33 protein-coding genes and 1 pseudogene are annotated in these 49,533 nt (G+C 55.8%); 19 read left to right on the top strand and 15 right to left on the bottom strand.

The genetic code is table 11. The features are described from left to right. Positions 1 to 53 precede the first annotated feature (53 nt). Positions 54 to 11,858, bottom strand: a complete 11,805-nt coding sequence (locus BCF46_RS19420; RefSeq protein WP_121028407.1) for an isopeptide-forming domain-containing fimbrial protein — start codon at positions 11,856 to 11,858, stop codon at positions 54 to 56. A gap of 44 nt (positions 11,859 to 11,902) precedes the next feature. After that, positions 11,903 to 13,822, bottom strand: coding sequence for a TolC family protein (locus BCF46_RS19415; protein WP_121028405.1), 1,920 nt, complete (start codon positions 13,820 to 13,822; stop codon positions 11,903 to 11,905). Positions 13,823 to 14,078: 256 nt separating this feature from the next. Between BCF46_RS19415 and BCF46_RS19410 the strand changes: the two genes are divergently transcribed. Beyond that, positions 14,079 to 15,437 (top strand): BamA/TamA family outer membrane protein, encoded by a 1,359-nt coding sequence (locus BCF46_RS19410; protein WP_121028403.1) that lies wholly within the window; start codon positions 14,079 to 14,081, stop codon positions 15,435 to 15,437. A 60-nt stretch (positions 15,438 to 15,497) separates the two neighbouring features. Here the strand turns inward: BCF46_RS19410 and BCF46_RS19405 are convergent, their stop codons facing one another. The 5 genes from BCF46_RS19405 to hutI form a co-directional block, all read right to left on the bottom strand. Then, positions 15,498 to 16,454, bottom strand: coding sequence for an SMP-30/gluconolactonase/LRE family protein (locus BCF46_RS19405; RefSeq protein ID WP_211332853.1), 957 nt, complete (start codon positions 16,452 to 16,454; stop codon positions 15,498 to 15,500). Between the two features lie 401 nt (positions 16,455 to 16,855). Next, positions 16,856 to 18,526, bottom strand: a complete 1,671-nt coding sequence (gene hutU / locus BCF46_RS19400; protein ID WP_121028401.1) for a urocanate hydratase — start codon at positions 18,524 to 18,526, stop codon at positions 16,856 to 16,858. Next, positions 18,523 to 19,323, bottom strand: coding sequence for an N-formylglutamate deformylase (gene hutG, locus BCF46_RS19395; protein ID WP_121028399.1), 801 nt, complete (start codon positions 19,321 to 19,323; stop codon positions 18,523 to 18,525). The genes hutU and hutG overlap by 4 nt, the downstream gene beginning before the upstream one ends. Next, positions 19,320 to 20,861 carry a histidine ammonia-lyase gene (hutH, locus tag BCF46_RS19390; RefSeq protein WP_121028397.1) on the bottom strand — a complete coding sequence of 514 codons (1,542 nt, stop codon included), beginning with the start codon at positions 20,859 to 20,861 and terminating at the stop codon, positions 19,320 to 19,322. The genes hutG and hutH overlap by 4 nt, the downstream gene beginning before the upstream one ends. Continuing rightward, complete coding sequence (gene hutI / locus BCF46_RS19385) at positions 20,858 to 22,051, bottom strand: imidazolonepropionase (protein ID WP_121028395.1); 1,194 nt, start codon at positions 22,049 to 22,051, stop codon at positions 20,858 to 20,860. Before hutI ends, hutH begins: the two co-directional genes overlap by 4 nt. A gap of 77 nt (positions 22,052 to 22,128) precedes the next feature. On the opposite strand from hutI, the gene BCF46_RS19380 reads away from it, so the two are divergent. The 16 genes from BCF46_RS19380 (at position 22,129) to BCF46_RS19305 (ending at position 38,818) form a co-directional block, all read left to right on the top strand. Beyond that, positions 22,129 to 23,493, top strand: coding sequence for a formimidoylglutamate deiminase (locus BCF46_RS19380; protein WP_121028393.1), 1,365 nt, complete (start codon positions 22,129 to 22,131; stop codon positions 23,491 to 23,493). Further along, on the top strand, positions 23,490 to 24,191 hold the full coding sequence (locus tag BCF46_RS19375) for a histidine utilization transcriptional repressor HutC (RefSeq protein ID WP_121028391.1): 702 nt from the start codon (positions 23,490 to 23,492) through the stop codon (positions 24,189 to 24,191). Before BCF46_RS19380 ends, BCF46_RS19375 begins: the two co-directional genes overlap by 4 nt. 504 nt (positions 24,192 to 24,695) lie before the next feature. Beyond that, positions 24,696 to 25,931 (top strand): ABC transporter substrate-binding protein, encoded by a 1,236-nt coding sequence (locus tag BCF46_RS19370; protein WP_121028389.1) that lies wholly within the window; start codon positions 24,696 to 24,698, stop codon positions 25,929 to 25,931. 80 nt (positions 25,932 to 26,011) lie between these two features. Beyond that, a complete protein-coding gene (locus BCF46_RS19365; RefSeq protein ID WP_121028387.1) occupies positions 26,012 to 27,031 on the top strand; it encodes a carbohydrate ABC transporter permease in 1,020 nt (339 codons plus the stop codon). 12 nt (positions 27,032 to 27,043) lie between these two features. Beyond that, positions 27,044 to 27,925: a carbohydrate ABC transporter permease gene (locus tag BCF46_RS19360; protein WP_121028385.1), complete on the top strand. Its 882-nt coding sequence runs from the start codon at positions 27,044 to 27,046 to the stop codon at positions 27,923 to 27,925. Between the two features lie 12 nt (positions 27,926 to 27,937). Next, complete coding sequence (locus tag BCF46_RS19355) at positions 27,938 to 28,990, top strand: ABC transporter ATP-binding protein (protein WP_121028383.1); 1,053 nt, start codon at positions 27,938 to 27,940, stop codon at positions 28,988 to 28,990. A gap of 33 nt (positions 28,991 to 29,023) precedes the next feature. Further along, a complete protein-coding gene (gene hisD / locus BCF46_RS19350; protein ID WP_121028381.1) occupies positions 29,024 to 30,355 on the top strand; it encodes a histidinol dehydrogenase in 1,332 nt (443 codons plus the stop codon). Next, a complete protein-coding gene (locus BCF46_RS19345; protein ID WP_121028379.1) occupies positions 30,352 to 31,380 on the top strand; it encodes an ester cyclase in 1,029 nt (342 codons plus the stop codon). Before hisD ends, BCF46_RS19345 begins: the two co-directional genes overlap by 4 nt. Beyond that, positions 31,377 to 32,132 (top strand): SDR family NAD(P)-dependent oxidoreductase, encoded by a 756-nt coding sequence (locus BCF46_RS19340; protein ID WP_121028377.1) that lies wholly within the window; start codon positions 31,377 to 31,379, stop codon positions 32,130 to 32,132. The genes BCF46_RS19345 and BCF46_RS19340 overlap by 4 nt, the downstream gene beginning before the upstream one ends. After that, positions 32,132 to 33,145, top strand: coding sequence for a LacI family DNA-binding transcriptional regulator (locus tag BCF46_RS19335; RefSeq protein ID WP_121028375.1), 1,014 nt, complete (start codon positions 32,132 to 32,134; stop codon positions 33,143 to 33,145). Before BCF46_RS19340 ends, BCF46_RS19335 begins: the two co-directional genes overlap by 1 nt. A gap of 2 nt (positions 33,146 to 33,147) precedes the next feature. Then, positions 33,148 to 34,158, top strand: a complete 1,011-nt coding sequence (locus BCF46_RS19330) for a nuclear transport factor 2 family protein (protein ID WP_121028373.1) — start codon at positions 33,148 to 33,150, stop codon at positions 34,156 to 34,158. Further along, positions 34,155 to 35,129 carry a nuclear transport factor 2 family protein gene (locus BCF46_RS19325; RefSeq protein WP_121028371.1) on the top strand — a complete coding sequence of 325 codons (975 nt, stop codon included), beginning with the start codon at positions 34,155 to 34,157 and terminating at the stop codon, positions 35,127 to 35,129. Before BCF46_RS19330 ends, BCF46_RS19325 begins: the two co-directional genes overlap by 4 nt. A 139-nt stretch (positions 35,130 to 35,268) precedes the next feature. Beyond that, positions 35,269 to 36,234, top strand: coding sequence for a cupin domain-containing protein (locus BCF46_RS19320; protein WP_121028369.1), 966 nt, complete (start codon positions 35,269 to 35,271; stop codon positions 36,232 to 36,234). Positions 36,235 to 36,312: 78 nt separating this feature from the next. Then, positions 36,313 to 37,437 carry a cobalamin-independent methionine synthase II family protein gene (locus tag BCF46_RS19315; protein WP_121028367.1) on the top strand — a complete coding sequence of 375 codons (1,125 nt, stop codon included), beginning with the start codon at positions 36,313 to 36,315 and terminating at the stop codon, positions 37,435 to 37,437. Further along, positions 37,434 to 38,126: an alpha/beta fold hydrolase gene (locus BCF46_RS19310; protein WP_121028365.1), complete on the top strand. Its 693-nt coding sequence runs from the start codon at positions 37,434 to 37,436 to the stop codon at positions 38,124 to 38,126. The genes BCF46_RS19315 and BCF46_RS19310 overlap by 4 nt, the downstream gene beginning before the upstream one ends. After that, a complete protein-coding gene (locus BCF46_RS19305; protein WP_121028363.1) occupies positions 38,123 to 38,818 on the top strand; it encodes an RraA family protein in 696 nt (231 codons plus the stop codon). Before BCF46_RS19310 ends, BCF46_RS19305 begins: the two co-directional genes overlap by 4 nt. A 64-nt stretch (positions 38,819 to 38,882) precedes the next feature. Here the strand turns inward: BCF46_RS19305 and BCF46_RS19300 are convergent, their stop codons facing one another. From BCF46_RS19300 to BCF46_RS19260, 8 genes and pseudogenes are all read right to left on the bottom strand, one after another. Then, positions 38,883 to 39,446 carry a PqiC family protein gene (locus BCF46_RS19300; RefSeq protein ID WP_121028361.1) on the bottom strand — a complete coding sequence of 188 codons (564 nt, stop codon included), beginning with the start codon at positions 39,444 to 39,446 and terminating at the stop codon, positions 38,883 to 38,885. Between the two features lie 2 nt (positions 39,447 to 39,448). Beyond that, positions 39,449 to 41,533, bottom strand: a complete 2,085-nt coding sequence (locus BCF46_RS19295) for a PqiB family protein (protein ID WP_121028359.1) — start codon at positions 41,531 to 41,533, stop codon at positions 39,449 to 39,451. Next, positions 41,526 to 42,176: a paraquat-inducible protein A gene (locus tag BCF46_RS19290; protein WP_121028357.1), complete on the bottom strand. Its 651-nt coding sequence runs from the start codon at positions 42,174 to 42,176 to the stop codon at positions 41,526 to 41,528. Before BCF46_RS19290 ends, BCF46_RS19295 begins: the two co-directional genes overlap by 8 nt. Beyond that, positions 42,143 to 42,778: a paraquat-inducible protein A gene (locus BCF46_RS19285; RefSeq protein WP_121028355.1), complete on the bottom strand. Its 636-nt coding sequence runs from the start codon at positions 42,776 to 42,778 to the stop codon at positions 42,143 to 42,145. Before BCF46_RS19285 ends, BCF46_RS19290 begins: the two co-directional genes overlap by 34 nt. Before the next feature lie 1,352 nt (positions 42,779 to 44,130). Further along, positions 44,131 to 45,287, bottom strand: a pseudogene (locus BCF46_RS19275) (IS3 family transposase). A 350-nt stretch (positions 45,288 to 45,637) separates the two neighbouring features. Continuing rightward, the gene (locus BCF46_RS19270; protein ID WP_121028352.1) at positions 45,638 to 45,835 is read right to left on the bottom strand and encodes a CsbD family protein; all 198 of its coding nucleotides are present in this window, start codon (positions 45,833 to 45,835) and stop codon (positions 45,638 to 45,640) included. Positions 45,836 to 45,946: 111 nt separating this feature from the next. Continuing rightward, positions 45,947 to 46,201, bottom strand: a complete 255-nt coding sequence (locus BCF46_RS19265) for a GlsB/YeaQ/YmgE family stress response membrane protein (protein ID WP_121028350.1) — start codon at positions 46,199 to 46,201, stop codon at positions 45,947 to 45,949. A gap of 169 nt (positions 46,202 to 46,370) precedes the next feature. Further along, on the bottom strand, positions 46,371 to 47,153 hold the full coding sequence (locus tag BCF46_RS19260; protein ID WP_121028348.1) for a PRC-barrel domain-containing protein: 783 nt from the start codon (positions 47,151 to 47,153) through the stop codon (positions 46,371 to 46,373). A gap of 377 nt (positions 47,154 to 47,530) precedes the next feature. Between BCF46_RS19260 and BCF46_RS19255 the strand changes: the two genes are divergently transcribed. Beyond that, the gene (locus tag BCF46_RS19255) at positions 47,531 to 48,205 is read left to right on the top strand and encodes a Crp/Fnr family transcriptional regulator (protein WP_121028346.1); all 675 of its coding nucleotides are present in this window, start codon (positions 47,531 to 47,533) and stop codon (positions 48,203 to 48,205) included. Positions 48,206 to 48,434: 229 nt separating this feature from the next. Then, positions 48,435 to 49,454: a PAS domain-containing protein gene (locus BCF46_RS19250; protein WP_121028344.1), complete on the top strand. Its 1,020-nt coding sequence runs from the start codon at positions 48,435 to 48,437 to the stop codon at positions 49,452 to 49,454. The last annotated feature ends 79 nt before the right edge of the window (positions 49,455 to 49,533 follow it).

The raw sequence follows: 49,533 nt of genomic DNA, 5'->3' as shown, positions 1-49,533 counted from the left end.
CTGTCTCATCTTCCACTCCTCAGTGGTTACGATGAGCCAACAACCCTCTCTTATCAAATTGCCCTAGTTGGACCCATAGGCGCTGACGTCAGACACTCGCCAATATGGGCAGGCGCAAAGTAAGTGCGGGTGTTGAAAATTCCGGCATCTTGCGGAAGCGTTGAAGGTCGATCGACATTTACACCAAGCGTATAAGCCTCATCATCCAAGGATGCTCCGGTCGAAAGCTCGCGTGCCTCGGTTCTCAGGTTCATGCTGGAAAACCGAGCTTCATCAATCAACTTCACCGGCGCGTCAAAAAGCACAGAGCGTTGGTTAAACTCGTAAAAGTCATCTTCTGGTTGATCCAGTTCGACCCGCGGGAAAATCGCTATCCAGTGTCCGCCCGCGTCAGCGACGATATTCCGGACGTAGTCCAATCGACCATCTTGACCAAAGAGGTTGATGGTCACGTTCGAACCCGGCTCAGCGGTGCCTGTGAAAATCGGATCGATCAACAGGATCGGTAAGAACTGCGCATCGTCAATGCCATCAATTGCACGTGGCCGATCAGCTTCATCATCGACTGGCGTGGGCTGCGGCACGATTATTGCATTGTCGGTGACACTGTCAGGTCGACCATTAGGATCATTCACAATTGGTGTGGACCCGCCCACGCCGGTGGCGACGTTGGTGATGTCATTCAACACATTTGTAGTGAAGCCAACAAAGGCCTCATACTCGATGGTAAGGCTTTCTCCGGGCTGTAGAACCGGAATATTGATAATCAGGGTTGTCGCACCCGCGATTGAGTTAGGGGAGACGGAACCCAAGGCCGGGTCGGACAATGAAATCACGCCCGTCAGTTCCAGATCACCGGGCAGTGCATCAGTGACGACAGTGTTGAACGCCGGAGACGTGGCAGACGCCTCGTTGCTGATCACCACTGTATAAACGATTGTGTCACCAAGAAACGGCTTGATCGTTGTCGTTGACTTATCGATCGTCAGTGATGGCTCAATAATTTCGACTGTTGACGTGTCGATCAACTGATCAAGCGGTGCTTCCCCTGCGGGGGTGACGCTTAGGCCCGCAGTATTGGTCAATTGAACATCTTGCACATTCGCCGCGACATTTGCCGCGCGAGCTACTACTTCTACGACAATTGCATCCTCTGCTTCGGTAATCGTTCCGTTGACATAGGTGTTGACGAGATTGTCGAATGTTACGGTCAGCAATTGACCCGAGTTACTGACGGTCGTGCCGCCGTTAATAGCGATCTCGCTACCAACCTGCGTCACCGTAGCAGACACGAAATCCAGACCCGCGGGGAGCAAATCCGTCAGGACAACCGTATCCATAGAGATTTCCGGCAGTGTCAGAACAAGCTGATAGGTAACAGTTTCACCAATCGCCAAACCGCGAACATTATCGCCGTCGCCGTCCTCCGGAGTTTCCACAAATCCGGATGCTATATCGTTCTTTGTCAGCGTCGGGTTGCTGGACACGCGATGATCATCGGTCACGGGTGTGTAGGTTTTTTGGTTCGGATCATTTCCGGGTGCAGAATCGTACGCCGCCGTTGCCGTGTTAAAGACAGACGTTAAAGGCGGCGTATTGGCATCAAGTGTGGCTGCATAATCAATGACCAAAACATCGTCAGGCATAAGGACCGCAACATTTAGGGTGAACCCAGTGCTCGTCGCAACCAGCTCACCTGCACCAGGCGTGTAGGGCGCTCCATTCAAGGTGATACTGATTGAACCGGTGTTCAACGTGAACTCTGTCGGAAGCACGTCCGAAACCACAACATCATATGCCGGACCGGTCGCCGACGGCACAATACCAGGGCCGGTGTTGGTCACATTGATCGCGAAGTTACCAACGTCTCCTGGATCGACAGCAAGCGGGCCAGTTTTATCGATGGACAGTTCTGGTTCGACCACGCGGACATCAGCGTCAACCGTTGCCGTGTTGAGCGCGGGTGTTGCGCCATCGGGATCAACGGTCAGCGTTGCCGTGTTGGTCAAAGTTGAGCCTGCGCCCATGTCACTATTCACCCGTCCTGTCACAGTGAAGGTGATCACGTCGTCGGGGCCTATCGTTGCTGGCGATGTGTCCTGAGGGTTGCGGATGTCACCAAAATCAAGGGTGAAGTCGTTAGCACCGGTTAGTGTGAAGCTCGGCGTTCCCAAGGCGGCACCAGCCAGATCGACCAACCCGGCGCCGAAGGCAACATTATCGAAACTAACGAAATCCATGCCAGTCGGCAGGTTGTCTGTGAAAATCACGGACTCCATGTCGATCTCAGGCAAGTAGAGAGAGTAAGTGTATATGACCTCTTCGCCAATTGCCAAATCGAACGGGGTAGAACCTGCAGTACTGTCTGTTTCAGTGAAAGAGGATGCTATTGGCGTTTTTGTCAGGAAAGGCTCAGTTGCTACCGAGTGATCATCCGATGTGTTATAATCACGGTCGTCAACGGGGTTGCCCATATCATCCAGTGGATCACCGGGCAGGCTGTCATAGTCAACTGTGGCGGTGTTCGGGAAGGTTTGCGCACTAGGTGCGTTTGCGTCCAGAACGGCCTGATAGGTGATAATCAGTGTGTCGCCCGCATTGACTGGAATCGGATCGCCGGACCCACTCTCCACCATTGAGAACGAGAACCCGCCCGCCGTCTCTGTGATCACAACGTCAGCTTGGCTAAAGCCCCCGAAGGAGAACATCACGCTGCCCGGTACGAGGGACAGATTGGGATTGCCAAAGGTATCCGCAATCAACAGATCGAAGGCAGGGCCGGTGCCAGTGTTCTCAATCGCAATCTGATAGTTGACGGTGTCACCAAGGTTGACCGCAACATCACCGGTTTTGTCGAGCGTCAGCATCGGTTCGACAATCTCCACGTCTGCCGTGTCGACGACCTCGTCCAGCGGCCCCTCGCCACCGGGTGTGACGGTTAGACCCGCCCGGTTGGTCAGCTGCGTATTCGGCAAGATACCCGTGTTTGCCGCGATGTCATCAACGCGGGCAACTACTTGAACGACGATCGCATCGTTGGCGCGCGTACCCGTGCCATCAGTGTCACTGTTGATCACATCGCCTAACGTTATGGTCAGGAGTTGGCCCGCGTCGACAAAACTTGCACTGCCGTTCACCGTGGCCAGCACATCGCTGCCATCCACCGTGATGGCACTGCCGAGTTCGGTAATTTCAGCAGAAACGAAGGTCAAACCAGCTGGCAGAAGATCGGTCAGCACTACGCTGTCCATCGTGATTTCTGGCAAGGTCAGGACAAGCTCATATGTGACGGTCTCGCCGATGGCGAGGTCTTGCACCAGGTCAGCGTCATTGTCTTCCGGTGTCTGTGCGTGTTCGGACGCAATGGTCGTCTTGTCCAAGGTAGGACGCGTCGCGACAGTATGCTCGGCAACCACTGGCGTGTAAGTTTCCTCAACAGGATTACCGCCACTATCGACCGGATCTCCCGGTGCGCTATCATACGCTGCGGAGACTGTGTTGGTGAACGTGTCCAGCGCCGCAGCGCTCGCCGATAGCTGCGCATTATACGTAATCACAACAGCATCTTGCGGCATCAGAACGTCAATATTCAGCGTAAAGCTATTGGCGCTTGTGACCAGTTCACCCGCGCCGGGCGTATAAGCAACACCGTTTAACGTGATGGAGATTGCACCGGCATCAAGGGTCATATCCGCAGGCAATGTATCGGTGATGGCGACGTCATATGCGGGGCCGGTCGCATCGGGAATGGCCCCTGGGCCAACATTGTCGACAGCAATGACAAACGTTCCCGTATCGCCCGGATCGAGCGCAACCCGACCTGTCTTGTCAATCGTCAGCTCGGGTTCGACGACGCGCACATCTGCTGTCGCTATGGATGGCGTCAAAGCAGGGCCACCTGTCGTGTCAACTTCAAGCGTCGCCGTGTTGGTGAGCGTGTCACCGGCAGACATATTCGAGTTCACTCGGGCGACAACCTCAAGCGTTATGATGTCGTCCGCGCCAATACTTGGCGGCGCGTCTGCCGGGTTGCGAACGTCCCCGAAATTAAGCTCGAAGTCATTTCCTGTCAGCGACAGCACAGGGATACCCAACGCACCGCCCGACAGATCAGTCAGCCCCGCACCGTAGGACACGACGTTAAAGCTCACAAAATCCATGCCATTTGGCAAATTGTCGGTGAACAGAACCGTATCCATATCGATTTCAGGCAAATACAGTTGGTAGGTGTACGTCACCTCTTCGCCAATCGCGAGGTCAAACGGATCGGAACCAAGCACGCTATCCGTCTCGGAAAAGCTTGAAGCGGTCGGAGTTTTGTTCAGGAACGGCACCGTTGCGACAGAGTTGTCGTCGCCCGTCATATAATCGCGGTCATCAACCGGGTTGCCCATGTCGTCCACCGGATCGCCCGGAAGACTGTCGTAATCCACAGTCGCGGTGTTGATAAAGGTCTGTGCGCTAGGGGCGTTGATGTCCAGAACAGCTTGGTAGGTGATAGTCAAAGTATCACCCGGATTGACCGGAATTGGATTACCTGTGCCGTTGTCATCCAACTCAAATGTGAAACCATTTGCGGTTTCAGTGATCGTCACGTCAGCCTGCGTAAAGCCGCCAAAGCTAAACATGACGCTGCCAGATACGAGCGACAGATTGGGATCGGCGAATGCGTCTGCGATGATGAGATCGAAAGCAGGTCCAGTACCCGTATTCTCGATTTCAATCTGATAGTTGACTGTGTCGCCGGGATTCGCCGCGACATCGCCGGTCTTTTCCAAGACTAGATTTGGTTCAACGATTTCAACCGTCGACGTGTCTGTCACTGGCGAAAGCGCCGCCTCGCCGTCTGGGGTGATTGTAAGACCTGCGGTGTTGGTCAGTTGCGTATTTGGCAGTGCGCCGACATTTCCAACAACATCCTCCACCCGCGCTACGATTTGAACAACAATCGCGTCATTGGCACGCGTTCCGGTCTCATCGGTATCGCTATTCAACACGTCACCTAAGGTAACGGTCAGAAGCTGACCTGCTTCAGCAAAGGTGGCAGCAGCATTAATATTAGCAGGAACTGTGTCGCCCCCAACCGTGATAAAGCTACCTATCTCGGTCACTTCAGCGGACACAAAGCTCAGGCCTGCTGGTAGCAGGTCTGTCAGAACCACACTATCCATCGATATCTCGGGCAGTGTCAAAACCAGCTCATACGTCACGGTCTCGCCTATGGCCAGATCTTGGATCAAATCACCGTCGGCATCTTCAACCGTCTCATTGTGTTCAGACCCAATCGTGGTCTTATCCAGAGTTGGCAGAGTAGCGATCACATGCGTGTCAGTAACTGGCGCGTATGTTTGCTCGATCGGGTTACCCATGCCGTCCAGCACCTCACCAGGTGCGCTGTCATATTCTGCCGAAGCCGTATTCTCGAATGTAGTCAGAGGTGTTGCCCCTGCATCCAAAGAAGCAAGGTAGTCGATCTGAATTGACTCTCCGGGCAGCAAAACGGCGAAGCTGACGTCAAAACCAGTCGCAGTAGTTGTCACGCTAACGGGTGTAAGAGCGTTGCCTGCACCATCGGTGATAACAAATGATGTCGTCTCCAGCGTCATGCCAGCTGGCAACGCATCCGAGATGACAACATCGTATGCTGGGCCCTCTGCCCCTGTCGCACCGTCATTGGTCGCGACAATTGTGAAGCCTTCCGCAGGTCCACCCGGGTCCATGGCGACCGGCCCCGTCTTTGCAATGCTCATTTCGGGTTCAACAACGCGCACTTCGGCTGTCGTTGTCTGGATAGCAAACGGTGCATCACCGACAGGATCAACGAACAGGGAAACCGTGTTGGTCAAGACGTCACCGGCACTAGGTATCCCGCCTTCAGTGACACGTGCGACAACTTCAAACACCAATACATCATCCGGCCCGATAGAACCGTCAGACGCGTTGTTCATTGCCCCAAAGTCCAGCGCAATCAATTGCGGGTTGCCGACGTCAGGCGTCGCGGTGACAGTGCCGCTCGCGCCGGTTCCATTTACGTCAACGACGTTCGCTGACAAGAACTCCATGCCATCGGGCAGCAAATCAGACGCTATCACGCTATCAAGGTTAATCTCCGGCAAGGTGATCTCGAAGCGGAAAGTCACTTCCTCGCCTATGGCTAAGTCAAACGGACTCGAACCAAGCTCACTATCTGTCTCGGCAAAGTTTGACGTAAACGGCGTCTTGGTGATGCGTGGGACTGTCGCAATGGTATGATCGTCATCGTCGGTCCCGTCACGGCCCGTCGGGTTGCCATCCGCATCAACGGGATCACCCGGCGCACTGTCGTAATCCACCTGAGCCGTATTAATGAAGGATTGCGCATCAGGCGCATTGAGCTCTATCAGGGCGCTGAAGGTGATCGTAACGGTGTCACCTGGTAAGATCGGCCCAGCGATTTGATACTGGAAGCCATCCATCTGACCTGGTGCCGGCTCAACCAACGTGCCAGCAAGCGTCGAAACAACCGACCCCGTTTGATAGGTCAGGAACGCGTCACTGAACGTATCAGTTACGTCGATGTCGTAAGCAGGGCCAGTTCCGTTATTCGTGACAGTAATGGAATAGTCGACGATCTGCCCCGGATCACCACCCACTTCGCCTGACTTGACGATCTCCAGATCGGGTTCCACGACAGTGACATCTTCGGTGGCGACAACAGGACTTTGCAAAGGCGTCAAACTCAGCGGATCTAGGACCTGAAGCGTTGCCGTATTGGTCAACGTCATCCCTGCACTCGCAGCGGCGACGTCATCTACAATCGACGTTACACGAACAACAATGGTGGTGTCGGTCACGGCTGCATCGTTGTCACCAGCAATTACGATTGTGCCAAAGTCAAATTCGACTTGATCACGACTCCCGCTGATGTTGATGAAAGGGTTGGTTTGGGTATCGCCCGCAGTAACGCCGTTGAGCGACACACCCGTGAACGTCACAATCTCCGCAGATTGCGCTAGAAGTCCGGCAGTCAGGTTATCAGTCAAGGTAATATCGGCGGTGCCTTCCGGGACAGTAATTGTCAGAAGGTAGCTGACCTCTTCCCCGACATTTAGGTTGGCACCCGCTGTATTTGCGTCGCCGCTGCCTTCGAACGACTTATCCAAGCTAGCATCCGGAGTTGTGATATCCGCCGTTGTGGTCGGGCCGGTGTAAGTGCGCTCTTCCTCTGGGTTCACCGGATCGATGATCTCGGTACCCGCCGGATTGCTGTCATAGCGTGCCACTTCGGCAGTATTGGTGTAAGTCGAGCTGAACAAAGCGCTGTCCTGCACCGTCGCGTTATAACTGATGACGGCAATGTAGCCTGCCGGCAGATCAGGAATTACCACTTGCAACTCACCTGCTGCGTTGACGGAGCCGAAAGGCGCTTCCGCCGGTGTATATGGTGTGGTGCCGTTCGCTTCGAACAACGCAATGTCGAGTGAAACAGGGATGGCAACAACCTCGCCCCCAGCCCCATCATCGTTGACGATCATGTCGTAAGCTGGCCCGTCACCGTCGTTGGTGACCGTCACTTGATAGGCGACAACATCACCCGCATCGGCTGTCGATGGCGTTACAGATTTGTCGATGCTGAGATCAGGCTCAACAACCTCGACAACTGCATCATCTTGCACCGACGACGTTCCACCGTTCCCGTTTGTAAAGCTCAATACGCCTACATTGGTCATACTGTCCGCTGTATCTACGAGAGGATCAGCGGTCAGCCGGGCCGTCAATCGCACGACAATCTGATCGTTCACATCGGTTGCGCTACTGTCCAAATCAACGAGGTTGACCAATGGACCGAAGTCGAAGGTCGTATCAGCGCCCCCAGCGTTGGCTCCGCTGTCGGCAACACTTAAAAGAGAGCCAGAAATATCGGACCCTAGCGAAACAACGGTAGATGAGACGTATTCCATACCCGCTGGCAGCGTATCAATCAAAACCACATCGGCGATGGAGCCGTCTGGGATTGTCAGGACGAATTCATATGTGACCAGCTCACCGATCCCAAGATCCGTACCCGATGTTTCGGCGTAGCTCGTGCTGCCGCTAACCACCGATTTGGCGATGTCGGGCGCACGCGTGATAACTTGTTCGGTGTCACTCAGGGAATACTCACGGTCATCGCCGTCGGCACCGCTGTCGTCCTCTGGGGTTGTATCGAAAACCAGATCGGCTGTGTTGGGCAAGGTTAATCCTGCGGCAACATCACTATCGACGGTGCCGTTATAGACGACCCGCACCGAGTCATTTTGGTTCAAACGATCAATGAAAATCTCGAACGCGTTTGCGTTGCCCCCGACACTCGTTGTCAAAGCGTAGTTAGTGCCATCAAAAGCAGTTGGCGTTCCGTTAACAAGCAACTGAATGCTGGCCGTGTTCAATGTCAACTCAGGGTCAAGTGTATCGCTGAGTGTCAGATCAAACGCGGGCGCGTCGCGGAAGCGCGCAGGATTTGTGATATCTACGGAATAGTTGACGACTCCACCTGCATCCACAATCGCGGGGCTGGCGGATTTGTCGAGTGAGACATTGGGCGTGGAGACGCGAACACTGGCATTGTCGCGAACTCTCGTTTCATCGCCAGAGGCGTTTTCAAATGTGATCGACGCTCGATTTCGAAGTAACTCATTAGTGCCGGGCGTCCCGATATTGGCGTCTTCTGCGCGGGCAAAAACGCGAATTTCAATGAAATCGTTGTTGGGATTGTTGTCCCCGGCATTCGTCAGCGTATCGAAGTCAAAAGAAAAAGCATTACCCGAAACAGTCGCGGTATCACCCACCGCCAAAAGGCCGGTGTTGGTCATATTCATATCGGTGGCGCTACCTAAGGTGACGATCTCTGCATCATAGATCGTCAAGCCACCAAAGATCACGCTGTCCGAGATGACCGTATCGTACATAACGCCTTCAGGGACATCTACGCGAATGATGAAGGTGAAGTTTTCCCCAATTGCCACCTCATTGCCGCCACGTCGCATGGTATTGCCGTCAAATTGCCGCGCCTCGAGTGTTTTGGAAATCTCGATGGATTCAGTCGTGGCAAAGGCATCGTCTTGGATCGGGTCGACCACACGGTTTACGGGTCCGTTCACGTCAAATGGCAACCCATTGCCTTCAAAAGCATTGTAACTGGCTATGCCGGCAGTATTTGTGATCCGTTCGTCAGGGGTCACGACCGCATCAACCAACAAGTCATAGGTGATGACTATGACGTTCTCGCCCGACGTAGCATTAAATGCCGAAATCGCGCCCTCGAGCGGTCCATCATCTACCAACAAGAGTCCTTGGGCAGGATCAAAGAAATCTGCATCCGTCGCGGGGCTACCATCCGCTCGCGTGAAACTAATCGCATTCCCAGCACCATCTGTAATGGACAGGTTGTAACCGCCTGTGGGCTCGACAAACCCGGCGGGAAGGGTATCTTGCACAGTAATGTTGAAAGCACCGTTCGGCGCGCGGCCCGTGTTTTCCAAAACAACGCCAAACGTAACGATGTCACCCGCATTGACGTTCTCAACATTGGCATCAACAGACGCAAGAGCCAGACCGTCCGATGTGACCGTTCCAGAAAAACGTGGCACCGTCGCATCGGGAATGGTAACCCCGCTCAACCCCGTCGGTCCGTTGACAATCGACGTATCAGGGTCCGCGCCATCAGTCGCTAAGACCCCTTTGGTGATATTCAGATCAGGTTCCGCATACTCAAAGTTGGCAATAGCTGTGGTTTCGGTTTCGTCGCCAAAGGAGTTGTATTCGTAGCCTGTCGCTTGGTTCGTCAACAACAAATCAGGCGCAAAAATAGCGTCCTGAACAGTTACCGTGAACAAAAGTTCAATCACCAGCGGGCCGCGCTCAGCCAAAGTGAAACTGCCGAACTCAAAATCTATCTGGTTATCCGAAGCCACGGTCGAGATTGTTGGTACGATTGCACTCAAGTCGGAGGACGTTCCCGGACCATATGTAACCACACCAGCAAGCGGAGGCTGCCCTGAAGCAGCATCAAAAGACATGTTGTCAATTTCTGTGGCGTCGAACACAAGTTGGGGCAAGTTGTCGACCAAACGGAAATCTTCAAACGCCCCGAGCGGTGCATCATAGATGATCGAGAACGTGACGGTGTCCCCCGCCGCAATCACAACATCCGCTGGCGGGTTGTCGTTACCATTTAGTGCATAGACAGACTTTTCACGGATCGCGCCTACCGCCAATTGAACCGAGCTTTCGCTGACGTCTGTTAGCGCGACATTTGTTCGGGTGGTGGGGTCGGCATTGTCGCGCACGTCTGCCGTAACGGTAACAGTATTCTCGATAAAATCGCCTTGGCTCAATTGATTGAGGCCAGAAACACCGCTGTTCGTATAAGCATCTGCGATGGTCGCAAGATAGGTGATCGTCACCGTCGTCTGTGACCCGCTCTGTGTCCCGTCGCCAGCGATGTCACCGGTCAAAAGTCCGTCGGAACCCGCTGCGATCATCGCGTTAGACAGATCAAATGTAACTGTCGTCTCGCCGGTGGTTCCGTTGAAACTATTAGACTCATTTACGCCAAATGACGTATCCGTCGCAATCCCACCAACTTCTTCAACCGTTGTGAATTCACCGGAGTTTGCCACATAAGTCCAAGCGTCTCCTAATATATCCTCGACAACCAGGTCACCCATAGTGAAGTAGTCGGACACTTGGATTTCAAGCGTGAACTGGTAAACATCATCCGGAGTGACCAAACCCAAAGCCTGATTGTCCGCCACCAAAGCATTGCTTTTCTGAATCGACAGCGTGGACGCTTGTAATGTGTCGACTGCTGTATCCATCACCGCGATCGAAGCATCGTCACTATCAAGCGGATCCCACGTGCCGGAGCCCGTTACATTGTTGGTGACCGGCGCATCAACGCCAGTGGTCTCGTCATTCGTTGGCGTTGCCGTGTTCGACGGATCATTGCTGACGTAGTAGTCAAACGTGACCGTCACAAGATCTGAAACACTGTAAAACAACACTTCCAAGGTATTATTCGGCGCAGCCACCTGCACACCGACCGGAGGTTCCGTAATCGTGTTTACAGTTCCGCCAGAAATCACCGGATTGCCCAAGTAAACAAGCTCCGGAGGTAAAGTGTCGGTCAGCGTAAAGTCGGTCAGCGTTTGGCCCGGTGCCACATCGATTGTCAGCACATATTGATAGACGTAGTTCGGACCAGTCGATGCCTCGGTCTCTGGAGCCGTGTTCACTTTGGTCACTTCGAACAGCTCTGGCTGAACCGTCGTAGAGGCCATAGTTTCGCGAATTGGGGCGTCAACCAGCGGGTTATCGAGCGGATCGGACCCTAACGCAAACCCACCAAGAACACCAAATGTTGGCATTGATCCCAAATCTTCCTGATCTGAGAAATCAATAATCACATCAATGTCGACTGCCGGGTTGCCCGGCGAAAAGGAGCCATATGGCAGTTCAAAAACAACCAACGTATCGTTTTCCGCGCCACCTGTTACGACAAACGGGTCGCCCATCGCATCCAGCAAAAACGGGTGCAAAGCCTCGCCGGCCGCATCGAAGACGATCTCGTGCGTGACGATCGGTGCACCCAGAAAAGTGGCGCTATCAAAGGTGGGGCCGTCGCCCTCCCCATCGCCGCCGGAGGTCGGAATGATAATCTCTGCGTAAGGGACGTAACCTGAATCGGGACCTTCATTGTCAAACGTAAGCGTGAATGCGACGTTTTGTTCACCCAGCTCAATCACTTCATCCGGATCGGTTGTGGTGAACGTGACGTCGGGATCACCGTCCAGAACGATGCGATCCTCGAGCACTTCAAACTTTGGCAGTACAGTCACGGCGACCGCTCCTTTTTGGGTAGGCTACGCTTGCCTTGCGTCGATTACTTGCGCGCGAGTTTGTAGGTCGGTTGGTTCCGTACATCCTTGCGAATGTCGGTCTTGAATCCCCAACGCTTCAGAAGCACACCGCGCGCACGCGCCAAATTGGCCGCCGCAATCTCGCGGGTAGCGCGCGCGGTTGCCACGGCTTGCTCGGTTGATTGAACCTGCTGATAGCTCGAAAGAAGCGCCGAAAGAAGCGCGATCCCTTCGCCGCTCACACCCTCGTTCCATCGGTTACGCAAGGTGTTTAGATCACGCTGCGCAGCCTGCTGCGCTCTTCTCTGAGCAACCAAGTCCTGCGTCGCCACGATGTACTCATTTGCAGATACATCCACCTCGGCCAGAATGGTCGAGATTACGGACAGAACCTGACGTTCTTGCTGCACCGTTTCAATCCGACGGCGCTTGTAACGTGCGTCGCGCTCGTCAAAGCCAAGCGGCACCGAAAACTTGAGACCGACCAAATGACCGTACCCGTTGTCGCTATCGCTGAAAGCGCCTGACAGGCTGCGCCCGTTGGTGCCACCGGAAGCGGATGCTTCAAGCACCAAATCCAACTCCGGCAGGCTTTCGTTTGCAGCAACTCCCTCACGCAGAAGCGCCGCCTCATATTGCAAGATGGCCTGCTGAAGCTCTGGGCGGTTCTTGAAAATTTCTTCAATCGTGTCTTCGGTTCCAAGAACCCGCAATGCACCATTCGGCGCCGACGAAGGCAGCAACTCTACGTTGCCGGGGCCCATACGCGGGTCATTGACCAATGCCGCCAGCCGGAACTCCGCATTGTCGACAGCAGCTTTCGCCCGAACAGAATCTGCCCGCCACTGCGCCGCAAGAGAGGCTGCGCGACTGACGAGGATCGGATCAGCATCGATATCAACACGATTGCGGACTTGATTGGACAAGCGCTGACCATGCCCGGCCAGATGCGATTTCTGGACAAATACCGCGCGCGCTACGTAGAGGTTCCAATAGGCACGCTCTGTTTCGAGTAGGTGCGATTCACTTTGCCGACGGAACTCCTCCACAGCGATTGTCGTGTCCATGTTTGCGATGCGACGCGGCGCATCGTTATGAATCACTCCACCACCACGCAGCAACGGCTGCACAAGCGCAATCGTGGTCCGCGAGTCCGTCTGTTCACCTGGAATATAGCTCGTCCGATTTGTGTTAGTGGAGGTGAACCGTTGAGATACCGAGATTTCGCCGCCTGTGATCAATCGGCTGCGAACGCCAAATTCGACCTCATCCTCGTCTGTGATCGAACGCGCAGCACCTGCGGCGATTGCCGGGCTAGACGCGCGGTCATTTTCACGTGACCTGCTAATTTCTGCGAAGAACTCGGGGACAAATCGTCCCCGCGCTTCTTGAATGGCGGTGCCGCGAATAGCAGGCAAGTCGCCAAAGGCTGCAATCTGATGCGAGTTCTTGACTGTTGAGTTCACGATATCCGGCAACGAGATGGAGCGGTTTCTCTCGCCTTTTGAAAGATCTGTCTTGTGGATAGAGCTGGCCCACCATTCACCCGCGGTTCCCGGCGCTGATGTCCGCGCGACTTGACGAACCTTCTGGAGCGAAACGCCCGTCCCTTTTTCCTTCGCTTGGATCAGCGCATAGCGGCCAAGGGCGCGTCGCAGATACACAGCGCGATGACCGGGGTTGCGAAAACTCTTGTAGCCGATCGTGTCGACAGGCCATTGCTCTTTGGCGGAATCACGGGTCACACGAAATTCATCGACACGCGCGCGAGCTTGCTCGGAAGTCAGGTTCACACCATCGCGGTTCGCTGCCTTTTCTTCTGCAACACTTGGGGAAAACCCGCGTGGCAACGGCGTCTCGCCTCTGCCCGGAAAAAGTGGTGTTTCAGCACATGCCCCAAGGGATAAAATCGCTGTAAGTCCGAACAATATTCTCTTAGCCATTATGCCCCTGCTCCATGGTTCAATTTATTTCTGATCAATGCTGCCACCACATTCTTTGGGTCACTTTTTACTCAAAAACCGGGACGCAACAACACCGTCGAGATTGAATTTTTGCCAAACGCAATTTTCTTGCGCGCCAGTGCAACAGTACGCTGATTTTCCCCGTTTATACTTTCTTTGTTGCGTAGTATCCACCTACCAAGCCAATAGGGCTAGAGTTATCGCACTGCACAGTCATCTCTAAGGGGAAAATCCAATGATCCGTCGCATTTGCACATTAGCCCTACTGGGCTTTGCCGTATCGCCTGCGGCGCTTTCCCCAAGCTATGCGCAACAATCCGCCACCACGCCGGCTCCGCGGGTGTTCACCACTATTCAAGTAGACGGCAACAAAAGGTTTCGGGACGGCGATATCATCGCAACGTCTGGACTTGAAACTGGCACCGTGCTTGGGCAGGAAGACTTGCTCGCTGCCGTTGAGGCGCTTGAATACACAGGCGAGTTCGAAAATGTTGTTATCACGTCTTCGGGAAACAACTTAATCGTTACGGTCGAGGAAACCCCTGAATACAGCGGCGGCCTGACCTTCGGGCTGGGTTTTGACTCCGATACAGGGCTTTTCGGGGCAGCGGGGCTGGCGCTCGACAATGCATTTGGCAAAGACCTAGAGCTCCGCGGCAACCTCGTCGTCGCGGAAGAAGCTCAAACCCTGCGCTTTCAGGCCAGGTCAACGAATTTTTGGTCGGAGGGTGTGCGTGGTGGAGTGCGTTTGGCATACGAAAATTACGAGTACGACAACACGACTTACGACTACGCCTTGGCAAAAGTTGAGCCCTACGTCGTCTTTGATCTGAATCAGAAGGCCGCATTGGAACTGCGCTACACATTGGCCTCCAAGGACATTTCCAACGTCGCAGCGGCGGCCTCCCCCATCATAGTCGCCGAGGCGGGACGCAAGACGTCGTCGGGCATTGGCTTTAGCCTTGCCACCAGCTCTTCGTTGCTGGGCGGTGAAGAGTCTGTACTAGACAGCTGGTCGGTGCGGTTTGATCAGGATTTCACTGGCCTCGGCGGCGACACAGACTTGTCCCTCAGTAAACTGTCGCTCTTTGCGCGGAAGTCGCTGACGCCGGGCGGCCTCGCAATCCGGACGCGCGTCGAATTTGGTGCGGTGACGGGCTTGAGCGGTGACAAACCACGCGCCAGCGAACGCTTTACATTAGGTGGCGCCTCACTAAGAGGCTTTGCTCGTGGTACGATTTCACCACGAGATGTTTGCACAGGCTGTGCGGTTGGCGGCGGTGATCAGGTCACAGAGCTGGGCGGCGACTACTACGCCGCTATGCGGACCGATGTTCTTGTGCCAATTTTCAAGGATCGCGACAGCATCGAAACTTTCGCGTTCTTCGACATCGGCAGCGCATGGGGTGTTGATACGTCAACTGCACCTGCTGGCACACTGAACAGCGATCGCAATTTCCGAACTTCCGCAGGTATCGGCATGTCTCTCGACACCCAGCTTGGCAAGTTCGAGGCTTATCTGGCTCTGGCCGAAAATGCTCGCCAATACGATGAACTTCAAGCCTTTGGCCTTACGTTCCGAAGTGAGTTCTAATTTACTCCAGAACACCTTGCGAAAGGCCCTAGGACACGACGCTGCGGTTCACCGCCATACTCAGGGTTGTTGAGCGCCTGTGCGGTTCAAGCTCACCGAATAAACACTGGTGGTTGCAGTGATAAACAACTGGTGCTTCGCCCGCCCGCCAAAGCAAACATTCGACACCAACTCTGGCACAAGAATCTTTCCGAGAAGTGTTCCTTCCGGGCTAATGCAGTGCACGCCATCGGCGGCCGAGGACCAGATATTCCCGTCCGTGTCGACGCGAAATCCATCAGAAATGCCCGCGTTGACCGTATGGAAATGCCGCCCACCCGTGACCGCTTCACCAGTCACATCATAGCTGCGAATATGCCGCTCTGCCGCTTCGTCAAACATTGCACCGGTGTCAGCCACGTAGAGCACGCTTTCGTCAGGTGAAAAAGCCAGTCCATTTGGGCAGGCCATGTCCGAGACAACTTCAGTCACGGCGCCCGTACCGGGATCGACGCGGTAGACGTTGCAGGACAATTCCTGTTCGGCTTTGAAGCCCTCATAATTGGTCATGATGCCATAGTGCGGATCGGAGAACCAAATCGAGCCATCCGATTTGACCACTACGTCATTGGGCGAGTTCAAGCGTTTTCCATCAAAGTGATCTGCGATCACGGTTATGGTCCCGTTATGCTCCGTGCGGGTCACGCGCCGCGTGCCATGTTCGCAACTGATAAGCCGGCCTTGATGGTCGCGAGTGTGACCGTTGGTGTAATTTGACGGTGCACGATAGGTCGAAATTCCGTCTCCGGGGGTCCATCGCATGATCCGGTTGTTAGGAATATCAGAGAACAGCAAGCAATTGGCATCCCCAAACCAAACCGGCCCTTCGACCCAATCGAACCCGGTGGCCAGTTGCTTGACGGGAGCGTTGCCCATCACAAAATTCGCGAAACTAGGGTCGTGGACTTCGAAGAATGACACGGGGATTTCCTTTGCTTCTACTTCCGGCTCGAAAAACTCTAGCTGAGTTTTAACCATTTGACCGCAGTTATTTGCAATCTCCGCCCTACCAATTGCTTACCCGAGCATCTTGGTATGAAACCCCACAAGTTTGGGTCGATTGCAGCTTTGGGCATTGGCTCGATTACCAGTTCGCAATTTTACCGAACGGGAATTATATCGCGCCAGTTGCGTTCATGTGTAGTCGGCGTCCACATCAGCGCGTCAAAGGGCATTAATCGACGGTATCGAGACTTGGTCATCAGTATGGTCATCGCGGTTTCTCGCGGCACGACTAGCGCCTCTGTGGGGCTCCGGAACTTGAGCTAAGAGCTGAATCTCATCGGTGCAACATTAAGTGCCTGAACAGCATGTTGCCTCGGGCAAATCGGATGCGCGCTTGCAAGTCTGACATCGCGTCTCAAACAATAGACACCCGCTTACTTGCGCAAAATCCCAGGTAGGTTCAGCCCTTTTTCACGGGCGCAATCCAGCGCCTCGGCGTAACCCGCGTCGGCGTGGCGCATGACACCTGTAGCGGGATCGTTCCACAACACATTGGCAATGCGCCTGTCAGCATCTGCCGTGCCATCGCAGCAAATAACCATGCCCGAATGTTGCGAAAAGCCCATGCCGACACCGCCTCCGTGGTGCAGAGACACCCATGTGGCCCCTCCTGCAACGTTCAGCATCGCGTTCAGCAACGGCCAGTCAGACACCGCATCCGATCCGTCTTTCATCGCTTCTGTTTCACGATTTGGCGATGCGACAGAGCCTGAATCCAGATGGTCACGGCCAATCACCACAGGAGCGGAAAGCTCGCCCGTGCGCACCATTTCATTGAATGCGAGACCGAGCTTGTCACGCAGGCCCAGCCCGACCCAGCAAATCCGCGCTGGCAGACCTTGAAACGCAATGCGTTCACGCGCCATGTCCAGCCAATTGTGCAGATGCGGATCGTCGATCAGCTCTTTGACTTTGGCATCCGTTTTGTAAATGTCCTCAGGGTCGCCCGACAAAGCACACCACCGGAATGGGCCTATGCCACGGCAAAACAGCGGTCGGATGTAGGCAGGCACGAAACCGGGAAACGCAAAGGCGTTATCCAGCCCTTCGTCAAGCGCGACCTGTCGGATGTTGTTGCCGTAATCAAGCGTCGGAACGCCTGCGTCCCAGAAATCCACCATCGCCTTGACTTGAACCTTCATCGACGCGCGGGCTGCTTTTTCCACCGCTTTGGGATCGCTTTCCTGCCTTTGGCGCCATTCTGCAACGCTCCAACCTTGCGGTAAGTAGCCGTGGATCGGGTCATGCGCAGAGGTTTGGTCAGTGACCATGTCGGGTTTCACGCCGCGCTTTACCAGTTCGGGAAAGACGTCGGCGGCGTTTCCAATCAGGGCCACCGACTTAGCCTCGCCTGCTTTGGTCCAAGTATCGATCAGGGCCAACGCCTCCTCGAGATCATGAGTCTTTTCGTCCACATAGCGCGTGCGCAAACGAAAATCGGCGCGGGTCTCGTCGCACTCGACAGCCAAACAACACGCGCCCGCCATAACAGCAGCCAGCGGTTGCGCGCCGCCCATACCGCCCAAACCACCCGTCAAAATCCAGCGTCCCGACAAGTTGCCATCATAATGCTGTCGCCCCGCCTCCATGAAGGTTTCATAGGTGCCCTGCACGATGCCTTGGGTGCCGATGTAAATCCACGATCCGGCGGTCATCTGACCATACATCGCCAGACCTTTCCTATCGAGCTCGTTGAAATGCTCCCAGGTCGCCCAATGCGGAACGATGTTGGAATTCGCTATCAGCACGCGTGGTGCATCCTTGTGTGTATTGAATACACCGACAGGTTTGCCCGACTGAACCAACAGGGTTTGTGTGTCTTCAAGGTCCTTGAGGGCGGCCACGATCGCGTCAAAATCCTCCCAAGTCCGCGCTGCGCGCCCGATGCCGCCATAGACAACCAGTTCATGCGGGTTCTCAGCGACGTCAGGATGCAGGTTGTTCATCAACATCCGCATGGGGGCCTCGGTCAGCCAGCTTTTGGCAGTAATTTCACTCCCTGTTGGCGGGAAAACGTCACGGGTGTTGTGGCGGGAATGGGTCATTGTGTACCTCCGAAGGTAGGGGTCAGGTCTGCCAAAGCCGAAAGAATTGACGCGAGGTGACCTCGCAAACGGGCCGCCTTGACGGCGTCATAAATCCACGGCGCGGCCTCGTCCTTGAGGTATGTCGATTGCGCCAGTTCCATCTGGATCGACTGAACGCCTGAGGCGGGGGCGGCGTAATGGCGCGTTGTCCACCCACCGCGAAACCGACCGTTTAGCACGCAAGAATACCCCTCCGCTGCGGCGCATATATCCGCGACCGCCGCTTCGGTTTGCGGCGCGCAGGTGGTGCCGTTGTCTGTGCCGATATTGAAATCCGGAAGCGTGCCCTCAAACAGGAACGCAATGCTGGACCGGATCGAATGACAATCATACAAAATCGCGACGCCATGCGATGCGCGCACCCGCGATATCTCGGCCGTCAGCGCCGCATGATAGGGCGCATGGAATGCCTGACGGCGCTGCTCAACTTCCGCCTCGTTTGGCGGCGTGTCCCAAATATCTACACCCTCGAAATCCGTCAGTGGCACAAGTCCGGTTGTATTCTGACCCGGATACAGACTCGTCCCCGTAGGGTCACGATTGGCGTCGATGACGTAGCGGTGAAAGTTGGCTTTGACAGTCGTGACCTGCTCTATCAACCCGTTGTATAGGCGATCTATGTGCCAGTCCGTATCCGCGAGCTTACGGCCCCTGTCATTCAATTTGACTGCGACATCATCCGGCACAAACGTGCCAGCATGCGGCACCCCCAATATGATTGGGCCGGTCCCTTGGGTGACGCTGACAGGGGTCACGTCGCCTGACCTTTGACAAACGCAGACAAGTCAACCGAGGCAGCCAACTCCCCCGTCGCCACCAGCTTCGCCGCGGCTTCAATAGACGGTGCCATGTACCGGTCGTTCAAAATCGTGGGAACTTCAGCGCGCAGGGTGGCCATCGCATTGCTCAATGCCACGCTGGTTTTCAAGGGTGCGCGGAATTCAATGCCCTGCACACCGCACATCGCTTCGACCCCTAAAATCACGTTCAGGTTCTGGTTCATCCGCAGCAACCGCCTTGCAGCATGGGCCGCCATTGACACATGGTCTTCTTGGTTCGCCGACGTCGGCGTGCTATCGGTGGTGCACGGATTAGCTAGGTGTTTGTTCTCGCTCATTAATGCCGCCGTAGTTACCTCGGCAATCATCAGTCCGGAGTTGAGTCCGGGATCCGGCGTCAAGAACGGTGGCAGATCAAAACTCAGCGTGGGATCCACCATCAACGCTACGCGACGCTGCGCGATCGCGCCGATTTCGGACACTGCCACTGCGATCTGATCAGCAGCAAAGCCCACAGGTTCGGCGTGAAAATTGCCGCCAGACACGATCAGTTCATCATCCACCAACACTAGCGGATTGTCGGTAACTGCATTTGCCTCAACCTCCAATGTATTGGCGGCGAAACGCAAAAGGTCCATCGCGGCGCCGGTCACTTGCGGTTGGCAGCGGATACAATAAGGATCTTGCACGCGAGTATCGCCGTCCACATGGCTCTCACGGATTTCGGACCCTTCCATCAAGGCACGTTGTGCCCGGGCAACCGCGATCTGCCCGGCATGCCCGCGCAGCGTGTGGATCGCATCTTGCAATGGCGCAGTCGATCCCATGATCGCATCGGTAGACAGCGCACAAGTCAGCACGGATGTCGCGGCGTTGCGCCAAGCCCCCCAAAGCCCGACCAATGCACAGGCGGTCGAAAATTGCGTGCCATTGATAAGCGCCAAGCCCTCCTTGGCACCCAACTTGATAGGCGTCAGCCCTGCCTTGGCCAAGGCATCACGCGAGGCCATGCGCACACCGTTATACGTCGCCTCGCCCTCACCGATCATCGTTGCTGCCATATGTGCCAGCGGAGCCAGATCGCCCGACGCACCCACCGATCCCTGGCTGGGAATGACGGGCGTGACGCCTGTGGCCAACATGTCCTGCAAAATATCGATCGTGGACATCACAACCCCCGACGCGCCTCGGCCCAAGGACAGCAATTTCAGCGCCATCATCAGACGGGTTGTCGCGCCGTCCAGCGCGTCACCCACACCGCAACAATGCGACAAGATCAGGTTGCGCTGCAATTTCTCGACGTCTTTGGCCGCGATTTTGACGCTCGACAGTTTGCCAAATCCCGTATTGATCCCGTAAATCGCGTCATCCCCACGGGCTGCCTTGGCAACGAGGTCAGATGCAGCCTTAATTCCGGCGTGTGATGACCGGTGTAGGACGGCGGCTTTTCCGCCAGCCCATATGTCGTGCAGTTGTGCCAACGTCGCGGCACCGGGGGTTAGAATGACAGTCATATCGACCCCCTGAAGATGCGAGAATGAAGCGGGTTGAACCCGATGCGATATGACAACTCCGCCGGATGTCCGGCATGCCAGACGCATAAATCTGCCCGCGCGCCGGTGACGATGCGGCCCCGATCCGTCTCACCAAGGGCGGCTGCGGCATGGGCGGTCACGCCCAGCAATGCTTCAAGCGGGGTCATGTGGAACAAGGTGCAGCCCATGTTCATTGCCAGCAACGGCGACACCAGCGGTGATGATCCGGGATTGCAGTCAGTGGCCAGCGCCATGGCCACACCGTTGTCGCGAAACGCCTGGATCGGCGGCACCTGCGTTTCGCGCAATGTATAAAACGCGCCGGGCAGCACGACTGCAATGACACTCGCCGCACCCATGGCCTGTGCGTCCGCTAGCGTCACATATTCCACATGATCCGCGCTCAACGCGCCGTATTTGGCCGCGAGGCGCGCACCGCCAATGTTGGACAACTGCTCGGCATGAAGTTTCACCGGTAAGCCGAGCTCAACCGCCACATCAAACACCCGCGCAATCTGTGTGGCGTCAAACGCGATGCCCTCACAAAACCCGTCAACCGCATCGACAAGCCCTTCTGCGTGTGCGGCCCGCAAAGTCGGAATGCACACGTCGTCAATATAGGCGTCAGCCTTGCCCATATATTCCGCCGGAATCGCGTGCGCGCCCAGAAAGCTGGTCTTGATGTCGACGGGTCGCACACGCGCAATCTGACGGGCCACGCGCAGCATCTTCAACTCGGTGTCGCAATCCAGCCCGTAGCCGGATTTCACCTCGATCATCGTAACGCCTTCGGCGATCATTGCATCGACACGTGTTAACGCATCCGCCAACAAGGTTTCGGTCGATGCGGCGCGTGTCGCGGTCACGGTAGATACGATCCCGCCCCCTGCTCGCGCAACCTCTTCGTAGCTGGCCCCGTTCAGGCGCAGTTCAAACTCACTCGCGCGATTGCCGCCGAAAACAATGTGGCTATGGCAGTCGATCAGGGCTGGCGTAACTAGCCGCCCGCCAAGGTCACGTATCTTGTGTGTGCGGTAAACGTCCGGCACATCGCCCGCCGACCCTACCCACCCAATCCGGTCGCCATCAAGGGCGATAGCCCCATCCGCGATCAGGCCAAAATCATCGTCTCGCTGAAGGGTCACGATCTGCGCGTTGGTCAAAAGCATGAAGATCGACTCGCTTGCAATTACTTATCCTTGATGTTTTTATGTGCATACATAATAATCTGTCAAGCGAGACTACAATGCCAACAGTCTGGGCCGAAACTGCGTTGCTGCCGCAAGGATGGGCACGTCATGTCCGCATCGACATCAACGTGGCAGGACGGATCAGCAACGTGCAGTCGGGCGCACCGGCCTGCGGCACTCAGGTGCCGCTATTGGCTCCCGCGCCCGTCAATGTGCACAGTCATGCATTTCAACGGGCCATGGCCGGTCTTACTGAAACACGAGGCCCCAATCCCAGCGACAGCTTCTGGACCTGGCGACAATTGATGTTCCGATTTCTAGATCGCCTGACCCCTGACCACATCGAGAACATCACCGCCTTCGTTCAGATGGAAATGTTAGAGGCGGGCTTCGCCACCAACGTCGAGTTCCACTACCTGCACCATCAACCGGGGGGCGCGCCTTATGACAACATCGCAGAGACATCGTTCAGGGTCGCGGCGGCAGCAGATCGGTCGGGCATCGGGCTTTGCCTGCTGCCGGTTCACTACGAATTTGGCGGTTGCGACGGGCGCGCTCTCACTGCGGGACAAGTAAGGTTCGGCAATTCGCGTGATCGCTTCCTGACCCTGCACGACGGCGCGACCGCTGCGATAGCGCCCCTGCCCCAAGACGCCAACATCGGCGTCGCCCCACACTCCCTGCGCGCAGTCGGCATGGAGGACTTGAGAACCTATGCGAGCGTTGTTCCGAATGGCCCCATTCATATGCACTTGGCAGAACAGACCGCCGAAGTTGAAGAGGTCGCCAGCCATTGGGGGGGCCGCCCCGTTGAGTGGGCGCTAGACAACATAGGGCTGAGCCGGCGCTGGTGCCTAATTCACTGCACACAAATGACCCCGGCAGAAACGATACGTCTGGCACATTCCGGGGTCGTGGCAGGCCTTTGTCCGATCACCGAAAGCAACCTTGGCGACGGAATATTCGATGGCGTCCACTGGTTGGGTCAGGGCGGAAAGTTCGCCATCGGCTCTGACAGCAACATTCGCATTTCGCTGGCAGAAGAGTTGCGCACGCTCGACTATTCGCAACGCCTGCGCGACGGCACGCGCGCGGCGTTGGCGACGCCCGACCACTCCAACGGTCGGCGCATGTATGACGGCATGCTGCAAGGCGGCGCGCAGGCGGCGCAGCGTCACACAGGTCGCCTTGAAACAGGCTACTTCGCTGACATGCTGGCGCTGGATACCATGTCGGAACACCTCTGGGGCCGCCACGGCGATGCGATCTTAGATGCTTGGATATTTGCCAGCGATGACAGACTTGTCCGTGACGTTTGGTCTGCCGGTCGCCATATGGTAACCGAAGGCAAGCATTCCGCGCGACCGCAGATAGTTGCCGCGTACAAACAGACGCTGACCGCCCTGAAAGATGCCATATGAACACCCCCACCTTTCGCAACTGGCAAAGCGTTCAGAGCGAAGTTTTGCGCCGTATCCATGCGCGCGAATGGAAGCCGGGCGATTTTATTCCAAACGAAACTGACCTGGCCCTAGAATTCGGTTGCGCCCGCACGACCGTGAATCGTGCGCTGCGCGCGCTCGCCGACAGTGGGTTGCTGGATCGCCGCCGAAAGGCAGGCACCCGCGTCGCGGCCCAGCCCGTGGCCAAAGCAATCCTGGATATCGCTGTGATCCGCTCCGAAATCGAAGAGCGCGGGCAGAACTACAGCTACCGGCTCATGGCCCGGCAAACCACCGTACCGCCGGTCACCGTCAGCGCCGCCATGCACACCAACGCCGACGATCCTTTATTGAGTATTCGCGCCCTACACATGTCGGATGACGCGCCCTACGCGTTGGAGGATCGTTGGATCAACACCTCTGTCGTGCCAGCCGCCAAAGACGAAACCTTTCAAGACGTCAGTGCTAACGAATGGTTGTTGAAACACGCCCCCTACACACATGGCGAGATTGTCTTCTCGGCAACAGCAGCAAGCGAAGAAGACAGCGCCATAATGGACTGCCCCGAGCACAGCGCATTGTTCACGATTGATCGCTTAACGTGGGATCAGGGCGCGGCCGTCACGAAGGCTCGTATCCTGTTCGGCCCTGGACACCAGCTGCGCACCGCTTTGTAGGACGCAACCACGCCGGCAAAATCCGCAGTAATCCGTTGAAGCTGACTGGGCTACTGTCCTGATATATTCATGGCTCTCGAACTGTCCACGACACCTAATTTATCACTATGCCCAAGGTCAGGGACGCGTCCGGAATTGGCGTCCAAAACTAGGTAAAGGCGAATCGGCGCAGCAGTCAACCGCCTCACCAAATGCGATGATCGCAGGCGTATTCATGACTTAGGAACCCAGCAACAACTCGCGCAATTTCTCTCACTGCAAGATTGAAAGAAGAGGCAACTATCTGATGTAGTTTACTCTTTTAAATTTCTGCTCTCCCAGAATTTCCATCTCCCACGGTGTTTCGATCCAAAAATCTGATCCGAAAAACAAAAATATTGCAAGCGTATTCAATCGTGACTACCGTAAAGATGCGCGCCCCCTCAACGAGGTGCCCAACTATTGATAATGGCCCATGCACAAGAAAGTGCAAAAGGGTTCTGCTTACCAACGGGAGAAACCGGAATGAACTTGAAAACACTCGCTGCCTCGTGCGCACTCATTGCTTCGGCAGGTGCATCATGGGCTGATTGCGGCATAGAAGCTGGCCGTGTTAATATTATCGGCAACGAATTTCCTGCCATTCAGACCATTGCAGCCGAAGCTGCCGAATGTGCAACTGGCGGCGTTACTATTGAGGCGAACCTGACCGCCGACCACCAAACGCTGAACGTCGCTGGCATGAGCGGCAACCCTGCTGAATATACCAGCGCGATCGTTGCGAACTCCTCCATCGTCGCGTTGATCAATGAAGACGTCATTCGTCCGTTGGATGATCTGGTCGCAGAATTTGGCGCCGACATTCCACAACGCCAGAAGATCACTGTTGGTGGCAAGGTCATGGCGATCGCATTCATGGCGAACGCACAGACGCTAGCCTACCGCTCTGACGTGCTGGAGCAGGTCGGTCTCGACGTGCCTACAACTTACGAAGAAGTGCTTGCAGCTGCTGAAGCCATCCGCGCGGCTGGCATCATGGATCACCCGGTCGGCGGCGCCTATGCAGCCGGTTGGAACATCGCGCAAGAATTCAACAACATGTACCTTGGGCATGGTGGTAAGTTCTTCGAAGACGGCTCGGCTAACGTTTCCATCAACAACCCGCAAGGCGTTGCCACACTGGAAGTGATGAAGGCGCTGACCGAATACATGAACCCTGACTATCTGACGCATGATTCCAACGGCACACAGGCCGAATGGGAAGCAGGCAACGTTGCCCTGATGAATATGTGGGGCAGCCGGATGCAGAACATCATGGATGACGAAGGCTCCGAGCCGCAGGTCTACGAAAACACCAAAGTTGGCGGCCCACTGATGGTTGGCGACAGCGGCGTACCTGCTTCGACATTGTGGTGGGACGGTTGGACCGTGTCCAAAAACATCAGCGACGATGACGCTGCTGCAACGTTCCGCTCCTTGGCTCACGCTGTATCGCCTGAGACATTGACCGACGATACCATGGAACAAGCAGTATGGCTGATCGACGGCTACAAGCCCGCACCGGTTTCCGAAGGCGTCTTGGCAGCGGTTAAAGCTGGCACGGCACCATACCCGATGCTGCCATATATGGGTTTGTTGCACACCGCACTTGGTGACAACGTTGCCGACTTTATGACCGGTAAAGAAAGCGCCGAGCAGACGCTGGCCGATATCGAAGCGGCGTATACAGCTGCCGCTCGTGAGCAAGGTTACATCAAGTAAACCCTCACGACTGAGGGGCGCGCTCCAATGGTGCGCCCCTACACCCCTTTATTTTCCCCGATCCGCGAGGCCCGTGTGCTATGAAACATAGTTCATTCTTTTGGTTCGTCCTTCCGTCAACGGTGCTGATGCTCTTGTTCATCGCCATGCCCATCGTGTCGGTCGTGACCCAGTCGTTCTATACCGCCCATGAACAGGTGATCCTCGAAGTTGAAAACTGCGGCCCCTTCGGTTGTACGCAGGAAACCAGCGTCGACCAAGAAGCAACAGCCGCCCTGCGCGAAGCCGAGCCTTTGGGCAAGTTCGCCGGCTTTGATATTTACACCGACCGCAACCACCTCGCCTTCGGCGAAGTCGCCGCGGCCTGGGTGAAATCAGATGGCTTGCCCGACTTTGGCAGTAGCCTGATGAACCTGCCCTTCTACAAGGCTCTGGGGTTCACACTGACGTACACCGCCATTGTCACACCTCTTACGATTGTGCTGGGCTTCATCGTTGCCATCGCTGTCAACGCGGTTGCAAAGTCCTTACGTGGTCCAACGATCTTCTTTTCACTTCTGCCAATGATCGTGACGCCACTCGTCGGCTCGCTCATTCTGTTCTGGATGGTCGATGCACGCGGTATTTTGGGAACGGGTCTGCAATGGCTTGCGGATGATCCGAACCTGTCGGTCAAGGCGTCGACGGGTCTTATGTGGATCATGCTTATGGTCTATGGCGTTTGGCACGCTGCGCCCTTTGCCTTCGTGGTCTTTTACGCGGGCCTTCAGACCGTCAACACCGACACGCTTGAAAGCGCCATGGTCGACGGCGCAACCCGCTGGGAACGTATCCGCTATGTGGTCGTTCCACACCTGATGCCTCTCGTGACATTCGTGGCGCTGATCCAGTTGATGGACAACTTCCGTGTCTTTGAGCCGATCATCAGTTTTCAGGCGTCAGCTCATGCCACATCACTGTCATATGCGATCTTCAATGATCTGGGCGGCGAAACGCGGCTGCTGTCATCCGCTGCGGCCACATCCGTTCTGACGATCATCGGCATCGGCATTCTCTTGTCCCCCGTCCTTGTCCGGACGTGGCGCGACTTTAACCGCTAGGAGGGGCCGGATATGTCCAGCATCGCAACCAAGCAAACACCCACCGTCAAAATATTGGCCAACGGCTTTTTGATCATGTGGTTGATCGTCGCCGCGTTCCCGTTTCTTTGGACTCTCTGGGGCTCTTTCAAGGTCGAGGGTGACTTCTTCTCGAAAGCGAATTGGGCCAACGCCCTGTTCGGCACCCTGACCCAAAGCGAAACCGGCGGGTCATTCACAGGCGCGGGTTACTACGGCGCTTGGGTCCAGGAAGAGTTCTGGCGCGCCGTAATGAACACCACCATCGTGTGTGTGTGTGTGGTCACGATCTCGCTCACCTTCGGCACGTTGGGCGGCTACGCACTTGCGCGCTCTACGTACCGCTACGCCTTTTGGTTCTTGTTGTTCGCGCTGATGTTCCGCGCAATGCCACCCATTACGCTGGTGTCGGGGTATCTGTTGCCATTCTTCGAATGGAATCTGTGGGGGCGGCTTTCGACGACTATCATCGTGCTTGTCGCACTCAACCAGCCCTTCACGCTTTGGATGCTGCATTCGTTCTTCAAGAACATCCCGCAGGATCTGGATGAAAGCGCAATGGTTGACGGTTGTACGCGCTTTCAAGCCTTCCGGCACGTTATCATTCCGGTCATGTGGCCGGGCGTTATCACCACGGGTCTGTTCAGTTTTCTGCTGGCCTATAACGACTTTGCCGTCACCTCGATGCTGTTGAGCAAGGAAAATCAGACGATGATCCCGAAAATTGCCAGCTTCCTCGGCACCACTCAAACCAAGGGCAACGTTATGTTCGCCGTGTCTGCCGTTGTTTCGGCTACCGCACCGCTGTTCGTGATGGTCATGTTCTTCCAACGTCAAATCGTGAGCGGCCTGACCGCTGGCGCGGTCAAAGGATAAGGGGGCTCAATCATGGCTCGACTACAACTCAAAAACGTCAACAAGCGCTGGGGCTCCTTCGTGGGCGTCGACAACTTCGACCTCGACATTGCAGATCAGGAATTTCTGGTGCTGCTGGGCCCTTCGGGGTGCGGTAAGTCCACGACCATGCGGATGATCGCAGGGCTTGAAGATGTCACTGACGGCGAAATCCTGTTCGATGGCAAGGTCGTCAATGATCTGGAGCCAAAGGACCGCGACATCTCCATGGTGTTCCAGTCCTACGGTCTCTATCCGAATCTGACGGTTTACGAAAACATCCGCTTTCCGTTGAAGGTTCGTAAAGTTCCTAAGGAAAAGCACGACGACATGGTGATGAACGCCGTGCGTATGACCGAGCTTGAGGATTTCATGCATCGCCGTCCTGCCGATTTGTCCGGTGGCCAGCGTCAGCGCGTGGCCCTCGGTCGCGCTATCGTGCGCAAGCCGACTGTGTTCTTGATGGACGAACCGCTGTCCAACCTTGACGCCAAGCTGCGTGTTTCAACACGGGCGCAAATCAAGAACCTGCAATCCAAGCTGAAAACCACGACCGTCTATGTGACCCATGACCAAATCGAGGCCATGACTCTAGCCGACCGTGTCGTCGTGATGAACGCAGGCAAAATCCAGCAGGTCGGTACACCGACGGATATCTATGACACGCCTGCGAACACATTCGTGGCCAGCTTTATCGGGTCGCCAGCTATGAACCTTGTGGAAGGTTTGCTGAAAGACGGCGTATTCGAGGGTGAAAACATCCGTGTCGAAGGCTTGCCAACTGGCCCGTCCGGCAACATCACGCTGGGCTTTCGTGCAGAAGACGCCGAAATCGTTGACGGTGCCGGCCAAATCGAGGCGCCAATGTACTCGATCGAACTGCTCGGAGAAGCATCGATGATCACGTGGCGTCTGGGTGGTGCCCTTGTGTCGATCAAGACGAACAAGGAATACCGCGCTGAGATTGGTGATGTGGTTCGTGCCCGTATCCCTGCCGAGATTTGCCACCTGTTTGACACAGCCACCGGAGAAAGGGTCGCTCTTTAGAGCTCCCAACTAACACTACTAAAGGACTGCTCAATGACTATTCGTCACCTGAAAACTGCTCGCTCGCAAGAAGCACGGGCCGAAGATGATGCCAAGACGCGCGCCGTTGTTGAATCGACCCTCAAGCAAATCGAGGAAGGCGGTGATAAGGTTGTGCGTGAGCTGTCCAACAAGTTCGACGGCTATGATCGCGAAACCTATCGTCTTTCGGAAGATGAAATCTCCGCGCTGATGGCACGGGTCAGCGACCGCGAAATGGCTGACATCAAGTTCGCCCAAGAACAGGTGCGCAACTTCGCGCAAGCACAGCGGGATTCCATGCTCGATATCGAAGTGGAAACCATGCCCGGTGTGTTCCTTGGCCACAAAAACATCCCCGTGCAATCGGTCGGGTGTTATGTGCCGGGCGGCAAATTCCCGATGGTTGCGTCAGCGCATATGTCGGTCGCCACAGCTTCGGTTGCCAAGGTGCCGCGCATCATCGCGGCAACCCCGCCGTTCAAAGGCGAACCCAATCCGGCAGTGATCGCGGCCATGAAACTGGGCGGCGCGCATGAAATTTATGTCATGGGCGGCATTCAGGCAATTGGTGCTATGGCCGTCGGGACCGAAACCATCGACCCCGTCCATATGCTTGTCGGCCCCGGCAATGCCTTCGTGGCCGAGGCCAAGCGCCAGTTGTTTGGGCGCGTCGGCATCGACCTGTTCGCAGGGCCAACCGAAACGATGGTGATTGCCGATGAAACGGCCGCCGACGCCGAGCTTTGCGCCACCGATCTGTTGGGCCAAGCAGAGCACGGCTATAACAGCCCCTGCGTTTTGCTAACCAATTCCGAAAAACTTGCCCGCGAGACAATGGCCGAGATCGATCGCATCCTGACCATCCTGCCCACCGCCGATACGGCGTCAAAAAGCTGGGAAGACTACGGCGAGATCATCGTTTGCGACACCTATGACGAAATGCTGGCCGTGGCCGACGACATTGCCTCCGAGCATGTGCAGGTTATGACGGATCGCGATGATTGGTTCTTGGAAAACATGACGTGCTACGGTGCCTTGTTCCTCGGGCCGCGCACCAATGTGGCCAATGGCGACAAGGTCATCGGCACCAACCACACATTGCCCACCAAAAAGGCTGGCCGGTACACGGGCGGTCTTTGGGTTGGGAAATACCTCAAAACGCACAGCTATCAACGCGTCACCACGGACGAGGCCGCGACTTTGATTGGTGAATACGGCTCGCGGTTATGCATGCTTGAGGGGTTTGTTGGCCACGCCGAACAATGCAACGTCCGCGTGCGCCGATACGGTGGCATCAATGTACCCTACGGCGCAGGGGCACCTTATCGCGAGCCTACGGAATGAGTGCAAACCCCGCCCTAGCGGTGTTCCAGACTGCGCTCGCGACTGCCACCCCAGATGGTGCGCGCGCTGCGTGCGAGCTGACCATTTCACCTGATGCCACCATCCATATGTGCCACCCGTTTGGCACGATCGCTGGCGCTCAGGTTTACGACACTCTTTACGCACCGCTTCTCGCGGCGATGCCAGACCTGGAACGTCGCGACATGATCGTGCTGTCCGGAACAACTCCGCAAGGACAGGAGTGGGTCGGGTGCATGGGCAACTATATGGGTACCATGGTGCACCCGTGGTTGGATATTCCCGCCACGGGGCATCTGACCCACATGCGCTATCACGAATTTTTCCGCATCACGGACGGAAAGGTGACCGAGGCGCAGATCATCTGGGACATCCCCGAGCTGATGATGCAGGCGCACGCATGGCCGATGGCACCGCAGCTTGGCAAATACCTCTGCACGCCCGCCCCCATGACGCAGGATGGCCTCACAGCATCCGGTGACGGAACCGCTGCAATGGACCACGTCATCGCGATGTTGACGCATCTATGCAAATATCCGAGCAACCCCGACCCCGCGGTGATGCAGCTTGAGCGGTACTGGCATCCGCGCTTCAACTGGTACGGGCCAGTTGGCATCGGAACAGGCCGTGGCGTTTCAGGATTCCGCAACTGGCATCAAATGCCATTCTTGCGCGCCATGCCCGACCGTAAACTTGATTCAATGGGCGATCTGATGTCGCATTGGTTTGGCGAGGGCGAATATGTCTGCGAAACTGGCTGGCCAAATATGCGACTGACGCTTGATCACGATGGCTGGCTTGGTGTGGCACCTGCGGGACGCGAGGTTTTGCTACGCAGCCTTGATTTCTGGCGCCTTGAAGACGGCTTGATCCGCGAAAACTGGGTGCTGGTCGACTTGCTTGATTTTCACGCCCAGACAGGCGTTGATGTCCTTGCCAGAATGCGAGAGTTCAACAAGGCCCGCGCATCCGGAACAATGCCCCTCACACTAAAGGCCGCGTCATGACCCTTCCCCGAACACCTTCCATGCGCCTTGACGGCAAACGCGCCCTTGTGACCGGTGCCTCTTCGGGCATCGGGCAGGCCTGTGCTGTTGCCTTGGCTGAAGCAGGCGCACATGTGGTTTGTGCCGCGCGTGGCGCGGACAAACTGCAAGCAACCGTGAACGAGATGACCAGCAATGGTTGGTCCGCCGAAGTGCTGGTACTGGATGTGGCGGATCTTGACGCGCTGAAAGCCGCGTTTGAGCAGCACGATCCTTATGACATTATCGTAAATTCTGCGGGGTTGGCACGGCATACTGCTGCGTTCGACACAACTCCGGAAGACTACGACGCCGTGATGGGCTTGAATCTGCGCGCCGCCTATTTCCTGTCCAGCTATGCTGCAAAACGGATGACCGGCGCAGGCTCGATCATCCATATCAGCAGTCAGATGGGCCATGTCGGTGGCGTTGATCGCGCGGTTTATTGCGCCTCGAAACACGGGCTTGAAGGCATGGTCAAAGCGATGGCCATCGAATGGGGGCCGCGTCAAATCCGCATCAACACAATTTGCCCGACATTCATTCGCACTCCGTTGACGGCCGCGACATTTGAAAATCCGGAACGGGCCGCATGGATCGCGGAAAAGATCAAACTGGGCCGTGTGGGCGAGGTCGAAGATATCATGGGCGCGGTCCTTTATCTTGCGTCCGACGCATCGTCGCTGGTCACCGGCACGTCCATGTTAATCGACGGGGGTTGGACTGCTGACTGATGCCCAACGACAAGATCACATCGCTGCAAGTCGCTAAGCGAGCTGGCGTCAGCCAATCAGCGGTCAGCCGTGTCTTTACGCCGGGGGCGTCGGTATCCAAGGCCACGCGTGAAAAGGTCCATAGTGCGGCGACGGAAATGGGATATCGTCCTAATGTTCTGGCTCGCGCAATGATCACCGGCAAAAGCCGGATCATCGGCCTCGTCGTCGCCTATTTGGAAAACCAGTTTTACCCCGAAGTGGTCGAGCGTCTGTCAATCGCATTGCAGGCCAAGGGCTACCATGTGCTGGTCTTCATGTCCTCGTCAGCGGTGAGCGATGTGCAAGACGTCATGAAAGAACTTCTGGACTATCAGGTGGACGGTATCGTGCTGGCCTCGGTGTCGATGTCGTCCGAACTGACTGCGCGGTGCAACGATTATGGTATTCCCGTGGTGCTGTTTAACCGCGATCAGGATGACCCGTTGATATCTTCGGTCACGACCGACAACTACCACGGCAGTCGCGAGATTGCCGCTCATTTTGCAGCTCTTGGTCACACGCGGATCGGCTATATTGCCGGATTTGAAGGGGCCTCGACCCAAAGGGACCGCGAAAAAGGTTTCCGCGACGGGCTGGAGGAGGCAGGGCTCTCTTTGTCATTCTACGAAGTTGGTGGCTTTGACTACAAAATGGCCCGCGCCGCGGCGCTCGAGATGTTCGCCAGTAGTAACCGCCCCGATGCAGCGTTTGTTGCCAACGACCATATGGCGTTCGCCGTGATGGACGTGTTGCGCAGCAAACTGGGGCTACGCATTCCGGAAGATATCAGCATTGCCGGCTTTGACGACGTGCCAATTGCCGCGTGGCCCGCCTATGATCTGACCAGTTACCGCCAGCCGATCAACCGGATGGTGGCTCAAACCGTTGATATTATTTTAAGCCGCATTGCCGAACCCGAAACACGGTCTCAAAAGGTCAAACTCAAGGGCGAACTGATCTTGCGCGGTTCAACCATGGCAAAAAAGGTATAGCTATGCGCGGTTTTGACCCCAAATGGCGTGATGTGCCGGACTACATTATCGGCATTACAAAAGAGATATGGGAAGATCGCAAGATCGGCTCGCTCCGCGGGCTGTATGCCGACGGACTGATTGTCCGGTCACCTGCATCGGTGGTCGTTGATAATTCCAACGTGATTGCCGCTACCATGGCAACACTGGCCGAATTTCCTGATCGTGAGCTGTTGGGCGAAGACGTGATCTGGTGTGACGACCCCGCCGGGGCGACCGATACCTCCGACGCTTATCTCTCATCGCATCGCCTGATCTGTACCGCCACCCACACCAAACCTGGTGTCTACGGCTTGCCATCAGGCCGCCGCGTGGCCTACCGGATACTTGCCGATTGTGCGATCCGCGACGGGGCGGTGTACGACGAATGGCTGGTGCGCGACCAATCGGCAATCGTGCAGCAGCTTGGCTTTGATGTTGTTGATTGGACTCGGGATCTAATCGCCCGTGAAGGTGGCGCTGACGCCTGCGTTCAACCCATGACACCCGCCAACGACATTGCCGGCCCGTATGACAGAACAGGCAATGACGACCCGTGGGGCCAGCGCTACGCACAAACATTACGCGCGATAATGGCGGCCGAACTGGATGTCATCCCGCGCCAATACGATCGTGCATGCGCACTGCATTACCCATGTGGCGCGGATGGACGAGGCTGGCGGCACGCTGATGAATTCTGGATGGGGCTGCGGGCGGCGTTTCCGTCGGCAGAGTTCAAGATCGAGCATGTGATTGGTCGCGAGGACCGGATGATGCCCCCCCGCGCCGCTGTCCGCTGGTCGCTGCATGGCAAACACGCGGGTTGGGGCCGTTTCGGCACACCCACCGGCACCGAGGTCTATATCATGGGGATCAGCCACGCCGAGTTTGGCCCCTTTGGATCCGGTGATCCAACTATCCGGCGCGAGTATACGTTGATCGACGAGACCGCGATCTGGAAACAAATTCTCTTACAGACAGGATCCCACCCATGAAGGGTTTTTCAAACCAATTCAAAGACCTGCCAGACTACATCGTGAAGATCACCAAAGAGATATGGGAAGATCGCGGACTGGCCACCTTGCACCACTACTACGAAAAAGACATCCCCATGCGCTTCCCGTCCGGCCTTGTCACCGGGAACGCGGGCGTCATTGACGGAACCTTGGCTACCCTCGCCGAATTCCCAGACCGCGAACTGCTGGCGGATGACGTGATCTGGTCGGGCAATGAAGAGGACGGCTTCCTTTCTTCTCACCGCATCAATACATCGGGGACACACACCGGGCATGGCGCATTTGGCGCGCCGACAGGCAAGCGGTTCTCGGTCTATACCATCGCCGATTGCGCGGCCAAAGGTGACGTGATCGACGACGAATGGTTGATCCGTGACGTCGGCGGCATCGCACGGCAGCTGGGCTGGGGCCCATCCGACTACGCGCGTCATCAGATCGAAGTCGAAGGTGGCCCCGACAATTGCCAGCGTCCGTTCCACCCGTCTCATGACGTGCAAGGCCCCTACACGGGGCGCGGTAACGACAATGAGTGGGGCGGCAAACTCGCCAATATCCTGCAACGGATCATGGACAAAGATTTCACCGTCATCCGTAGCCAATACGACCGCGCCGTGCGAAGCGAACACTGGGGCGCACGTGGTGGCTGGGGCTGGGATTTTGTCGAAACCGACTGGATGCGCCTGCGCTCGTCCTTCCCCACGGCGACCTTTAAAATTGACCACGTGATCGGGCGCGATGATCCCGGCCTGCCCAATCGTGCCGCCGTGCGCTGGTCACTCACCGGCAAACACGCTGGCCAAGGATTTTTTGGCGCTCCGACCGGTGCCGAGGTCCACGTCATGGGCATCACTCATGCCGAATGGGGTGAGAGGGGTCTGCGCCGTGAATACACATTGATCGACGAAGTCGCGATCTGGAAACAAATCCACCTGCACACCGGGGCCGCCTAATGCAACGCACTGCGCGCACCCTATTCCGGCTTCACGGCTTTCTAGCCAGCCGACGCGCGCGGCGTTTGAACCTGCGGCCACCTTCGAGTTTTGGCAATTCACCACGTTAAATGCCAATTAAAAAATTAGGAATATCAAAATGACACCGCAAGACATGGAATCCCGCATCGTTCGCTATGGCGATCTGCAACCCTGTAAAACAGCCTTTATCGACGCCCACACACCGGGCAGCGATCAGAAGGAAAACTTCACCATAATCGGTGGCGGCGTATCGGAAAGCCCCGATCAGCATGTCCACATCGCTATACCCCACGGCTTCAACATCGGCGCGGCGGGCCAGCCCCCCAAATGCCGGAACTCGCTGCATGATCACCACACCGCCGAGGTGTTTTTTGTCCTTAAGGGCACCTGGCGCTTCTTCTGGGGCCGTTGGGGCGACGCGGGCGAAGTAACGCTGCAAGAGGGCGATATTTTCAACATCCCCACGGGCATTTTCCGCGGCTTTGAAAACATCGGCACCGACTACGGAATGATTATGGCAATCCTTGGTGGCGACGATGCCGGCGGCGGCGTCATGTGGGCGCCACAGGTCATTGAGGATGCGGCGGAGCACGGGTTGATCCTTGGTGAGAACGGCAAACTGTATGACAGCAAGAAGCAACAGCGCCTGCCTGAAGGCATCAACCCAATGCCACTAATGAGCGATGCGGAGCTGGCCAAGCGCCCTGAGCCGACCACAACCGATGTTTTGCCAAACCACATCGCTCGCTACTGGGATATGGTCGCGCTGGCGGACAAGAAACCTGTCAATGTGCTGGGCGAAAACGGCCTCCTGCGCGACAAGCCGGGCTTCGAGGTTGATTTTATCACGCGTGGATCCGCCACCGAGACCAAACACAGCCACCCCTACCCGTCAGTGCTGATGCCGATGCGCGGCCACTGGCGCGTCACGTGGGACGGCGGAGCGGCCACCCTTGCGCCCGGTGACACCATGTCGGTTCCCGAAAACCTTGCTCACTCCGCTGTGCCGTCAATGTCCGGCGAGGCATCACTTTACCATGTCGTCGCCACAGGCGATCCGGCGGGTCTGACCTGGAAAGGTTAAAGCCCCCTCATGCGTATGGCGGCCATACGGCTGCCATACGCTTTGCATACCGTTTCCATACGCTCTGAAAGGCCTGATATGTCCAAGATTTTAACCTCTCACGTCGGGTCCCTTCCGCGCACGCAAGACGTGGTTGATTTCATCTTCGCGCGCGAAAATGGCACCGATTACGCGCAAGCAGAGTTCGACGCTTGCATGACGGCCGCCGTGTCCGAAACCGTGCGCAAACAGGTCGCCGCTGGCGTGGATATCGTCAGTGACGGCGAGACCTCGAAAATCAGCTACGCAACTTATGTCAAAGACCGCTACACCGGTTTTGACGGCGATAGCCCACGTAATGCCCCTGCAGACCTCAAGCAGTTCCCGACCTTTCTCAAACGGCTGGCCGATGACGGTGGGTCGCCCCAATATGCGCGCCCCATGTGCGTCGGTGAGGTGAAGTCCAAGGGTCAAGGCGAGCTTGAAAAAGACATCGCCAATCTTAAGGCCGGCATGGCCGAACATGGTGTCGAACAGGGCTTTATGAACGCAGCATCGCCCGGCGTTATCTCATTGTTTTTGCAGAATGATTATTACCCCACTCGGGATGCTTATCTGGCAGCTCTGGCCGATGCGATGCAGACCGAATATGAAACGATCGTGGCCAGCGGGCTTGATCTACAACTCGATTGCCCAGACCTCGCGCTGTCGCGTCATATGTTGTTCAACGACCTGTCAGATGCTGAGTTCATAAAAATAGCAGCATCCCATGTGGAAGCGTTGAACCACGCGCTTAAAAACATCCCCGCCGACAAAGTCCGTATCCATATCTGTTGGGGTAACTACGAAGGACCACATACCTGCGACATCCCTATGTCCAAGATGTTCGACACGCTGATGTCTGCACGGGCTGACTATGTTTTGTTCGAAACCTCAAACCCCCGCCATGGCCACGAATGGACAACTTTCCGCGATCGCAAGGCGGACATTCCTGACAGCAAAATTCTGATCCCCGGCGTCGTCGATACGACCACCAACTTTGTAGAGCATCCCGAACTTGTGGCCCAGCGACTGGAACGGTTCGTCAATATCGTCGGCGCCGACCGTGTCATCGCCGGCTCGGATTGCGGGTTCGGGACCTTCGCCGGATTTGGCTCCGTTGATCCTGATATCGCATACGCCAAGTTGCAGGCGATGGCCGAAGGGGCAGCCTTGGCGTCATGACACCGCTTGTCTTGCTTCCAGGTATGATGTGCGACGCGCGGCTCTTCGCGCCACAGATCGCCGCCTTTTCTGCAGAACGAGTGGTACATTTTGCCCCGTTTGTCGGTGATCAGATAAAGGCAATCGCAGCCCAAATTCTCTCTCAAGCGCCGCCCAAGTTTGCTTTGGCGGGCTTGTCGATGGGGGGCATCGTGGCGATGGAAGTACTCCGGCAAGCGCCAGAACGGGTGGAGCGTATCGCTCTGCTCGACACCAACCCGCTGGCGGAAAGCGATAAAGTCAAAGCCATGCGCGAACCGCAAATTGCCAAGGTACAGGCCGGTGGGCTTGCCACGGTGATGCGCGATGAAATGAAGCCCAATTATCTAACGGATGGGCCCCGCCGCGCAGAGATATTGAACCTTTGTATGGATATGGCCGATGCCGTCGGACCAGAGGGATTTGTTGCTCAGTCGCGCGCCCTGCAAACGCGCCCTGATCAATCCGCTACCCTGCAAAACTGCGACGTTCCTGCGCTGATCCTATGCGGCCGAGAAGATGCGCTTTGCCCTATTCATCGCCACGAATTGATGCACAGCCTTATGCCCCAATCAACTATGCATATCGTTGAAAACGCGGGCCATCTCCCGACACTTGAACAACCTGACGAAACGACAGCGGCCTTGTCCCGTTGGTTGGAGGCAAAATGAACGACGCACTTTTAGACCTATTGCGAACGGTGGATACGCCGACTGTCTGTAACGCCATCGAAGTCGCTCAAGGCAAGCGCGGATTTAGGGCTTTCACTCGGGGCACCGTGCTATGCAGCGCACCTGATGACCCCGCCGTCGTGGGCTACGCTGTGACCGCAAAAATCGCCGCCGTAAATCCGCCAACCGAGTCCCCTGATGTAATTCGCACGCGACGCATGGCGTATTACAAGGCCATGGCAGAAGCCCCGAAACCGTCAATCGCGGTGATCGAGGACACCGACTTTCCGCATTGCGTCGGTGCCTTTTGGGGCGAGGTAAACTGCGTAGTCCACAAAGGTTTTGGCATGTCGGGCACCCTGACCAATGGCGTGATGCGCGATCTCGGTGACTTGACCGACGGCTTTCCTGTGATCGCTGGCTCCATCGGGCCAAGCCACGGTTTCGTCCATGTGCAAGAGTTAGAAACACCCGTCACCATCTTCGGAATGACCGTGCAGTCCGGTGATCTGGTTCACGCTGATCGACATGGCGCCGTTGTGATCCCGCCCGAGGTGGTTGAGCACCTCGCCGCGGCGATAAAAAAGTTACAGGACACGGAGCACCTAGTGCTTGGTCCGGCACGCGAGCCGGGGTTTGACTTTGCCAAGTTCGAAGCCGCTTGGTCCGCGTTCGAAAACGCGCGCACCTAATCTGTCTCGCCGTCACGGTAGGACCGTATAAATTGCGAATTAGGCGTCGAGAACAAACTCGCGTTCAACGCAATCCGTTGCGAGCAATATACAAGGCAAGATCAAGTATCACCTGACCTCGTGCCGCTGCGATGGCTTGTGGCCCGCCTAGCGGATCGAATGGTACGGAAAGCTCAAACAAGCCTGAGCGTTCGCGACCACCCTCCGGAACGCCCACAAAGAATTGCCCGGACGCGCGGAACTGTCCGGTTGCACTGGCGATAAGACTTTCGAAGCGTACCTCTAGTCGGGCATCCGGGAAGGCCTCGAAAGGCCAAGGCTCGGACGCCACACGCGCGCCAGTCAGGCGCGACAGATTGCGTGTCAGTTCCAACGCGACCGCTCGCTCGGGGCTGTCCGCCCAAAGAACGGCCGCGTCGGTCACCAGTTTGCCGTCCACATCCTCGATAGCGATCTCGTTGGCCCCCGCATAGGCCGGTAGCGAGACGTCGCGCACCTCAACGGCTCTAAAGGCAATGCGCTGCTTTTGCTCCACCTTCGGGGGAGTGACCGGATACAGGTCAGGCGTGGCCCCGCACGCAGAAAGCACGAAGGCGGTCCCGATAAGGATCGGCTTTAGAAAATCCATAGTCATCTTCCTCGAATGAGTGAGCCCGGATTGCGTTCCAGCATACGGGCAAGCGAGGTCATCGCCTCGGCCGCCTTAGAAATATCGCGCAGCGCACTTTGCGCATCCCTGCTGAGCACGTCGCCCTTGTTATATCCTGCAATGGTCTGGTTGGCCTGATTTAAAACCAAGCGAACACGTTCGACCAGTGCAGGCAAATCTTGCGTGGATGTGGCCACGGCATCGGCGGCCTTGCGCGCTGAATCGAGTGTCGCGTTGATGTTTGTAACAGCACCACCCTCGCGCAATTCGCGCAAGGTTGCGTTGATTTCGTTCAGCGCGGCGCCAAGGTCAGCAGGCAGTTGTTTTGCTGCGTCGGTGCCAAGAATAGCATCCGCCGATGCTGTGAGCGTGGTGAGTTGCGTGGTCAGGTCTTCCAAGGGCAGCGTTTCGGCCTTGGCCGCTACGGCTTGGAGTTGTTTGACCAGTGCCGGCACGCCTTCGACGGACGCATTCACGCCGTTGGCAGCAGCGGCAGCAGCATCGACCGCCGCCACGAGTTGCGTGGTAAACTTATCCTTCTCCAACTGTGCCAACAGAGTTTCAAACCGCCCGAGGGTCGCGTTCAATTTAACAGGGATGGCTTGCACGTCGTCGGAGCCGACGATATCGCGCACATCCCCCAACAGGGCACGCACAACTTTGGGCGTCTCGCGCAGATCCTCGTTGGATATAAGCGCATCTGCGCTGTTGAGAAACTGAATGGCGCTATTGAGCAACTCTTCGATGGGCAGATTATTGATCCGTGACACAACACCGGCAACCGTTGCGGTAACATCCGAAATGTCATTGGCGGTGCTGGGAATAACGGGGATGATGCCTTCGCCAGACTGCACGACATAGAGCGGCGCATTTTCAGTATCAACCAACTCGATTTTCAACCCTCCCGCCAGAAGGCTGGCAGACGCCAAACGCGCGCGCAGCCCTTCTTCAATGCGGCGCGATAGAAACTGCAACGCGGCCTCCGGTGTCACTTCGTCGGTCAACCCAAGTCGCGCAGGCTGGATGTCTATCAACGCGTTCAGTCGCACACGTTCGTCCCCGAACGCATCTGCATCAATGACGCCGGATACACCGGTCACGCGGCCAATCGGAAAGCCGCTCAACTCGACGGGGGCATCAACAGCCAGACCGGAAATACTATCCTCAAACACCACGCGCATTTGGAGCGGCTCTGCCTCGGACGCGTTGAACACGCTGTCCCGCGCGGATTCCTCGTCGGCAAAAACCTCGAAAGACATGCCATCGGACACGCGGCCTCCGCTTGACACGAAAGTCTCGAAAGTCAGCCCGCCGCTCACAAGCGTAGCAAGCGACGAAAAGTCGATTTCCGCGCCGCCGGGCCCAACTGAAAACGTGAACCCGGAGGTGTCCCAGAACCGCGTTGTCGCCGAGACTAAACGGCTGTGAGGATGATAAATGATCGCTTCAGCAACCGCGAAGCTGCCCTGTTGAGAGATATGCGCCTTGCCGACGCGCCCGACTTCGATCCCGCGAAATGTGATGGGGCTGTCATCGGTCAGATTGCCACCAGACGTTGTGCGCAAGGTGATCTCAAGCCCTTCTCTGCCATAGCGATAAAGCGGGGTGTCTTTGAGTCCCTTGAACTCGGACTGGGGCGGGCCAATTTCCCCATCCCAGGATCCCTCGATGTAGACGCCTGACAGAACGGTCTCGAGGCCACTGACGCCTTGGGCGCTCAGCTCTGGACGGACGACCCAGAAGCTCGAGCCGACATCGACATAGGGCGAGACTTCCTTGTCCAGACGCACAAAGGCAATGACGCCGGACAGGTTTGACGCAAACTTGACCTTCTCCACGACGCCGACCGCCACATCGCGGAAGCGCAACTCGGTTTCGCGTTCAGCAATACCCGCACCGTTTTCAAACACGATCTCGATGAGCGGGCCACGATCATTGTAGGACTGCCAAGCAACGCCAAGCGCAATAGCAAGCGCCAATAATGGGATAATCCAGACAAACGATGCGTTCGCAAAGAAAGACGCGCGCGCGGGCTCGATGGTCACTGGCGTTGGCGTCTCATTCATCCAAGGGCGCTCCTTCTTGTCGGGTGCGCACATCCCAGATCATGCGGCTGTCGAAAGCCTGCGCCGATAGCATCGTAAAGATCACAGAAAGCGCGAAAAACAGGCTTGCACGGCCCGGATTGACCGCTGCGAGAGTGTTTAATTGAACGAGCGACGACATGATCGCAACTACAAATATATCGATCATCGACCAGCGTCCGATATATTCGACCACCTCGTATAGCATTTGCCGGTGGTGGTTGGACACGCTGGAAGGGCGTTTGACCGATATGGCAAGAAACGCGATGGCCATAAACTTGCCCAACGGGATGACCACACTTGCAATCAGGATAATCAGCGCAATGCCCACAGCCCCGTGATGGATCAACTCGACCGCGCCGCCGACGATGGTATCTTCCTGCACGCTGAGTAACGTACGGGTCTGAAGCATCGGATACATATTGGCGGGCACGTAGCACATCAGCCCAACCAGCCAAAGCGCCCACACCCGCTGCAAACTCTTGTGGTCACGCGAGACGATTGCACTGCCACAGCGCCCACATGCCTGCGTGCCCGCGGGCCAGACCTGAGTGCAACGCATACAGGCGACGACACCGAGATCGCGCGCGCTTATGATGTTTGTGTTTTGTCCAGCGACTTCCATACCGACCACCTACACAGGAAATTGTCCTGAACCACAACTAGAACGACCAGTCCTGAAAACATCCAGAACGCCGGCCCGAACGCGACATCCGCCAGATCGCTGATCTTGATCAATGCTACGGCGCACCCGAGCACAAAGATTTCTGCCATCGACCAAGGCCGCAGCGCCTCTGCCAAGCGAAAAGCCTGAGTGGACCCACGCGCGGGCGGGCGATCCAGCACAATCGGCACGAGGACGTAAATTGTAAGCAATACGCGCGCCAGCGGAACGAAGATAATCAACGCCGCCGTGGTCAGCGCAAGCGCCACCAAAGGTCCGTCACTAAATGCAAGCGCTGCGTCAAGGATCGAGACCGAATTTGTTGTGCCCGCCGCTGAAATTGACAGAAACGGGAAAACTGTGGCCGCGATAATCAAGATTGTGATCGCGAAGGACACGGCAATGATCTGCAACCCCGCCTTACGGCGCGGCGTGATCAACACGGTCCCACACCGCGCGCAAATCGCCCGTTGCCCCACCTGAGGACGTTCAAGCGTGAAAACCGCGTCGCAATGCGTACAAACAATCAACTTGTCGAGGGGAATCGGCGAAGACTGGTCCATTAGTCTAAGTATCTTCTTTTTGCAGCGACGGCACGTAAATCAACTCAATTGCGATAGCTCCCTATTCGACCACCCTGTCTTTGGTCGCCGCATTGAGCCGGATTTCATCGCTGGACGCACCCGCGCGCCCTATCGCTACCAAAAGCGCGACCATAATCCCTGACAACAGACAGATAAAATGACTGGCGGTCCGCGTCTGTGAGACTTGCCCGAAGGAAGGTGAACAGGCGCTTACGCGCTTTGAGCGCAAAGGCACGCATCCCTACCCCCACAATATCGCAGCAATGTAGACTTCAAGTTCGCGTGGGCTAGCGCATTCAGCCCAGAATTTGGCATCACCACGTAAGTCTTGCAACGATACAAAAGGACCGGCAGGCTCATAGCCTTCTAAATGCTTAAGGTGAGGGCGTTCTAATCATTGCGTCTATGTGGCGCTGGCGGACCGGGCATGGCACTGCGCCATAGGAGCCGTGCCAGACCCCACCAAGGTATAAAGCAAAACTAACTGAATCAGGCGTCCGCACGAGGCGTGTTGGCCGCTTCGATGACCCTCATAATTCCTGATTGCGGCCAGCGAGACAGTCTACCTAGTTTCACAGGCCTAGGGATTGTTGCGTCTGCAACTCGTCGCCAAAAAGTCGGCGAGCTTACACACTCGGCCATCTGCACCTGAGCTAAAGAAAAAGCGCGAACAGTTACCTTTGAGATTGGCCTAACCAGCCTTGCCAGATCAAGAGTGCTTCGTCGACGCTACTAGCTGCAAAAGTAGGCACGGCGCCCTCGGTTAGAGAACATTGTCAATAAATAAACAATATATACAGGGCTGGTGGCGGAGACGAAGTCCGCCAAATATCTAAGCTAAATTACTGATATATATATTTAATAAAAATACCAGATAAAAAAATACCACATATAATACCCCATGCAAATCCTGACATGGTTGCAAGACATCTGTGCTCTACTTCAGGTGATCTAAAAAGGCACTCCAAGCTACGGCCAAACAACTACCGAACACAGGGCGAAGATCCGGCCTCGATATGTCGTTTGAGTTTGGTCCAACTGGAAAATTCGTACTCTCGTGCAATAACTAACTGCGCTTGTTGTGCGAAATCTTCGATGGGTCCCCAAAGTAAGGCCCCACTTGTGCCAAAGCATTGGGATCTTCTGAGCGGGCAGACTTCAGCAGCCGCTTTGCATTGTTCTTGAGGTTTTCAAGGGATGGACATGTTGGGAGATTGGGCATGATGGCCTCTTTTCTCTGTCCGGTATCCGCGACCTCGGACCTGAAAGAAGGTCAACGATATGGTCTGTTCAATAGTTTCAGATGGGCTTTGTGAGGTGCCCCTAGTTTCCTAGACACATGCCTCATTCATTTTCGTCTGTTCTGTTTCATAGTCAACCGGCGACAGCATGCCGTTGTTTGTGTGCTTGCGGGCCGGGTTGTAAAACATCTCGATGTAATCGAACACGTCCTGCCTTGCAGCGTCGCGTGTGGTGTATGTCCGCCGCCTGATCCGCTCACGTTTCAACAGATGGAAGAAGCTTTCCGCCACCGCGTTGTCGTGACAGTTCCCACGTCTGCTCATGCTGGCATCCAGATTGTGTTTGCTGAGGAACGATTACCACTCTTTGCCGGTGAACTGTGAGCCTTGATCCGAATGGATCATGACCCTGTGCTTCGGTTTGCGCCGCCAAACGGCGCTCAACAACGCTTGTAGAGCAAGGTCCGTGGTCATGCGCGATTGCATTGACCAGCCCACCACGCGCCGTGAGAACAGATCGATGACCACAGCGAGATACGACCAGCCTTCATGCGTTCGGATGTAGGTAATGTCGGTCACCCAAACCGTGTCAGGTGCCGTGACCTCAAATTGCCTGTCCAGCGTATTGTTTGCGACGACAGCAGGCTTGCCGCCGTAGCGACCAGGGCGGCGTCTGTAACCGATCTGCGCCGCAATGCCCGCAAGGCTGGCCAAACGTGCGACACGGTTCTCTGAGCAGGTCTCGCCCGCGTCCCGCAGGTCATCCGTCAGCTTGCGATATCCGTACACCTTCCCACTGTCCCTCCAAGCCTGATGGATCAGCTCTGTCTGCCGCGCATCTTCGAGCGCACGCGCACTTAACGGTTCCTTAAGCCATGCGTAGAACCCACTGAAATGGACCATCAACACACGACACATCGACCGAACAGAAAACTCCGCACGGTGAGCCTCAATGAACGCGTACTTCACTGAGACTCGCGCGCGAAGTACGCGGTCGCCTTTTTTAGAATTGTGCGCTCCTCAGTGACGCGGGCTAGCTCCCGCTTCAACCGTTTGATCTCAGCTGCCTGTTCCGCCACTTCAGATCTAACACGCGGCGACTTCGCAAATTGGGCCTTCCACGTGTAAAGTGACTTAGTGCTGATCCCCAGCCGCTCAGCCACTTCGCTGACCGCATATCCACGCTCGACAACCTGCGCCACAGCGTCCTGCTTAAACTCGTCCGTAAACCGAATGCCCTTGTTCATATCTGTCTCTCCTTGGTTCCAAAATTACCAAGCAAAGCGTCTACAAATCTAGGGGCACCTCAGTCATTGCCTAGCCAGTCGACGTCTACATTCCCGACCTGCTCTGCATTCGCAAAGGAGTAACTCACTAACAAACTTACTAGAGCAGTGGGAATAAGACGTCGACGGGTTTTGGCATATTTGGCGGTCGTGTTCATCGCAGGCCTAAGAACCCCAGAATGAACAAAACGACAACGACAAGACCGATAATGTAGATAAGCCGATTCATGTGAATCCTCTCAGTTAGTGGTGGCAATCAGCATGAGCTGACCAAAAACGTTGGGGTCGCCGTTTTGACGACCCCAAAGCGATTATTGTTCGTTCAAGAAGTCATCGACCTCCTTCTTGGCCTGCTCCTTGGTTTTGCCGTATTTCGCTTGGATTTTGCCTTCCAGCGCTTCACGGTTTCCGTCGAGTTCCGCCACTTCATCGTCCGTCAGATCGCCCCATTTGGCTTTGACGCTTCCGGACATCTCTTTCCATTTTCCTGCAACTTGGTCCCAGTTCATCGGATTTCCTTTCAATGTTATGACAACGCTTGGCCAAAGACCGATGTTGTCGTTGGTTGTTTCTAAGAAGCCGCATTGGCATGGCGCGAGGGCCAGCCAATGCGGCGCGGGTTAGGCTTTCCGACCGATCGAGCGGACTGCCACAATCAGAAGGCACGCTCCTGCAGCTGCGACGATCAATTGTCTAATCCAGCCTCCCAACGTCGTGCCAAATACAGCAAACAGCGCAGCGTTCAGAACAACAGCTCCAAGTATCCCCAGCACGATGCTGAACAGCAGACCCGTGTTCGATTTCATGATCGTCTCGGCGATCCAACCTGCCAGCGCGCCGATAATCAGCGTGCCAATCCAACCTATTCCAGTCATATTCCGTTCTCCGAGGGTGTCCCTACAATCACGCAGGGCTATATAATTGGGCGAGCATAATTGGGCGAGCGCGACAAATGGCCGGCCAAAATTGGCGGAGCCCCGATGTCTCTATGATGTCTTGAGTTTAATGCGGAGAGGAACAAATGCAGTCCCTCTCCGTTACCGATTAGTTAATGTATGCCGGTTGCGCTTCTAGTGCCTCCTGCGAAGCATCTATGTAAACTTGCACATCGTCGCCGCCGTCTTGGCGCAGGATCGTCAGTTCGTCGAACGTGACGGCCACTTGTTTTTCTCCCAGGCCAAGAAAGCCGCCGACATCGATGACTGCGCGTCCGATTGTGCCGTCGCTGTCCAGAAGAAGCGAATGGATTTCACCCACATCTTCATCAGCTACACCATATACGCGCGCGCCGGTCAGCATTTCTGCTGTAAGTTCAGTGCGCTCAGTTCTGACGAAGCCGTCGCGCTCGACTGTTGGGGCAGTCAGCATCATGCGATCGGTGTTCTTAGTGGCGTCTTCATCAACGCGGGCGAAGCTGGGTGCAGCCTGAAGCGCCTCAGAGGATGATTTGATCACAAGGAAGAAATCGTCAGCGTCATCTGCTTCGCGCATGACCTTGATCTGGGACATGTCCATGGCGACATCTTTTTCGCCAAGACCAAGGAACCCGCCAACGCCAACGATTACAGCAAGAACATTGCCATCAGAGGACAGTACGACTTCATTGATCTCGCCAATGTCATCCCATTCGGTTTGCGCATCAGCAACCATGTTGGCCGTGAAATCAACATCACCTTCAGCGCTGTATACACGCATCCCGATGAACTCGGATGCAAACAGATCATTTTCGGTGACGGAGTAATCCAGAAAACCAGTCGCATGGCCATCCGCAAACGCAGATGTTGCCATGGTCAAGCAAACGGCAGTTGTCATCATAAGGGTTTTCATAAGTTCAGCTCTCTTTTATGTGGCGCTACGGCGTCATGCCGTATTTGTTCGCCGGATATCTGGCTCTGCACCTCGCATCCGATTGGAATGGGAATGCGGTTGGATAAACGGAACTGACCGGGACAGGTCGATCAAGGCACAGAGCCGAGTCCGGTCTAGTCGACCTACAAAACCGCGTATTATGATATGACATAGCAACCTTCATTTAGGCGTCTGAGCGCCCCTACGTCATTTCAGGTAGGGAAGGTGCGCGTTCCACTCTAAGGTAACGAACGTGCCAGACTTCTGTTCGCAGAAGCATGATTCAAAGAAAGAACGATCCATTGGCCACAGAATGTAAACACTGTCCACTGCGCCGCAATTCTCTCTTCGCCCCGATGACCGAGGAAGATGTTTCGGGAATGCAGCGGTTTAAGGTTGGTGAGCTGGTCGTCGATCCGGGCACCCCGATCTTGCTCGAAGGGTCTAACAGTCCTCAGCTTTTTACGCTCCTGCATGGGATGGGGCTTCGCTATCGCCATCTTGAAAACGGAGAGCGGCAGGTGATCAATTTCGTTTTCCCCGGGGACTTTCTGGGGCTGCAGGCAGGCCTGATGGGCGTGATGGGACATTCTGTTGAGGCAACGACAAAGATGACCCTGTGTGTGTTTGACCGAAAAGAGTTGTGGTCATTCATAAAGGCCGACCCGGAACGCGGGTTTGAACTCGCATGGCTGGCCGCCGTCGAAGAGCATTTCCTAGGGGAAAGCCTGACAACTGTTGGTCAACGAACCGCCCTACAATCAATTGCATGGATGTTCGTACGAATTTACCTGCGCTTGAAGGCCAGCAGAACCAGTATCGACGGGACGATGCGCTTTCCTTTCAAACAACGAGATATCGCTGACGCGTTGGGCCTGTCCTTGGTGCACACAAACAAGACCATTGGCATCTTGAAGTCGCGTCAATTGCTGGGCTGGACCGGAGACGACATACAAATCTATGATCTCGACAAATTGGCCAGCATTGGATTGACAACGCTGGCCGACCCCAAGATCCGGCCGATTATGTAGTAAAGATAGCAACTAACAATAATGATCGGAATCCGTGAAGAGAACGGCGAAAAAAATGAACGGCAAACCTCGATTCAGTCTCTAAGCCGGGCGTTGACAGAATTTTGAGTTTTGTCCTTGCTGACTTACGCAAAAGTACGCCGCAAGAATAATTACTGGGCAAGCTGACACTACGGCTGTCGTTTTCAATCGTTGTGGTCATAATTTAATAGAATACTGGAAATAGCAAATGTCGTCTGACACAATAAAGATGCTGGAAACAGCCGAATTTACCGCAGAAGATACGCCTAACAACACTGTATTTGCGCATGCTATTCAATATAGTCGACTGCCGCTTTGCTTAACCGATCCGACAAAGCCGGACGAGCCTATTGTGTTCGCCAATCCCGCTTTTTGCGAACTGACCGGCTATGCAGAAGAAGACTTTATTGGCAAAAACTGCCGGTTCTTGCAGGGTCCCGAAACCACACAGGAAAGTGTCGACCAGATACGACAGGCGCTGACGTCAAATGCCGTCGCAATGGTAGAGATTGTAAACTACCGGAAATCTGGTGAGAAGTTTATCAACGCCCTTCAAATCGGGCCCGTTTTTGATGACGACGGAAACCTGATTTTTCACTTTGGTTCACAACTGGATATTTCAATAGTTAGGGAACAAGAACGTCAGTTAGCAGCGCTCAAGAATGAGGAGCTGCTTCATCGACTGAAGAACATCGTCAACGTGATGACCATTGTTATTAAGATGACTGGGCGTTCGGAGACCGATCCACAAGAATACAGCAAGAAAATAGTAGATCGCCTCACAGCGCTCGGTCAGGCCCACTTTGCGGCGATTTCAACTAATGCGCTCAATACTATGCACTTAAAGGAATTAGCGCAGATGCTTTTGATCGCCTATGCGCCATTGGGAGAATCGCAGGTGCTGCTTAGCGGCGACGATGTAGTGATCCCTGAACAATCCGTGACGTCGCTCACACTGCTTCTTCATGAGTTGGCAACAAACGCGGTCAAACATGGTAGCCTCGGGGTCGAGGGGGGCATGGTTGATCTGACGTGGCAAGTGAAGGACACTGGTGAACTTTACTTAAAATGGGAAGAGCGCCATGGACCAGCAGTGAGTCGATCCACGCGCGAAAGCGGTTCTGGCATTGTGAGCACGTTAATCGCAGCATCCGGAGGATCGCTCACGTTTGATTGGAAGGCAACAGGGCTTATCGCAGAACTCGATCTTCCTGTGAACTCACGCTGAAGCGCAGTTCCTGATTTAACCTTTTACTCCAATCGGTTCCGTAACTCCATCAGTTCGCTTTCAAACACCTCTAAGGGTG

It is taken from the genome of Litoreibacter meonggei, assembly GCF_003663885.1.
In the GTDB taxonomy this organism is placed as follows: Bacteria; Pseudomonadota; Alphaproteobacteria; order Rhodobacterales; family Rhodobacteraceae; genus Litoreibacter; species Litoreibacter meonggei.
Note: the sequence above shows the minus strand (reverse complement) of the source record. Positions and strands in the feature narration are given on the sequence as shown.

Bases quoted from the DNA above. Each gene is read 5' to 3' on its own strand.
- BCF46_RS19405 (WP_211332853.1), bottom strand. From the start codon at position 16,454: ATGGTTAAAACTCAGCTAGAGTTTTTCGAGCCGGAAGTAGAAGCAAAG.
- hutU (WP_121028401.1), bottom strand. From the start codon at position 18,526: ATGACCCATTCCCGCCACAACACCCGTGACGTTTTCCCGCCAACAGGG.
- BCF46_RS19305 (WP_121028363.1), top strand. From the start codon at position 38,123: ATGAACGACGCACTTTTAGACCTATTGCGAACGGTGGATACGCCGACT.
- BCF46_RS19355 (WP_121028383.1), top strand. From the start codon at position 27,938: ATGGCTCGACTACAACTCAAAAACGTCAACAAGCGCTGGGGCTCCTTC.
- BCF46_RS19410 (WP_121028403.1), top strand. From the start codon at position 14,079: ATGATCCGTCGCATTTGCACATTAGCCCTACTGGGCTTTGCCGTATCG.
- hutI (WP_121028395.1), bottom strand. From the start codon at position 22,051: ATGCTTTTGACCAACGCGCAGATCGTGACCCTTCAGCGAGACGATGAT.
- BCF46_RS19315 (WP_121028367.1), top strand. From the start codon at position 36,313: ATGTCCAAGATTTTAACCTCTCACGTCGGGTCCCTTCCGCGCACGCAA.
- BCF46_RS19340 (WP_121028377.1), top strand. From the start codon at position 31,377: ATGACCCTTCCCCGAACACCTTCCATGCGCCTTGACGGCAAACGCGCC.
- BCF46_RS19310 (WP_121028365.1), top strand. From the start codon at position 37,434: ATGACACCGCTTGTCTTGCTTCCAGGTATGATGTGCGACGCGCGGCTC.
- BCF46_RS19335 (WP_121028375.1), top strand. From the start codon at position 32,132: ATGCCCAACGACAAGATCACATCGCTGCAAGTCGCTAAGCGAGCTGGC.
- BCF46_RS19375 (WP_121028391.1), top strand. From the start codon at position 23,490: ATGAACACCCCCACCTTTCGCAACTGGCAAAGCGTTCAGAGCGAAGTT.
- BCF46_RS19265 (WP_121028350.1), bottom strand. From the start codon at position 46,201: ATGACTGGAATAGGTTGGATTGGCACGCTGATTATCGGCGCGCTGGCA.
- BCF46_RS19295 (WP_121028359.1), bottom strand. From the start codon at position 41,533: ATGAATGAGACGCCAACGCCAGTGACCATCGAGCCCGCGCGCGCGTCT.
- BCF46_RS19365 (WP_121028387.1), top strand. From the start codon at position 26,012: ATGAAACATAGTTCATTCTTTTGGTTCGTCCTTCCGTCAACGGTGCTG.
- BCF46_RS19360 (WP_121028385.1), top strand. From the start codon at position 27,044: ATGTCCAGCATCGCAACCAAGCAAACACCCACCGTCAAAATATTGGCC.
- hutH (WP_121028397.1), bottom strand. From the start codon at position 20,861: ATGACTGTCATTCTAACCCCCGGTGCCGCGACGTTGGCACAACTGCAC.
- BCF46_RS19325 (WP_121028371.1), top strand. From the start codon at position 34,155: ATGAAGGGTTTTTCAAACCAATTCAAAGACCTGCCAGACTACATCGTG.
- BCF46_RS19345 (WP_121028379.1), top strand. From the start codon at position 30,352: ATGAGTGCAAACCCCGCCCTAGCGGTGTTCCAGACTGCGCTCGCGACT.
- BCF46_RS19255 (WP_121028346.1), top strand. From the start codon at position 47,531: ATGACCGAGGAAGATGTTTCGGGAATGCAGCGGTTTAAGGTTGGTGAG.
- BCF46_RS19320 (WP_121028369.1), top strand. From the start codon at position 35,269: ATGACACCGCAAGACATGGAATCCCGCATCGTTCGCTATGGCGATCTG.
- BCF46_RS19285 (WP_121028355.1), bottom strand. From the start codon at position 42,778: ATGGACCAGTCTTCGCCGATTCCCCTCGACAAGTTGATTGTTTGTACG.
- BCF46_RS19290 (WP_121028357.1), bottom strand. From the start codon at position 42,176: ATGGAAGTCGCTGGACAAAACACAAACATCATAAGCGCGCGCGATCTC.
- BCF46_RS19380 (WP_121028393.1), top strand. From the start codon at position 22,129: ATGCCAACAGTCTGGGCCGAAACTGCGTTGCTGCCGCAAGGATGGGCA.
- BCF46_RS19300 (WP_121028361.1), bottom strand. From the start codon at position 39,446: ATGGATTTTCTAAAGCCGATCCTTATCGGGACCGCCTTCGTGCTTTCT.
- BCF46_RS19370 (WP_121028389.1), top strand. From the start codon at position 24,696: ATGAACTTGAAAACACTCGCTGCCTCGTGCGCACTCATTGCTTCGGCA.
- hisD (WP_121028381.1), top strand. From the start codon at position 29,024: ATGACTATTCGTCACCTGAAAACTGCTCGCTCGCAAGAAGCACGGGCC.
- BCF46_RS19330 (WP_121028373.1), top strand. From the start codon at position 33,148: ATGCGCGGTTTTGACCCCAAATGGCGTGATGTGCCGGACTACATTATC.
- BCF46_RS19260 (WP_121028348.1), bottom strand. From the start codon at position 47,153: ATGAAAACCCTTATGATGACAACTGCCGTTTGCTTGACCATGGCAACA.
- BCF46_RS19250 (WP_121028344.1), top strand. From the start codon at position 48,435: ATGTCGTCTGACACAATAAAGATGCTGGAAACAGCCGAATTTACCGCA.
- BCF46_RS19415 (WP_121028405.1), bottom strand. From the start codon at position 13,822: ATGGCTAAGAGAATATTGTTCGGACTTACAGCGATTTTATCCCTTGGG.
- BCF46_RS19270 (WP_121028352.1), bottom strand. From the start codon at position 45,835: ATGAACTGGGACCAAGTTGCAGGAAAATGGAAAGAGATGTCCGGAAGC.